The sequence below is a fragment of the Burkholderia sp. HI4860 genome, from assembly GCF_002223045.2.
In the GTDB taxonomy this organism is placed as follows: Bacteria; Pseudomonadota; Gammaproteobacteria; order Burkholderiales; family Burkholderiaceae; genus Burkholderia.
Map to the genome: position 1 here is coordinate 1,975,908 of NZ_NKFO02000003.1, position 55,443 is coordinate 2,031,350.

At 67.3% G+C, this 55,443-nt stretch carries 56 protein-coding genes, 1 tRNA gene and 1 pseudogene (2 of these 58 running past the window's edge); 28 read left to right on the forward strand and 30 right to left on the reverse strand.

The features are described 5' to 3' along the window. From CFB34_RS24410 to dprA, 3 genes are all read right to left on the reverse strand, one after another. Positions 1-551, reverse strand: the beginning of a protein-coding gene (locus tag CFB34_RS24410) for a DNA topoisomerase III (protein WP_089441281.1). It extends 2,047 nt beyond the left edge of the window; only the first 551 of its 2,598 coding nucleotides appear in the window; the start codon lies at positions 549-551; the stop codon falls past the left edge of the window. 193 nt (positions 552-744) lie between these two features. Then, positions 745-1,125 (reverse strand): thioredoxin family protein, encoded by a 381-nt coding sequence (locus CFB34_RS24415; RefSeq protein ID WP_039353754.1) that lies wholly within the window; start codon positions 1,123-1,125, stop codon positions 745-747. Between the two features lie 36 nt (positions 1,126-1,161). Then, a complete protein-coding gene (dprA, locus tag CFB34_RS24420) occupies positions 1,162-2,508 on the reverse strand; it encodes a DNA-processing protein DprA (RefSeq protein WP_089441280.1) in 1,347 nt (448 codons plus the stop codon). A 185-nt stretch (positions 2,509-2,693) separates the two neighbouring features. Between dprA and def the strand changes: the two genes are divergently transcribed. The 14 genes from def (at position 2,694) to CFB34_RS24490 (ending at position 15,526) form a co-directional block, all read left to right on the forward strand. Further along, on the forward strand, positions 2,694-3,197 hold the full coding sequence (def, locus tag CFB34_RS24425; protein ID WP_006477461.1) for a peptide deformylase: 504 nt from the start codon (positions 2,694-2,696) through the stop codon (positions 3,195-3,197). A gap of 34 nt (positions 3,198-3,231) precedes the next feature. Beyond that, positions 3,232-4,215 carry a methionyl-tRNA formyltransferase gene (gene fmt / locus CFB34_RS24430; RefSeq protein WP_089441279.1) on the forward strand — a complete coding sequence of 328 codons (984 nt, stop codon included), beginning with the start codon at positions 3,232-3,234 and terminating at the stop codon, positions 4,213-4,215. A gap of 121 nt (positions 4,216-4,336) precedes the next feature. Then, positions 4,337-4,972, forward strand: a complete 636-nt coding sequence (locus CFB34_RS24435; RefSeq protein WP_089441278.1) for a LysE family translocator — start codon at positions 4,337-4,339, stop codon at positions 4,970-4,972. Positions 4,973-5,074: 102 nt separating this feature from the next. Further along, positions 5,075-5,932 (forward strand): zinc metalloprotease HtpX, encoded by an 858-nt coding sequence (gene htpX, locus CFB34_RS24440; RefSeq protein ID WP_011353570.1) that lies wholly within the window; start codon positions 5,075-5,077, stop codon positions 5,930-5,932. Between the two features lie 232 nt (positions 5,933-6,164). Then, on the forward strand, positions 6,165-7,556 hold the full coding sequence (gene rsmB / locus CFB34_RS24445) for a 16S rRNA (cytosine(967)-C(5))-methyltransferase RsmB (RefSeq protein WP_089441277.1): 1,392 nt from the start codon (positions 6,165-6,167) through the stop codon (positions 7,554-7,556). Further along, positions 7,553-8,143 carry a DUF4390 domain-containing protein gene (locus CFB34_RS24450; protein WP_039353770.1) on the forward strand — a complete coding sequence of 197 codons (591 nt, stop codon included), beginning with the start codon at positions 7,553-7,555 and terminating at the stop codon, positions 8,141-8,143. Before rsmB ends, CFB34_RS24450 begins: the two co-directional genes overlap by 4 nt. Further along, positions 8,133-10,547, forward strand: coding sequence for a sensor histidine kinase EsaS (esaS, locus tag CFB34_RS24455; protein WP_089441276.1), 2,415 nt, complete (start codon positions 8,133-8,135; stop codon positions 10,545-10,547). The genes CFB34_RS24450 and esaS overlap by 11 nt, the downstream gene beginning before the upstream one ends. After that, entirely contained in the window at positions 10,548-11,249 is a 702-nt protein-coding gene (gene esaR / locus CFB34_RS24460; protein ID WP_089441275.1) for a response regulator transcription factor EsaR, read from the forward strand. Positions 11,250-11,310: 61 nt separating this feature from the next. Then, positions 11,311-11,386 (forward strand) — tRNA-Phe (locus CFB34_RS24465). A 358-nt stretch (positions 11,387-11,744) separates the two neighbouring features. Then, entirely contained in the window at positions 11,745-12,479 is a 735-nt protein-coding gene (gene queC, locus CFB34_RS24470) for a 7-cyano-7-deazaguanine synthase QueC (RefSeq protein WP_021163977.1), read from the forward strand. A 75-nt stretch (positions 12,480-12,554) separates the two neighbouring features. Beyond that, positions 12,555-13,187 (forward strand): 7-carboxy-7-deazaguanine synthase, encoded by a 633-nt coding sequence (gene queE, locus CFB34_RS24475; RefSeq protein ID WP_089441274.1) that lies wholly within the window; start codon positions 12,555-12,557, stop codon positions 13,185-13,187. An 18-nt stretch (positions 13,188-13,205) separates the two neighbouring features. After that, positions 13,206-13,658, forward strand: coding sequence for a 6-carboxytetrahydropterin synthase QueD (gene queD, locus CFB34_RS24480; RefSeq protein WP_089441273.1), 453 nt, complete (start codon positions 13,206-13,208; stop codon positions 13,656-13,658). Positions 13,659-13,967: 309 nt separating this feature from the next. Continuing rightward, positions 13,968-14,753: an aldolase/citrate lyase family protein gene (locus tag CFB34_RS24485; protein ID WP_089441272.1), complete on the forward strand. Its 786-nt coding sequence runs from the start codon at positions 13,968-13,970 to the stop codon at positions 14,751-14,753. Beyond that, entirely contained in the window at positions 14,750-15,526 is a 777-nt protein-coding gene (locus CFB34_RS24490; RefSeq protein ID WP_089441271.1) for a tetratricopeptide repeat protein, read from the forward strand. The genes CFB34_RS24485 and CFB34_RS24490 overlap by 4 nt, the downstream gene beginning before the upstream one ends. Before the next feature lie 104 nt (positions 15,527-15,630). On the opposite strand, the gene rodA is transcribed toward CFB34_RS24490, so the two are convergent. From rodA to CFB34_RS24515, 5 genes are all read right to left on the reverse strand, one after another. Then, complete coding sequence (gene rodA / locus CFB34_RS24495; protein ID WP_039353786.1) at positions 15,631-16,779, reverse strand: rod shape-determining protein RodA; 1,149 nt, start codon at positions 16,777-16,779, stop codon at positions 15,631-15,633. An 11-nt stretch (positions 16,780-16,790) separates the two neighbouring features. Further along, the gene (gene mrdA / locus CFB34_RS24500; RefSeq protein ID WP_089441270.1) at positions 16,791-19,076 is read right to left on the reverse strand and encodes a penicillin-binding protein 2; all 2,286 of its coding nucleotides are present in this window, start codon (positions 19,074-19,076) and stop codon (positions 16,791-16,793) included. Positions 19,077-19,190: 114 nt separating this feature from the next. After that, the gene (gene mreD, locus CFB34_RS24505; protein ID WP_009687274.1) at positions 19,191-19,703 is read right to left on the reverse strand and encodes a rod shape-determining protein MreD; all 513 of its coding nucleotides are present in this window, start codon (positions 19,701-19,703) and stop codon (positions 19,191-19,193) included. Further along, positions 19,700-20,767, reverse strand: a complete 1,068-nt coding sequence (mreC, locus tag CFB34_RS24510) for a rod shape-determining protein MreC (protein WP_089441269.1) — start codon at positions 20,765-20,767, stop codon at positions 19,700-19,702. The genes mreD and mreC overlap by 4 nt, the downstream gene beginning before the upstream one ends. Positions 20,768-20,892: 125 nt before the next feature. Further along, positions 20,893-21,936, reverse strand: a complete 1,044-nt coding sequence (locus CFB34_RS24515; RefSeq protein WP_004189550.1) for a rod shape-determining protein — start codon at positions 21,934-21,936, stop codon at positions 20,893-20,895. A 367-nt stretch (positions 21,937-22,303) separates the two neighbouring features. Here CFB34_RS24515 and gatC point away from each other — a divergent pair, with 367 nt between their 5' ends. The 5 genes from gatC (at position 22,304) to CFB34_RS24540 (ending at position 27,414) form a co-directional block, all read left to right on the forward strand. Beyond that, positions 22,304-22,603 (forward strand): Asp-tRNA(Asn)/Glu-tRNA(Gln) amidotransferase subunit GatC, encoded by a 300-nt coding sequence (gene gatC / locus CFB34_RS24520; protein WP_089441268.1) that lies wholly within the window; start codon positions 22,304-22,306, stop codon positions 22,601-22,603. A gap of 69 nt (positions 22,604-22,672) precedes the next feature. Continuing rightward, on the forward strand, positions 22,673-24,163 hold the full coding sequence (gene gatA, locus CFB34_RS24525) for an Asp-tRNA(Asn)/Glu-tRNA(Gln) amidotransferase subunit GatA (protein WP_089441267.1): 1,491 nt from the start codon (positions 22,673-22,675) through the stop codon (positions 24,161-24,163). 4 nt (positions 24,164-24,167) lie between these two features. Then, on the forward strand, positions 24,168-25,643 hold the full coding sequence (gene gatB, locus CFB34_RS24530) for an Asp-tRNA(Asn)/Glu-tRNA(Gln) amidotransferase subunit GatB (protein WP_089441266.1): 1,476 nt from the start codon (positions 24,168-24,170) through the stop codon (positions 25,641-25,643). A 118-nt stretch (positions 25,644-25,761) separates the two neighbouring features. Then, positions 25,762-26,601 carry a polyphosphate kinase 2 family protein gene (locus CFB34_RS24535; RefSeq protein ID WP_089441265.1) on the forward strand — a complete coding sequence of 280 codons (840 nt, stop codon included), beginning with the start codon at positions 25,762-25,764 and terminating at the stop codon, positions 26,599-26,601. Between the two features lie 39 nt (positions 26,602-26,640). Further along, a complete protein-coding gene (locus CFB34_RS24540) occupies positions 26,641-27,414 on the forward strand; it encodes an exodeoxyribonuclease III (RefSeq protein ID WP_089441264.1) in 774 nt (257 codons plus the stop codon). Between the two features lie 109 nt (positions 27,415-27,523). Here the strand turns inward: CFB34_RS24540 and CFB34_RS24545 are convergent, their stop codons facing one another. After that, positions 27,524-28,576 carry an NAD(P)-dependent alcohol dehydrogenase gene (locus tag CFB34_RS24545; RefSeq protein WP_089441263.1) on the reverse strand — a complete coding sequence of 351 codons (1,053 nt, stop codon included), beginning with the start codon at positions 28,574-28,576 and terminating at the stop codon, positions 27,524-27,526. A gap of 227 nt (positions 28,577-28,803) precedes the next feature. On the opposite strand from CFB34_RS24545, the gene CFB34_RS24550 reads away from it, so the two are divergent. Then, positions 28,804-29,760, forward strand: a complete 957-nt coding sequence (locus tag CFB34_RS24550; RefSeq protein ID WP_089441262.1) for an AraC family transcriptional regulator — start codon at positions 28,804-28,806, stop codon at positions 29,758-29,760. Between the two features lie 64 nt (positions 29,761-29,824). On the opposite strand, the gene CFB34_RS24555 is transcribed toward CFB34_RS24550, so the two are convergent. The 7 genes from CFB34_RS24555 to argB form a co-directional block, all read right to left on the reverse strand. Further along, a complete protein-coding gene (locus CFB34_RS24555) occupies positions 29,825-30,889 on the reverse strand; it encodes a M48 family metallopeptidase (RefSeq protein WP_089441261.1) in 1,065 nt (354 codons plus the stop codon). Next, positions 30,879-32,300, reverse strand: a complete 1,422-nt coding sequence (locus CFB34_RS24560) for an AmpG family muropeptide MFS transporter (protein ID WP_089441260.1) — start codon at positions 32,298-32,300, stop codon at positions 30,879-30,881. The genes CFB34_RS24555 and CFB34_RS24560 overlap by 11 nt, the downstream gene beginning before the upstream one ends. 122 nt (positions 32,301-32,422) lie before the next feature. Beyond that, positions 32,423-33,031, reverse strand: coding sequence for a methionine biosynthesis protein MetW (gene metW / locus CFB34_RS24565; RefSeq protein WP_006755281.1), 609 nt, complete (start codon positions 33,029-33,031; stop codon positions 32,423-32,425). Further along, positions 33,028-34,173: a homoserine O-acetyltransferase gene (locus tag CFB34_RS24570; RefSeq protein WP_089441259.1), complete on the reverse strand. Its 1,146-nt coding sequence runs from the start codon at positions 34,171-34,173 to the stop codon at positions 33,028-33,030. Before CFB34_RS24570 ends, metW begins: the two co-directional genes overlap by 4 nt. A 266-nt stretch (positions 34,174-34,439) precedes the next feature. Then, positions 34,440-35,105: a nucleoid occlusion factor SlmA gene (gene slmA / locus CFB34_RS24575; protein WP_089441258.1), complete on the reverse strand. Its 666-nt coding sequence runs from the start codon at positions 35,103-35,105 to the stop codon at positions 34,440-34,442. Continuing rightward, a complete protein-coding gene (locus tag CFB34_RS24580; RefSeq protein WP_089441257.1) occupies positions 35,072-35,863 on the reverse strand; it encodes a pyrimidine 5'-nucleotidase in 792 nt (263 codons plus the stop codon). Before CFB34_RS24580 ends, slmA begins: the two co-directional genes overlap by 34 nt. After that, entirely contained in the window at positions 35,860-36,759 is a 900-nt protein-coding gene (gene argB / locus CFB34_RS24585) for an acetylglutamate kinase (RefSeq protein WP_006490510.1), read from the reverse strand. Before argB ends, CFB34_RS24580 begins: the two co-directional genes overlap by 4 nt. A gap of 305 nt (positions 36,760-37,064) precedes the next feature. Between argB and CFB34_RS24590 the strand changes: the two genes are divergently transcribed. The 3 genes from CFB34_RS24590 to CFB34_RS24600 all read left to right on the forward strand — a co-directional run bounded on the left by CFB34_RS24590 (position 37,065) and on the right by CFB34_RS24600 (position 39,354). Then, on the forward strand, positions 37,065-37,289 hold the full coding sequence (locus CFB34_RS24590) for a cysteine-rich CWC family protein (protein WP_089441256.1): 225 nt from the start codon (positions 37,065-37,067) through the stop codon (positions 37,287-37,289). Between the two features lie 90 nt (positions 37,290-37,379). Further along, positions 37,380-38,798 (forward strand): ATP-binding protein, encoded by a 1,419-nt coding sequence (locus CFB34_RS24595; RefSeq protein WP_089441255.1) that lies wholly within the window; start codon positions 37,380-37,382, stop codon positions 38,796-38,798. A 13-nt stretch (positions 38,799-38,811) separates the two neighbouring features. Beyond that, positions 38,812-39,354: a response regulator transcription factor gene (locus CFB34_RS24600; RefSeq protein WP_021156278.1), complete on the forward strand. Its 543-nt coding sequence runs from the start codon at positions 38,812-38,814 to the stop codon at positions 39,352-39,354. Positions 39,355-39,425: 71 nt separating this feature from the next. Here CFB34_RS24600 and hslU read toward each other — a convergent pair whose 3' ends face one another. From hslU to dapF, 8 genes are all read right to left on the reverse strand, one after another. After that, positions 39,426-40,769 (reverse strand): ATP-dependent protease ATPase subunit HslU, encoded by a 1,344-nt coding sequence (hslU, locus tag CFB34_RS24605; RefSeq protein ID WP_039353843.1) that lies wholly within the window; start codon positions 40,767-40,769, stop codon positions 39,426-39,428. Positions 40,770-40,779: 10 nt separating this feature from the next. Continuing rightward, positions 40,780-41,316 carry an ATP-dependent protease subunit HslV gene (gene hslV / locus CFB34_RS24610; protein ID WP_021156275.1) on the reverse strand — a complete coding sequence of 179 codons (537 nt, stop codon included), beginning with the start codon at positions 41,314-41,316 and terminating at the stop codon, positions 40,780-40,782. A 239-nt stretch (positions 41,317-41,555) separates the two neighbouring features. Next, positions 41,556-41,972, reverse strand: a complete 417-nt coding sequence (gene dksA / locus CFB34_RS24615) for an RNA polymerase-binding protein DksA (RefSeq protein WP_006477498.1) — start codon at positions 41,970-41,972, stop codon at positions 41,556-41,558. 496 nt (positions 41,973-42,468) lie between these two features. Then, positions 42,469-43,548 carry a GTP-binding protein gene (locus tag CFB34_RS24620; protein WP_089431838.1) on the reverse strand — a complete coding sequence of 360 codons (1,080 nt, stop codon included), beginning with the start codon at positions 43,546-43,548 and terminating at the stop codon, positions 42,469-42,471. A gap of 200 nt (positions 43,549-43,748) precedes the next feature. Further along, entirely contained in the window at positions 43,749-44,963 is a 1,215-nt protein-coding gene (locus CFB34_RS24625; protein ID WP_069249126.1) for a class I SAM-dependent rRNA methyltransferase, read from the reverse strand. A 76-nt stretch (positions 44,964-45,039) separates the two neighbouring features. Continuing rightward, complete coding sequence (xerC, locus tag CFB34_RS24630; protein WP_089441254.1) at positions 45,040-45,960, reverse strand: tyrosine recombinase XerC; 921 nt, start codon at positions 45,958-45,960, stop codon at positions 45,040-45,042. A 14-nt stretch (positions 45,961-45,974) separates the two neighbouring features. After that, positions 45,975-46,703 (reverse strand): DUF484 family protein, encoded by a 729-nt coding sequence (locus tag CFB34_RS24635; protein WP_089441253.1) that lies wholly within the window; start codon positions 46,701-46,703, stop codon positions 45,975-45,977. A 37-nt stretch (positions 46,704-46,740) separates the two neighbouring features. Then, the gene (gene dapF, locus CFB34_RS24640; protein WP_089441252.1) at positions 46,741-47,610 is read right to left on the reverse strand and encodes a diaminopimelate epimerase; all 870 of its coding nucleotides are present in this window, start codon (positions 47,608-47,610) and stop codon (positions 46,741-46,743) included. A gap of 384 nt (positions 47,611-47,994) precedes the next feature. On the opposite strand from dapF, the pseudogene CFB34_RS24645 reads away from it, so the two are divergent. Both CFB34_RS24645 and CFB34_RS24650 read left to right on the forward strand, forming a co-directional pair. Continuing rightward, positions 47,995-48,272 (forward strand): annotated as a pseudogene (locus CFB34_RS24645) (type II toxin-antitoxin system RelE/ParE family toxin). Positions 48,273-48,285: 13 nt separating this feature from the next. After that, a complete protein-coding gene (locus CFB34_RS24650) occupies positions 48,286-48,588 on the forward strand; it encodes a HigA family addiction module antitoxin (RefSeq protein WP_089441344.1) in 303 nt (100 codons plus the stop codon). Positions 48,589-48,609: 21 nt separating this feature from the next. On the opposite strand, the gene lpxL is transcribed toward CFB34_RS24650, so the two are convergent. Continuing rightward, positions 48,610-49,494: a lauroyl acyltransferase LpxL gene (lpxL, locus tag CFB34_RS24655; RefSeq protein WP_089441251.1), complete on the reverse strand. Its 885-nt coding sequence runs from the start codon at positions 49,492-49,494 to the stop codon at positions 48,610-48,612. A 265-nt stretch (positions 49,495-49,759) separates the two neighbouring features. Here lpxL and metK point away from each other — a divergent pair, with 265 nt between their 5' ends. Beyond that, on the forward strand, positions 49,760-50,947 hold the full coding sequence (metK, locus tag CFB34_RS24660) for a methionine adenosyltransferase (protein ID WP_039353866.1): 1,188 nt from the start codon (positions 49,760-49,762) through the stop codon (positions 50,945-50,947). Positions 50,948-51,092: 145 nt separating this feature from the next. On the opposite strand, the gene CFB34_RS24665 is transcribed toward metK, so the two are convergent. After that, positions 51,093-51,434 (reverse strand): hypothetical protein, encoded by a 342-nt coding sequence (locus tag CFB34_RS24665; protein WP_089426563.1) that lies wholly within the window; start codon positions 51,432-51,434, stop codon positions 51,093-51,095. 352 nt (positions 51,435-51,786) lie between these two features. On the opposite strand from CFB34_RS24665, the gene CFB34_RS24670 reads away from it, so the two are divergent. Next, a complete protein-coding gene (locus CFB34_RS24670) occupies positions 51,787-52,560 on the forward strand; it encodes a phytanoyl-CoA dioxygenase family protein (protein ID WP_089441250.1) in 774 nt (257 codons plus the stop codon). Between the two features lie 146 nt (positions 52,561-52,706). Here the strand turns inward: CFB34_RS24670 and CFB34_RS24675 are convergent, their stop codons facing one another. After that, positions 52,707-52,913 (reverse strand): DUF3185 family protein, encoded by a 207-nt coding sequence (locus tag CFB34_RS24675; RefSeq protein ID WP_011353528.1) that lies wholly within the window; start codon positions 52,911-52,913, stop codon positions 52,707-52,709. A 193-nt stretch (positions 52,914-53,106) separates the two neighbouring features. Between CFB34_RS24675 and mgrA the strand changes: the two genes are divergently transcribed. After that, positions 53,107-54,150: an L-glyceraldehyde 3-phosphate reductase gene (gene mgrA / locus CFB34_RS24680; RefSeq protein ID WP_089441249.1), complete on the forward strand. Its 1,044-nt coding sequence runs from the start codon at positions 53,107-53,109 to the stop codon at positions 54,148-54,150. A 110-nt stretch (positions 54,151-54,260) separates the two neighbouring features. On the opposite strand, the gene CFB34_RS24685 is transcribed toward mgrA, so the two are convergent. The 3 genes from CFB34_RS24685 to CFB34_RS24695 all read right to left on the reverse strand — a co-directional run. Next, complete coding sequence (locus CFB34_RS24685) at positions 54,261-54,446, reverse strand: hypothetical protein (protein ID WP_011353526.1); 186 nt, start codon at positions 54,444-54,446, stop codon at positions 54,261-54,263. A 65-nt stretch (positions 54,447-54,511) separates the two neighbouring features. Next, a complete protein-coding gene (locus CFB34_RS24690) occupies positions 54,512-54,751 on the reverse strand; it encodes a hypothetical protein (protein ID WP_089441248.1) in 240 nt (79 codons plus the stop codon). Beyond that, a protein-coding gene (locus CFB34_RS24695; RefSeq protein ID WP_089441343.1) for a DMT family transporter crosses the window boundary here: on the reverse strand, positions 54,748-55,443 show its 3' portion. Its footprint extends 186 nt past the window's final position; only the last 696 of its 882 coding nucleotides appear in the window; its start codon lies beyond the right edge, outside the window — the gene reads right to left on this strand; its stop codon occupies positions 54,748-54,750. Before CFB34_RS24695 ends, CFB34_RS24690 begins: the two co-directional genes overlap by 4 nt.

Consider the following 55,443-nt stretch of genomic DNA (forward strand, 5'->3'; position numbering starts at 1 on the left):
TTGCTGTTGAACGCGGTCATCGCGCGGGTGCCGTTGATCCCGACGAGCCAGTCGGCTTCCGAGCGGCAGCGTGCGGCGTCGGCGAGCGGCAGCATGTCCGCGTCGCTGCGCAGGTTCGCGAAGCCGTCGCGGATCGCCTGCGGGGTCATCGACTGCAGCCACAGGCGCTGGACCGGCTGCTTCGCCTTCGCGTGCTGCGCGATCAGGCGGAAAATCAGCTCGCCCTCGCGCCCCGCGTCACAAGCGTTGATCAGGCGGTCGACGTCCTTGCGCTTCAACAGCTTGGTGAGCACCTTGAGGCGCGACTCGCTTTTTGCGATCGGGTTCAGGTCGAAATGCGGGGGGATGACGGGCAGATGCGCGAAGCTCCATTTCCCGCGCTTGACCTCGTACTCTTCCGGGGCGGCGATTTCCAGCAGGTGGCCGACAGCGGACGAAAGGACGAAATCGTCGCTCTCGTAATACTCGTCATGCTTGGTAAAGCCGCCCAAAGCGCGTGCGATGTCGTTCGCGACAGAAGGCTTTTCCGCAATGATCAGTGCTTTGGACATGACAGGTGTGTGTTGGTAGACCGGGTTCGCCGGTTGTGGGTCCCTTTTACGACCGCTTTATAGCACACGCCGCAGCGATGGCGGCTCGGCGTGCAAAAAGCGGCCCATCATAGAGGGGGGCCGCAACGGCGGCAAGCGCCCGGCGCGGCGGGGCGCGCAAATGTGCGCGAAACCACCGCGCCGGCTCGCGAATTCAGGCTTCGACGGCCAAGATGTTGCGCAATTTCGGTGCGTGCGGCGCACCGGGTACCGCGCTCAGGTCGGACAGCATCCGCTCGACGATCGCCGCATGCGGCAGCACCGTGCCGAAGAAGCGGGCGGTGTGGGTATCTTCGATCAGGATCGTCGGGAAGTTCTCGACGTCGAGATCGTCGAGCTGGTCGGCATGCGTTTCGATGTCGATCCAGGCGAAGCAGGCGTCCGGATGCGCGTCGGCGAGCTGGTCGAAGGCTGTCCGGTAGTCGCGGCACGTGCCGCACCACTCGGCGCACAGGCAGGCGACGAGCAACGTGCCGGGATCGGCGAGGCGCTCGGCGATCCGATCCGCATCGGTGTCGAGATTCAGCGCGGGCATGGGTTTCCTTGAGTATCGTCGGCGGCCTGGCCGCCCCTATGCGGGGGAATGTAGCACGCCGTCCACGGGCGGGGTGCGCGCCACGTCAAGCCGTGCGAAGCGTCCGCCGGGAAGGCTGGCGACGCGGCCGGCCAGTTCCAGCGCCAGCAGCGCGCGGTGCAGCACGTCGTCAGGCAGGCCGCTGTGCTCGGCGAGCCATTCGTAGGTGACGGGGCCGTATCCCAATGCGGCCAGCACGGCCTTCTCTGCCGGGGTGGCGGGCAGCGGTGGCGCCGGCGAAGGTGCTTCGTCTCGGGCGGACGCGGTGGCCGGAATGGCATCGCCATGTTGGATAACACCGGCCGCGGCACGCTGAGTGCCGGTTTCGGTTTCGCGAAGGTCGCCGGTGCCCGCGCGCGGATGCCCGGAACACGCCGCACCGCTCGCCGTGCCGGCTTTCGGTTCACCCAGCCCGTATTCCTCGAGCACGTCGAGCGGCGCCGCCGTGAGCTTCGCGCCGTCGCGGATCAATGCGTGGCAGCCCTGCGCGAGCGGCGCGTGGATCGAGCCCGGCATCGCGAACACATCGCGCCCCAGTTCGTTCGCGAGCCGCGCGGTGATCAGCGAGCCGGAGCGCGGCGCGGCCTCGACGACGAGTGCGCCGACCGCGAGCGCGGCGATCAGCCGGTTGCGCTGCGGGAAGTGGGCGGCGCGGGCCGGCGTGCCGAGCGGCCATTCCGACACGATCGCGCCGTGCGCGGCGATCTCGTGGGCGAGTGCGCGGTGCCGCGCCGGGTAGACGAGATCGGCGCCGGTCGCGATCACCGCGACCGTGCCCGACCGGCCGTCGAGCCCGCCACGATGTGCGGCGGCGTCGATCCCGAGCGCGAGGCCCGACACGATCGGCAGCCCGGCGTCGGACAGTTCGCGTGCGAAGTGCGTTGCGTCGGCGAGCCCTTGCGGCGTGGCGTGACGGCTGCCGACCACGGCGAGACTGCGCGCGTGCAGCAGGTCGAGCCGGCCCTTTACATATAGCAGCAGCGGCGGATCGTGCAGGTCGCGCAGCCGCGGCGGGTAGGCAGGATCGTTGAGCGTGACGAGCGCATTGCCCGGCGCGTCGAGCCACGCGAGCGCGGCGTCGGTGCGCGCGTCGAGATCGCCGCGCTCGCTTGCGCGCACGGCCAGGGCGGCGGCGGTGCTGGTGACGGCGGCGATGGCGTGGTCGGGTGCACGCAGCAGCGCGTCCGGCGAGCCGAACGCATCGAGGAGTGCCTGCAGCACGGCGGGCGCGAGGCCGGGCGCATGCGCAAGCTGCAGCCACGCGCGCACGGCGGAGGTGGTCAGCGCTTGCGGCGACATGAGGCGCCCCTCGAATGCGGTGGCCAGCGGACCGCGTGGCGCCATGATAAAATTTTCATCATCCGAAATACTCGACAGGGCCGCGCGCGCAGGCGCCCGGCCAATTGCAGGAGGCGTGATCCGCGGCATTGATTCGCCGCGCGTCCGCCTCATCTTCATTGCATCCCGGCAGCAGCGCCAGCCGGCCGGATGGCCGATGCGGCACGCCGCTCCACCGAATACCGAACGCCATGGCTTTACTCAATATTCTTCATTACCCCGACAAGCGGCTGCACAAGGTCGCGAAGCCCGTCGACAAGGTCGACGACCGGATCCGCAAGCTCGTCGCCGACATGGCCGAGACCATGTATGCGGCGCCGGGGATCGGCCTAGCGGCCACGCAGGTCGACGTGCATGAGCGCGTGATCGTGATCGACGTCTCCGAGGAGAAGAACGAGCTGCGCGCGTTCATCAACCCGGAGATCGTGTGGTCGAGCGATGCCAAGCAGATCTATGAAGAGGGCTGCCTGTCGGTGCCCGGCATCTACGACGAAGTCGAGCGTCCCGATCATGTGCGCGTGCGCGCGCTCAACGAGCAGGGCGAGACTTTCGAGCTCGACTGCGAGGGCCTGCTGGCCGTGTGCGTCCAGCACGAGATGGATCACCTGATGGGGCGCGTGTTCGTCGAATACCTGTCGCCGCTCAAGCAGACGCGCATCAAGACGAAGATGAAGAAACTCGAACGCGCGATGTAACGCGCGTTCGCCCAGCCCGACCCCGAACGCTGTCATGACCCATACGTTGCGCGTAGTTTTTGCCGGCACGCCGGAATTCGCCGCGGCTGCCCTCGCCGCGATCCACGAGGCCGGTTTTCCGGTGCCGCTCGTGCTCACCCAGCCCGATCGCCCTGCCGGGCGCGGGATGAAGCTGCAGGCGAGCGCGGTGAAGCGCTACGCCGTCGAGCACGGGATGCCCGTCGCGCAACCGCCGTCGCTGCGCCGGGCGGGCAAGTACCCGGCCGAGGCGGCCGACGCGATCGAGCTGCTACGCTCGACGCCGCATGACGTGATGGTGGTTGCCGCATACGGCCTGCTGCTGCCGCAGGAAGTGCTCGACATTCCGCGCAACGGCTGCATCAACATTCACGCGTCGCTGCTGCCGCGCTGGCGCGGCGCCGCGCCGATCCACCGTGCGATCGAGGCCGGCGACGCCGAGACGGGCGTCACGCTGATGCAGATGGACATCGGCCTCGACACCGGCGCGATGATCGAGGAAGCGCGCATCGCGATCGCGCCCGACGAGACGACCGCGACGCTGCACGACCGGCTCGCCGCCGAAGGCGCGCGACTGATCGTCGACGCGCTCGTGAAGCTCGAGCGCGACGGTGTGCTGCCGGCGACGCCGCAACCGGCCGACGGCGTGACCTATGCGGAAAAGATCGGCAAGCACGAAGCGGCGCTCGACTGGCGCAAGCCGGCCGACGTGCTTGCGCGCCAGGTGCGTGCGTTCGATCCGTTCCCGGGCGGCGTCGCGACGCTCGACGGCGCGGCGATCAAGCTGTGGGCAGCCGAGCCGGTGGCGGCGCGCGGCGATGCGGCGCCCGGCACGATCGTCGAAGCCGCGCCTGAAGGCGTGGTTGTTGCGTGCGGCAGCGGTGCGCTGCGCGTCACGCAGTTGCAGAAGCCGGGCGGCAAGCGGCTGCCCGCGCGCGAATTCCTGGCCGGCTCGCCGCTCGCCGCGGGCCAGCGTTTCGCGCTGACCGACGTTGCCTGACGCGGCCTGACCTCCATTCGACACGGCCTGCCGGGCGTGCGCAATCGGCCGGATGGCCGAGTCGCGCGGCGCGGCAGGCGCGCGTAGAATTTCCCTTGCGCTCCCCGGTTTCGAGGTTTTCATGTTCGGCATCACCCATTTCGGCTTCTTCGTGCTGGCGGTCTTCCTGCTGAACGTCACGCCCGGCCCCGATACGGCCTATATCGTCGGCCGCAGCGTCGCGCAGGGCCGCGGCGCGGGGCTGATGTCGGCGCTGGGCATTTCGGCCGGCTGCTGCGTTCACGCGCTCGCCTGCGCGTTCGGCCTGACCGCGCTGCTCGCGGCGTCGGCTGCCGCATTCACGGTGATCAAGCTGGTCGGCGCCGCTTACCTGATCTACCTGGGCGTGCGGATGATCATCGCGAAGCAGGCGGCCGAACCGTCGGGCACGGCGGCCGCGCAAGCCGCGAAGCCGCTGCGCCAGCTGTTCATGCAGGGCTTCTGGACCAACGTGCTGAACCCGAAGGTCGTGCTGTTCTTCGTGTCGTTCTTCCCGCAGTTCGTGTCGGCCGACAGTCCGCACAAGGCATGGGCGTTCCTGACCCTCGGCGGCGTGTTCGTCGCGATGAGCACGGTGTGGACCAGTTTCGTCGCATGGGTCGCGGGCAGTGTCACGGCCCGCTTCTCCGGCAAGCCGGGCGTCAAGAAGTGGCTCGACCGCACGGTCGGCAGCGCTTTCGTCGGCCTCGGTCTTCGTCTTGCAACATCGCAACGATGAGATTGAATTTTTCCGCCAAGACCTTATCTAACAAAACGCTTACAATTCTCCGTCGCGCCCTTTTTGATGCGCGGCGGGTCCCCTGACGGATAAGGAGTGGGTATGTTCAATTGGGTCAAAACGGCGATGCTGATGGCCGCGATCACGGCCCTGTTCATCGTGATCGGCGGGATGATCGGCGGCTCGCGGGGCATGACGATCGCGCTGCTGTTCGCGCTCGGCATGAATTTCTTCTCTTACTGGTTCTCGGACAAGATGGTGCTGCGCATGTACAACGCGCAGGAAGTCGACGAGAACACGGCGCCGCAGTTCTACCGGATGGTGCGCGAGCTGGCCACGCGCGCGAACCTGCCGATGCCGCGCGTCTACCTGATCAACGAGGACGCGCCGAACGCGTTCGCAACGGGCCGCAACCCGGAGCACGCGGCAGTCGCCGCGACGACGGGCATCCTGCGCGTGCTGTCGGAGCGCGAGATGCGCGGCGTGATGGCGCACGAGCTCGCGCACGTGAAGCACCGCGACATCCTGATCTCGACGATCACCGCAACGATGGCGGGCGCGATCTCGGCCATCGCGAACTTCGCGATGTTCTTCGGCGGGCGCGACGAGAATGGCCGGCCGGCCAACCCGATCGCGGGTATCGCGGTTGCGCTGCTCGCACCGATCGCAGGCGCGTTGATCCAGATGGCGATTTCGCGGGCACGCGAGTTCGAGGCCGATCGCGGCGGCGCGCAGATTTCCGGCGATCCGCAATCGCTCGCGACCGCGCTCGACAAGATCCATCGCTATGCGGCGGGCATCCCGTTCCAGGCGGCCGAGCAGCATCCGGCCACCGCGCAGATGATGATCATGAACCCGCTGCACGGCGGCGGCCTGCAGAATCTGTTCTCGACGCACCCGGCCACCGAGGAGCGCATCGCGCGCCTGATGGAGATGGCGCGTACCGGCCGCTTCGACTAAGCCACGGCACACCGTGCGGCAGTTGCCGCGCGGGGGCCGTCTCACCACCCCGCACGCTCCGCGCTGCGGGGTGTTTCATTTGCGCGTGCCGTAAAGGGGCCAAAGGGCCTGCTGCATCGCACGCTACAATGCCCGGTTTGGGATGGCAGGGCCCACGGGCGCCGCGATCCCGCCGTTTGCCGCATTGGCTTGCTGTGCCCGCTGGCCGCGCTTGTTTGCCGAATTTGCTCCGATGACACGAACCCGTTCTACCGCTCCGTCTTCTTCCGGCCGCCCGGCGCGCCTGTCCGCGCTGCATCTCGCGCCCGATTCGCTCGGCTTCGCACTCGATGCGGCCGCGCAGGCGGTCGATGCGGTGCGGCGCGGCACCGCGCTGCCGGCGGCGTTGTCGGCGGTATTCGCGCAGATGCCGTCCGGTGCGCAGGCGCTCGCGCGCGGGGCGACGCAGGACGTCGCTTACCGGACGATGCGCCGCCTCGGCAGTGCGGACTGGCTGATCGGCCGGCTCATCAGCAAGGCGCCGCCCGCCTACGTGCATGCGGTGCTCGCCGGTGCGTTCGCGCTGCTGCTCGACCCGGCGGAAGAGGCCGCGTATCCGGCGTTCACGGTGGTCGATCAGGCTGTGACCGTGATCGGGGCGCGCCGCGAATGCGCGTTCGCGAAGGGGATGGTCAACGCGGTGCTGCGCCGTTTCCTGCGCGAGCGCGACGCGCTCGTCGCGGCGCTGCAGGACGATGTCGTCGCGCGCTGGAACTACCGCGCGTGGTGGGTCGACTCGGTGAAGCGCGCGTGGCCCGACGCATGGCAGGCGATCCTCGCGGCCGGCGAGCGGCAAGGGCCGCTGACGCTGCGCGTGAACGCGCGCCGCGCGAGCGTCGACGCGTATCTCGATACGCTGCGCGAGAACGGGATCGAGGCGACCGCCATCGGCCGGCATGCAGTGCGGCTTGCATCGGCGCTGCCGGTCGATCGCATTCCGGGGTTTGCCGACGGCGTCGTGTCGGTGCAGGACGCCGGCGCGCAGCTCGCAGCCGAATGGCTCGGCGCGCGCGACGGCATGCGCGTGCTCGACGCATGCGCGGCGCCCGGCGGCAAGACCGGCCACATTCTCGAGCTGGCCGATGCGGAAGTCGTCGCGCTGGAAAGCGATGCCGCGCGCGCGGCACGGATCGGCGAGAACCTCGTGCGGCTGTCGCTCGAAGCGGACGTGCGTGTCGGCGATGCGGGCGCCCCCGACGCCTGGTACGACGGGCGCCCGTTCGACCGCATCCTTGCCGACGTGCCGTGCTCGGCGTCCGGCATCGTGCGTCGGCATCCCGACATTCGCTGGCTGCGCCGCGAGGCCGACATCCCGGCGCTCGTCGCGGAACAGCGCCGCATCCTGGCGGCGTTGTGGCCGCTCGTGAAGCCGGGCGGCGAACTGCTTTACGTGACCTGTTCGGTCTTCCCCGAGGAAGGCGAATGGCAGGCCCGCTGGTTTGAAGCGGCCTGTGAAGATGCGGTACGATTGGACGCCCCCGGCCAGCTGCTGCCGGGCGGAGTGCAGGGAGGGGCGGCCGCCGGCGCACTCGACCAGAACACCGATCACGACGGATTTTTCTACGCGCGGTTTCAGAAACGGTGACGATCAAACACCTTTTTCCACTTCGGCTCGCGGCCGTCCTGATGGTCGCGTTGACGCTGTGCCTGGCTGTCGTCCGGCCGGCGCATGCCGAGTCGATCGCCGTGCAGCGCGCGTCGCTTCAGTCCGACGGAAGCGGCTGGGCGCTCGACGCACGTTTCGATTTCGAGCTGAACCCGAACCTCGAGGATGCCGTCAACAAGGGCATTCCGCTTTATTTCACGACCGACTTCGAGTTGAGCCGGGCGCGCTGGTACTGGTTCGACGAGCAGCCGGTGGCGGTGACGCAGACGATCCGCCTGTCGTTCCAGCCGCTCACGCGCGAATATCGCGTGTCGACGGGCGGCCTGCAGCTCGGTTTCCCGTCGCTGAAGGACGCGCTCGCGGTGGTCCGTCACATCACGTCGTGGCACGTGATCGACCGCAACCAGGTGCGCGCCGGTGAAACCTACACGGCATCGGTGCGGATGCAGCTCGATACGGCGCTGATGCCGAAGCCGTTCCAGGTCGATGCCGTGAACAACCGCGACTGGACGCTCGGGTCGGACTGGAAGCGCTTCAACTTCACGGTGACCGAACGTGCTAAATAAAGTGCGCCGCGCGGCCAGCGGGAAGAGCCTCCTCATCCGCGTGATCGTCTCGACGGTCGCGCTCACCGCGCTGCTGCTGCTCGTGCTGCTCGCGGCCGCGAGCGCGAATACCGAATTCTTCGACCGCTACTACTCGTGGCTGTACGCGACGAACATCGTCGTCGCACTCGTGTTCCTGCTCGTGGTGCTCGGGCTGATCGGGATGATCGTCGTGCGCCTGAGGAAGGGCAAGTTCGGCACGCGGCTGCTCGCGAAGCTCGCGGTGTTCTTCGCGCTCGTCGGCGTGGTGCCGGGCGGGATCATCTACATCGTGTCGTACCAGTTCGTGTCGCGCAGTATCGAGTCTTGGTTCGACGTGAACGTCGAGACGGCGCTGACGGCCGGCCTGAACCTCGGCCGCGGGATGCTCGATGCGTCGCTGTCCGATCTGCAGACGAAGGCGCGGCTGATGTCCGACCAGCTCGCGAGCGTCGATGCGAACACCAACGGCACGACGCTCACGCTGCTGCGGCTGCGCGACCAGTTCGGCGTGCAGGACGCGACGATCGTCGAGCCGAGCCGCGGCGGCTCGGGTGCGTCCCCCGACCTGCACATCGTCGCGCAGGCGTCGGGCAATTTCGCGGCGCTGATTCCGGACGACCTGCCGACGCCGCTGATGCTGAACCAGGCGCGCGAACACGGCGCGTACGCGGCGATCGAGGGTGAAGTCGACGGCGACCCGCGCGCGCACGGCGCGAAGGGTGCGCTGCGGTTGCGCGTCGTGCGGCCGATTCCCGATGCATCGACGTCGTTGTTGCAGCCGGCGGAACGCTTCCTGCAGCTCACGCAGCCGGTGCCGCCGACGCTTGCCCACAACGCGGATGCCGTGCAGCGCGCGTATCGGGAGTACCAGGAAAAGTCGCTCGGCCGCACGGGGCTGCGCAAGATGTACATCGGCACGCTGACGCTGGCGCTGTTCCTCGCGACCTTCATCGCGATGATGCTCGCGCTCGCGCTCGGCCAGCAGCTCGCGCGGCCGCTGTTCCTGCTCGCGCAGGGCACGAAGGAGGTCACGGAAGGCGACTACACGCCGAAGCGCGAGATCAAGACGCGCGACGAGCTCGGCTTCCTTACGCAGTCGTTCAACGCGATGACGCGTCAGTTGTCGGAAGCGCGGCTCGCGGTCGAGAAGAACCGCGTCGCGCTCGAGCATTCGAAGACGTATCTCGAGAGCATCCTCGCGAACCTGACGGCCGGCGTGTTCGTGCTCGACCGGCAGTTCCGGCTGACGACGGCCAATCGCGGCGCCGAGCGGATCTTCCGGCAGCCGTTCAACGCGCTGATCGGCACGACGCTCGACCGGATCGGCGTGGCCGCCGGGTTCGGCGCGATGGTGCGCAAGGCGTTCGCCGATCGCGAGGCGGCGTCCGACGGCGGCAGCGGCGATCGCGGCCACTGGCAGCAGCAGTTCGCGATCGAGGTGCCGGGCGAAGCCGATCCGCTGACCTTGCTCGTGCGCGGCACGCGCCTCGTGTCGACGGTCGAGGGGCAGGCCGACGATCCGCAGACGTCCGGTTACGTCGTCGTGTTCGACGACATCTCCGACGTGATTTCCGCGCAGCGTTCGGTCGCATGGGGCGAGGTCGCGCGCCGGCTCGCGCACGAGATCAAGAATCCGCTGACGCCGATTCAGCTGTCGGCCGAGCGGCTGCAGATGAAGCTCTCCGACAAGCTCGCCCCGCCCGATGCCGACGTGCTCAAGCGCGGCGCGACGATGATCGTCAATCAGGTCGCCGCAATGAAGCGGATGGTCGACGATTTCCGCGAATACGCGCGCACGCCGCCGGCGGTGCTCTCGAACCTGCAGTTGAACGAACTGGCGAGCGAGGTGCTCGGGCTGTACGGGGTGGGCGAAGGCAAGAGCGCGATCGTCGCCGAGCTCGCGCCGTCGCTGCCGGTGATACGCGGTGATGCGACGCAATTGCGCCAGGTGATTCACAACCTGCTGCAGAATGCGCAGGATTCGGTCGCGGAGTCGGCGCATCCGCGTGTGTTGATCGAAACCAAGACAGTAGAATATGGCGATCCCGACGCCGAGGGCAAAACGCGCGTCGCGGTACGTCTTACCGTGTCCGACAACGGGCCCGGTTTTCCGGCGCGCATCCTGACTCGCGCGTTCGAGCCTTATGTGACGACGAAGGCGAAGGGCACGGGTCTGGGGTTGGCCACGGTCAAGAAGATCGTCGATGAGCACGGTGCGCGGATCGATCTGCGCAATCGCATGCACGGCGAGACCGTCGAGGGTGCGCAGGTGTCGATCCTGTTCCTGCAGATGGCGAGCGATGCGCCAGGCGCCGAATCGGGCGTGCAGGACGGGGCGGCCCCCGCCAAGACAAAAGCAAGTGAGCAGACAAAGGCAGCGTAAATGGCAACCATCCTGGTGGTAGATGATGAAATGGGCATCCGGGAATTGCTCTCGGAGATCCTCAGCGATGAAGGACACGTCGTCGAGGCGGCGGAGAACGCGCAGGCCGCGCGGGAATACCGGTTGAATCAGGCGCCCGATCTCGTGCTGCTCGATATCTGGATGCCCGATACCGACGGCGTGACGTTGCTCAAGGAGTGGGCAGCGCAGGGGCTGCTGACGATGCCCGTGATCATGATGTCCGGGCACGCGACGATCGATACGGCCGTCGAGGCGACGAAGATCGGCGCGCTCGATTTCCTCGAGAAACCCATCGCGCTGCAGAAGCTGCTGAAGTCGGTCGAGCACGGTCTCGCCCGCGGTGCGGCGCCGGTGTCCGCGAACGCGGCGGCGAAGGCCGGTGCGGGGCAGGCGGCGGGGCCCGCGGCGGTGGCGTCCGCGGCTGCGCTGCCGACGCTCGGCGACGACATGGCTGCGGCACTCGGCCTCGCGGGCCAGACGGCCGCGATCCCGTTCGACATCCCGTTGCGCGAAGCGCGCGATGCGTTCGAGCGCGCGTACTTCGAATATCACCTCGCGCGCGAAAACGGCAGCATGACGCGCGTCGCGGAGAAGACGGGCCTCGAGCGCACGCACCTGTATCGCAAGCTCAAGCAGCTCGGTGTCGAGCTCGGCAAGAAGCCGTCCGAAGGCGCCGTATAAAATATTTTGCGAAAGTACTTGCTCAAGTGAAGAAGGGTGGATATACTTTCTCTTCTTCGTTGGCCCGGTAGCTCAGTTGGTAGAGCAGCGGATTGAAAATCCGCGTGTCGATGGTTCGATTCCGTCCCAGGCCACCAGAATTAAAACCCCAAGAATCGGAAGGTTCTTGGGGTTTTTCGTTTGTGGTGAGGTTTGCGTGACGCGTGGCGTGGGATGGTGTGCCCGGCAGTGTTCATGAGGGCATGATAAAATCCGTGTCCGCTCAATAACTTAGCGCATCGCTTCATGCGCACGGCAGGCTGCCAGCGTGGCGCCGCCGTGGCGCGCGGCAACGATGCCGCGCGATGGGCGGTATAAGCGCTCCGCCGCGTTCGCGGCCGATTGCGCTGCCTATACTGGTCGAGCCGGCCCAGGCCGGCACGCGTCGGGCCGCCCGGCGGCAGCCGGCCCCGGGGCGCAGCGCGAGGCGAGCCTACACATTCACGGAGTATCACGGTGATTCGGACAGACGCTAAAGACGGCGCGCTCGTGTTGTTTTCCGGCGGGCAGGACTCGGCCACGTGCGTGGCATGGGCCCTCGAACGCTACCAGACGGTCGAGACGCTCGGCTTCGATTACGGCCAGCGCCACCGCGTCGAGCTCGAATGTCGCGAAGGCGTGCGCGAAGCGCTGAAGCGTGACTTTCCCGCCTGGTCGGACCGGCTCGGTGACGATCACATGATCGACCTGTCGGTGCTCGGCGCGATCAGCGATACCGCGATGACGCGCACGATCGAGATCGAGACGGCGGCGAACGGCCTGCCGAACACGTTCGTGCCGGGCCGCAACCTGATGTTCATGACGATCGCCGCGGCGATCGCCTATCGCCGCGGGCTGCGCGTGCTGGTCGGCGGGATGTGCGAGACGGATTTCTCGGGCTACCCCGACTGCCGCGACGACACGATGAAGGCGCTGCAGGTCGCGCTGAACCTCGGGATGGATACGCGCATCGTGCTCGAGACGCCGCTGATGTGGCTCGACAAGGCGCAGACGTGGCAACTCGCCGAACAGCTCGGCGGCGAAGCGCTCGTCGAACTGATCCGCGTCGAGACGCACACGTGCTACGTGGGCGAGCGCGCGGAGCTGCACGAGTGGGGCTTCGGTTGCGGCGAATGCCCGGCCTGCAAGCTGCGCAAGCGCGGTTACGAGGCCTACCTGAAGGGCGAGCGGGTGACCGAAGCGCCGCTGTGATGCAGCAGCCACGGCAGCGCCTGGTGATTAACGGATTCTGATCGACAACGAGCGGCGCGAGCCGGACGAAGGACGATGACTTACGCGGTCAAGGAAATTTTCTACACGTTGCAGGGCGAGGGCGCGAACGCGGGCCGGCCGGCCGTGTTCTGCCGGTTCGCCGGCTGCAACCTGTGGTCGGGCCGCGAAGAGGATCGTGCGGAGGCCGTGTGCCGCTTCTGCGATACCGACTTCGTCGGCACCGATGGCGAGAACGGCGGCAAGTTCAAGGACGCCGAAGCGCTCGTCGCGACGATCGCCAGCTTGTGGCCAGAAGGCGAGGCGCACCGCTTCGTCGTTTGCACGGGCGGCGAGCCGATGCTGCAGCTCGACCAGCCGCTCGTCGACGCGCTGCATGCGGCCGGCTTCGAAATCGCGATCGAGACCAACGGCTCGCTGCCGGTGCTCGAATCGATCGACTGGATCTGCGTGAGCCCGAAGGCCGACGCGCCGCTCGTCGTCACGAAGGGCAACGAGCTGAAGGTCGTGATCCCGCAGGACAACCAGCGGCTGGCCGACTACGCGAAGCTCGACTTTGAGTATTACCTCGTCCAGCCGATGGACGGCCCGTCGCGCGACCTCAATACGAAGCTCGCGATCGACTGGTGCAAGCGTCATCCGCAGTGGCGGCTGTCGATGCAGACCCACAAATATCTGAACATTCCCTGAGCCCCGGCTTTTGACATCGTGCTGATTACCCGAAAACTCGAATTCGACGCGGGCCACCGCATTCCCGACCACCGCAGCCAGTGCCGGAACCTGCATGGCCATCGCTATGTGCTCGAAGTCACGCTGCGCGGCGATCTCGTCGATACCGAGGGGGCGCCCGACCGCGGCATGGTGATGGATTTCGCCGACGTGAAGGCGCTCGCGATGGAGCACCTGGTCGGCAAGTGGGACCACGCGTTCCTGGTCTATGCGCGCGACGACGTCGTGCGCTCGTTCCTCGAGCAGATGGCCGACCACAAGACGGTCGTGATCGACCGGATTCCGACCGTCGAGAACCTCGCGGCGATCGCGTTCAACATCCTCGCGAACGTGTACGACGCGCACTACGGCGTGAACCTGCGGCTCGAACGCGTGCGCCTGTACGAAACGCCGAACTGCTGGGCCGACGTCGAGCGCCAGCCCGGCCGCTGATCCCGCCTTCCCGGCAGCCCCGCCAGCCGGTGCGGGCTGCCTGACGCCGCCCCCCGCGGCCCCGTCCCGCCTCGCTCCCCGTCCGTTTCCACATTCCGCGTAACGCCGCGCTATGATCGTTGCGTGGCGCCGAAAAACGCTGTCACGCGTCATTGCGCGACCGGCGCTGTCAGATCGGCCGCCCACGGCCGACCAACATTCCAGGGCCCGGTCCCGGCGCCGCCGTGCAATGCTTGCCCGGCGTGTCGCGCGCCGCTTTGCCCGTTGCTTGTCCCGTTCGATTGCCGTTCCGTCCAGGAGGCCGTATCGATGAGCACGCTCACCAATTCCCTCAAACAACGCCTGCGCGACGGCGACGAGCCGCTGTACGGCCTGTGGCTGTCGCTCGGCAGCGACTCGGCCGCGGAAGCGCTCGCGCATGCCGGCTACGACTGGCTCTGCATCGACATGGAACACGCGCCGAACGACAGCCGCGATGTTGCATCGCAGCTGCGCGCGATCGCAGCCGCCCATCTGCCGAGCGAGCCCGTCGTGCGCGTGCCGGCGCGTGAGCCGTGGCTCGTGAAGCGCGCGCTCGATGCGGGCGCGCGCACGCTGATGTTTCCCTGCATCGAGACGCTCGACGATGCCGCGCACGCGGTGCGGCTCACGCGCTATCCGTCGCCCGATTCGCCGGACGGGCTGCGCGGCGTCGCCGGCATGGTGCGCGCGGCGGCGTTCGGCATGCGTCGCGACTACGTGCAGACGGCGAATGCGCAGGTTGCGGTGATCGTGCAGATCGAATCGGCGCGCGGCGTCGACGAAGTCGAGCGGATTGCGGCGCTGCCCGGCGTCGATTGCCTGTTCGTCGGCCCGGCCGATCTCGCGGCGAGCCTCGGGCACCTCGGCGACATCCGTCACCCGGACGTCGAAACCGCGATGGCGCGCGTGCTCGCGGCTGGCCGGCAGGCCGGCGTCGCGGTCGGGATCTTCGCGGGCGATACGGCTGCCGCGCGCCAGTATCGCGAGGCCGGCTACCGGATGATCACGGTGTCGGCCGACGTCAGCTGGTTGTTGCGCGCCACGCGGCAGGCGCTGCAGGAGGTGCGGTCATGAACGGTGGCGATGGCGCGTGCCGTGGGCGCGCGCAGGGTGGGTTCGGGAGGCGCCGGCAGGTCGGCGCGGTGGTCTGCCTGTGGGCCGTGTGGATCGCGGCCGCCGCGCAGGGCGCGCCGCAAGCGAAGCCCGATCCGTCGCACGAGACGCAGTCGGCAGTCGCCGACTACAACGCCGGCGACTTTCGTGCGGCGCTGGTGCAGTTCCACGACGCGGCCGAGCGCGGCGACCGTCTCGCGCAATTCAACTACGCGATGATGCTGCTGACGGGCGAAGGCGTGACCGCAAACGTCGACGAAGGGCTGCGCTGGCTGAAGCGCGCGGCCGACGCGAACATGTCGCATGCGCAGTACGTATACGGCCGGATGTTCGACGACGGCGAGTTCGTCGCGCGCGATCCGGCCGAAGCGCACCGCTGGTTCCTGCGGGCGGCGAAGCAGGGGCACGTGCAGGCCGAGCTGTCGCTCGCGAACCAGTTCCTCGACGGGCGCGGCACGCCGCGCGACAACCGGCAGGCGTTCACGTGGTACAAGCAGGCCGCCGACGCGGGCGAGCCGACCGCGCAGTACGTGACCGCGTCGTTCTACGAGCGCGGAGGCGACGGCGTCGCGCAGAACCTCAACATCGCGCGCGCGTATTACGCGGCGGCGGCCGCGCAGGGCGACGAGACGGCCGGGCTGAAATTCAAGGAGCTGAGTGCGCGGCTGAAGGCGCAGGGGCCGGCATCGGGTGCCGGCGCGGAACCGGGCGGGGCGCACGCGCCGCCGCCGTGAGCGGGGGCGCGCGCCGTGCGGCACTGCGTGGCCGCGTTGTCATCCGCGGTCGAAAAAAACGGCGCCGAAGCGCCGTTTTTCTTTATGCGGTGCGTGCCGCGCGGTCAGCTCTTCATCAACCGCCGCTGCCGCCCGACGCTCATGATCATCCCGATCGCGATGCCGAGTGTCGTGAGCGCGGTGCCGCCATAACTCATGAACGGCAGCGGCACGCCGACGACCGGCAGCACGCCGCTCACCATCCCGATGTTGACGAACGCATAGACGAAGAACGCAAGCGTGAGCGAGCCCGCGAGCAGGCGGCCGAACAGCGTCGCGCCCTGCGCGGCGATATAGAGGCCGCGCGCGATCAGCGCCATGTACAGCGTCAGCAGCACGAGCCCGCCGACGAGCCCCCATTCCTCGGAGAACACCGCGAAGATGAAGTCGGTGTGCTTCTCCGGAATGAATTCGAGGTGAGCCTGCGTGCCTTTCAGGTAGCCCTTGCCGAGCACGCCGCCCGAGCCGATCGCGATCACGGCCTGGATCGTGTGGAAGCCCTTGCCGAGCGGGTCGGAAGTCGGGTCGAGCAGCGTACACACGCGGTGCTTCTGGTAATCGTGCATCAGCGGCCACTGCACTTCGGGCTGGCAGATGCGCTCTTCGAACACGGCGATCGAGCCTACCGCGATCACGCCCGCGACGAGCACCGGCACGATCAGCTTGAACGACAGGCCGGCGAGGTAGATCACGAAGAAGCCGGCCGCGAACACGAGCAGGCCCGTGCCGAGGTCGGGCTGCTTCGCGATCAGCCCGACCGGCACCAGCAGGATCCCGAACGCGGCGATGAAGTCGTACCAGCGCAGCCCGCCTTCGCGGCGCTGGTAGTACCACGCGAGCATCAGCGGTGTCGCGATCTTGAGGATTTCCGACGGCTGGATCACGACGCCGACGTTCAGCCAGCGCTTCGCGCCCTTCTTGGTCATCCCGAACAGCGCGACGGCGACCAGTAGCGCGACCCCGAACGTGTAGAGCGGGACCGCGAAGCGCATCAGCGTCGTGGGCGGGATGTTGGCGATCACCCACATCAGCACGAACGTCAGCAGGATGTTGCGCAACTGGTCCTCGACGCGGCCCGGCATGTCGATCGCCGCGCTGTACAGCGTGACGATGCCGACGCACAGCAGCAGGAACACGATGAGGGCGAGCGGGCGGTCGAAGCCCGCGAACATCTGCTTGATCTTGTCGAGCCAGGCGCGCTTGTCGAATTGCATGCCTTTCTCCGTTAATGAGCGGTGCCGGCGTCCGCCGCTTTCGCGGGGGCCGTTGCACGGTGATTGTCGTCGCGCGGCGTGGCGACGAGCGGCTGCGCATCGCTGGCGGGCCGGCGTGGCCGGTGCGGGCGCCGGATCGGCGGCAGGCTCGCGGCCCGCGGCGCAGCGGCACTGGCGTTGGCCGGCGGGGCAGCGCTGGCGCTGGCGGCAGCCGCAGCTTCGGACGCGGCCGCGGCCGATGCCGCTTCCGCCGCGCTGGCCGCGCTCGGCACGACCGGCTGCGGCAGCGCGGTAAAGCCGGCCGCGACGGCAGCCGGCTTGTTCGCGTCGCCGATCACCGGCGCGTTGATGGGTTCGGTCGCGGACGCCGCGGCAGCCACGGCCGCGGCCTCGTTCTGCGGGTTCTGGCGGTCGACGAGGTAGAAGTCGAGCACGCGGCGCGCGATCGGGCCGGCGGCCTGCGCACCCCAGCCGCCGTTCTCGACGACCAGCGCGACGGCGATCTGCGGATGGTCGACCGGCGCGTACGCGATGAACAGCGCGTGGTCGCGCAGGTGCTCGGCGAGCAGGTGGCCCTTGTAGTTGGAGCCTTGCAGCGAGAACACCTGCGCGGTACCGGTCTTGCCGGCGGCGAGGTACGGCGCGCCGCGGAACACCTTGTACGCGGTGCCGGACGGGTTCTCGATCACGTTCTCCATCCCGCGCTTCACGACGTCGATGTCGGCCTGCTTGAGCGGGATCGTTTCGCTTTCCTTCGGCACGGTCAGGCGGCGCCCGCGCGTGATCGGATCCTCGACTTCCTTCACGAGGTGAGGCTTCATCACGACACCGTTGTTCGCGAGCGTCGCGGTCGCGTGCGCGAGCTGCAGGATCGTGAACGAGTTGTAGCCCTGGCCGATCCCGAGGCTGATCGTCTCGCCGTCGAACCACTTCTGCTGCGCGGCCTTCTTGAACGCTTTCTTCTTCCAGTCGGTCGACGGCAGGATCCCGCGCGCCTCGCCCTGGATGTCGATCCCGGTGATCTGGCCAAAGCCGAACGGCTTCATGAAGTTCGCGATCGAGTTCACGCCGAGGTCGCGCGCGAGCATGTAGAAGTAGGTGTCGTTCGACACCATGATCGCCTTGTTCATGTCGACCCAGCCCTGGCCCGAGCGCACGTCGTTGCGGAACGTGTGGCCGCCGAACGTGAAGTAGCCGGGATCCTGGAAGCCCCAGCCCGGCGTGCGCTTGCCGAGCGTCAGGCCGGCGAGCGCCATGAACGGCTTGTACGTCGAGCCGGGCGGGTAGGTGCCGTGCAGCGGGCGGTTCAGGAGCGGCTTGTCGGTCGAGTTGTTCAGCTCGTCCCAGGTCTGCTGGTCGATGCCGTCGACGAACGAGTTCGGGTCGAAGCTCGGCGACGACACGAACGCGAGCACGTCGCCCGTCTTCGGCTCGATCGCGACCAGCGCGCCGCGCTTGCCGGCGAACGCCTGCTCGGCCACCTGCTGCAGCCCGATGTCGAGCGACAGCACGAGGTTGTTGCCGGGCGTCGCCTGCGTGCGCGACAGCGTGCGCACGGGCCGGCCGCCGGCCGTCACCTCGACTTCCTCGAAGCCCGTCAGCCCGTGCAGCTCGGTCTCGTAGCTCTGCTCGACGCCGATCTTGCCGATGTAGTCGGTGCCCTTGTAGTTGTTCGCGTCGCGGCGCGGATCGTAGTTTTCCTGATCGCTGTCGTTGTCGTCGCTCATCGCGTCGATGCGATCCTGGTCGCGCTTCGAGATCCGGCCGATGTAGCCGATCACGTGCGCGGCCGTCGTGCCGAGCGGATATTGCCGGAACAGCCGTGCGCGCACGTCGACACCGGGGAAGCGGAAGCGCTGCGCGGTGAAGCGCGCGACTTCGGCGTCGGTGAGGCGGGTGCGGATCGGCAGGCTCTCGAAGTTCTTCGAGTCTTCCTGCAGCTTCTTGAAGCGGCGGCGGTCGCGCGCGTCGATCGGGATGATCTCGGACAGCTTGTCGATCGTGTTGTCGAGCGTGTCGTCGAGCTTCGACGGCGTGATCTCGAGGGTATAGGCCGAATAGTTCTTCGCGAGGATCACGCCGTTGCGGTCGGTGATGATCCCGCGGTTCGGCACGATCGGCGCAACGGAGATGCGGTTTTCCTCGGCCTGCAGCGCGTATTTGCCGTGCTGCATCAACTGCAGGTAGAAGAAGCGGCTCGCGAGCAGCCCGAAGCAGACGAACACGAACACGCCCGCCGCCGCGACGCGCAGGCGGAACTTCGAGAGCTGCTGTTGGGTGTCGTTGAATTCGGTCATGCGGTTAGGAGCGATCTGACACGCGCACGCCGTGCGGGCGCGGGCGAGGTGCCGCCCCGGAGCGCGGCGCGCGGCGGGCGTGGAGGCGGCGGGTATTCAAGGCAGGCCCCTGGCTCAGATGGGGCGCGTATCGTCCGGATCGACCGGGCGGCGTTGCGGCATCAGCAGCAGGTGGCTCGCGATCGGCCACAGCGCGGCTTCGACGAAGCCGTCCACCAGGTAGCGCCAGCCCGGGAACGCGGCGCCCATCACGAGGCGGATCACGAACGGCACGAGCTGCGCGACGACCAGGAGCGGCGTGACGTACAGCACCTGCACGCCGATCGGCATCCACAGCACGCGGCGGTGGATCGTGATCGCGCCGTACGACAGCAGCGTATAGGCGAGCGCATGCTCGCCGAGCAGCCCCGCGTCATGCACGTCCATCAGGATGCCGAGCGCGAATGCGACGCCCATCCCGACCTTGCGCGGCTGGTGGATGTTCCAGAACAGCAGCACGAGCGCGACGAAGTCGGGCACGCCGGGCAGGCGGCCCCACGGCATCAGGTTCAGCAGGAACGCGGCGGCGAGGCTGAAGACGATGAAGTACGGATTGACCGGCTGCAGGATGTATTGCGGGCGATTCATCGCTGGGCTCCTGATTGCCCGGCCGCGGGCTTCGCGGGCGTGGCGGCGGGCTTGGCCGGCGCGGCCGGTGCCGCAGGCGCGGGCTTCGCGCCGGGCTGGGCCGCGGCGGCCGGCTTCGCGTTCGCGTCAGCCTTCTCGCTCTTTTCGCCCTTGGCTGCGGCTTTCGCGCCTTTCTTGCCCTTCGCGTTCTTGTCGGCGGCCGGATCGGGCTCGGCCGGGCGCGGCGGGATGTCGTTCTGGTAATGCAGCACGAGCATCTGGCGCGCGCCGCGCACGGCGGCGATCGGCGCGCAGGTCACGCGTGCGAATGCCGTATCCGCGAGCTTGTCGACGCGCACGACCTTCGCGACCGGCAGGCCGGGCGGGTAGACGCCGTCGAGGCCGCTCGTGACGAGCTCGTCGCCGACGACGAGATCCGCGCTGGTCGGCACGAAGCGCAAATCGAGCGAATCGCCCTTCGGCGTGCCGTAGATCACGCTGCGCAGGCCGGTGCGCAGCACCTGCACGGGAATGGCGAGATCGCGGTCGGTGACCAGCGTGACTTCGGACTGCAGCGGGAACACGCGCGTGACCTGGCCGACCACGCCGTTCTCGCTGACGACGGGCGCGCCGTTCTGGATGCCCTGCTGCGACCCCTGGCCGATCACGATCTTCTGCGTGAACGGGTCGCTCGTGTCGTACTGGATCTCAGCCGGCGTCGATTGCGTCGCGATGTGCTGGCGCAGCTCGAGCACCGCGCGCAGGTGCGCGTTCTCCTGCGTGAGCACGGCGGCCTGGTTGGCTTGCGTGGACAGCTGCAGGTTGCGCTTGCGGAGGTCGTCGTTCTCGTGGCGCAGCGATGCGCCGGTGACGGCGATGTCGGCCGCGCCCATGAACAGGTCGCGCGGCACGAGCGCGGCGCGCTGCAGCGGATAGAGCACGGTGCCGAGCACGCCGCGGACGATTTCGAGCGTGCTGAAGCGCGCGTCCGAGACGAGGAGCGCGATGGCGAGGGCAACGAAGAAGATGAGCCGCGCGAGCGCGGGCGGACCTTGCTTGAAGAGGGGCGGCGGACTGTATTCCATGGTCGGCGCCGGGCGCGAATGATCGGTTAAATGATGCTCAGACGCGCAAACGGCGCGGCGGTTCGTTCTAAACGAGCGAGCCGGCCACGCCGCGGTTGCGTCATGTCAGGGAACTGCCTGGACGATCACTCGTACGAGAAGATGCTGCCCAGCTTGTCCATGCGCTCGAGCGCCATGCCCGAACCACGCACGACGCAGGTGAGCGGATCTTCCGCGACGAGCACCGGCAGGCCGGTTTCTTCCGCGAGCAGGCGATCGAGGTCGCGCAGCAGTGCGCCGCCGCCCGTCAGCATCATCCCGCGTTCGGCGATGTCGGCGCCGAGTTCCGGCGGCGTCTGTTCGAGCGCGATCTTCACCGACGACACGATCTGGTTCAGCGGATCGGTCAGCGCTTCGAGGATTTCGTTGCTGGAGATCGTGAAGCTGCGCGGAATGCCTTCCGACAGGTTGCGGCCCTTCACTTCCATTTCCTTGACTTCGGAGCCCGGGAACGCGGAGCCGATTTCCTTCTTGATCGCCTCGGCGGTCTGTTCGCCGATCAGCATCCCGTAGTTGCGGCGGATGTAGTTGACGATCGCTTCGTCGAACTTGTCGCCGCCGACGCGCACCGAGCCCTTGTACACGATGCCGCCGAGCGAGATCACGCCGACTTCCGTCGTGCCGCCGCCGATGTCGACGACCATCGAGCCGGTGGCTTCCGACACCGGCAGGCCCGCGCCGATCGCAGCGGCCATCGGCTCTTCGATCAGGTAGACCTGCGAGGCGCCGGCGCCGTGCGCGGCTTCCTTGATCGCGCGGCGCTCGACCTGGGTCGAGCCGCACGGCACGCAGATGATGATCCGCGGCGACGGCGAGAACATGCGCGACTCGTGGGCCGTCTTGATGAACTGCTTGATCATCTGCTCGGTGACGGTGAAGTCGGCGATCACGCCGTCCTTCATCGGGCGGATCGCCTCGATGTTGCCCGGCACCTTGCCGAGCATCTGCTTGGCTTCCTTGCCGACTGCCTGGATGGTCTTCTTGCCGTTGGGGCCGCCTTCCTGGCGGATCGACACGACGGAGGGCTCATCGAGCACGATGCCCTTGCCGCGCATGTAGATCAGGGTGTTTGCGGTGCCGAGGTCGATCGCGAGATCGTTGGAGAAGTAGCTGCGCAAAAAACCGAACATTCAGAATCCTGTTTCGCTCTGGGCCGGCCCTGCATAGCGAGCGCTGAGGGCGGCAGCGGAAAAAATAACAGCCTCGGGAAGCGTGGCGGAAGCGGCCGCCGCGGCGCACGAAGCTGCGAGTGATGTCTACCGGGGATCGCACGATGCACGCACGGCCTGCCGAAGCGGGGCGAAACGGTGCGGGAAAAGGCTGCCGGGTTTGGGTCGAACGCGTAATGATACCTTATAATTTCACGGTATTTGAATCGAAACGGGCGGTATTTTTGCCGCTTCGGCCCCGATTTTTGAGGGTGGGATCGCACCCTCCAACCCCCCGCCGCAGCGCTGCTTTCGATGCGCTGCGCAGCCTTGTTTTTCCGGTGATCGCATGGCCCTGACCCTGACCGATGTGAAACGCATCGCGCACCTGGCGCGACTCGAAATGGCCGACGCCGACGCCGAGCACATGCTCGGCCAGCTCAATGAACTCTTCGGCCTCGTCGAGCAGATGCAGGCGGTCGACACCGCCGGCATCGCGCCGCTCGCCCACCCGATCGAACAGATCCAGGCAGTCGCGCAGCGCCTGCGCGACGACGCCGTGACGGAAGCCGTCAATCGCGACGACAACCAGCGTCCGGCGCCGGCCGTCCAGGACGGCCTCTATCTCGTGCCGAAGGTGATCGAGTAAGCATTCGATGACAAGCGCGCCGCCGCCTCTGCGCCGCGCGCCACCCAGAATTCCCAGGAAAACCACTCAATGCACGCAAAAAGCCTGACCGAACTGCGCGCCGCGCTCGCCGCCAAGGAATGCTCGGCCGTCGAGCTCGCGCAGCTCTACCTGAAACGGATCGAAGCCGCGCGCGACCTGAACGCGTTCGTCCACGTCGACGCCGATCTCACCCTCGCGCAGGCGAAAGCCGCCGATGCCGAGCTCGCGCGCGGCGCGGGCGGCGCGCTCACCGGCCTGCCGATCGCGCACAAGGATGTCTTCGTCACGCGCGGCTGGCGCTCGACCGCCGGCTCGAAGATGCTCGCGAATTACGAGAGCCCGTTCGACGCGACCGTCGTCGCCCGCCTGCAGGCGGCCGGCATGGTCACGCTCGGCAAGACCAACATGGACGAGTTCGCGATGGGCTCGTCCAACGAGAATTCGGCGTTCGGCGCGGTGAAGAACCCGTGGGACACGAACGCGGTGCCGGGCGGCAGCTCGGGCGGCAGCTCGGCCGCGGTGGCCGCGCGCCTCGCGCCGGCCGCGACCGGCACCGACACCGGCGGCTCGATCCGCCAGCCCGCGTCGTTCGCGGGCGTGACGGGCATCAAGCCGACCTACGGCCGCGTGTCGCGCTACGGGATGATCGCGTTCGCGTCGTCGCTTGACCAGGGCGGCCCGATGGCGCAGAGCGCGTCCGACTGCGCGCTGCTGCTGAACGGAATGGTCGGCTTCGACGAGCGCGACTCGACGAGCCTCGAGCGTGACGACGAGGATTTCACGCGCCACCTCGGCCAGCCGTGGGCGGCCGGCAACGATGCGGGCAAGCCGCTCGCGGGCCTGCGCATCGGCCTGCCGAACGAGTATTTCGGCGATGGCCTCGCCGACGACGTGCGCGCGGCGATCGACGCGGCGCTCAAGCAATACGAAGCGCTCGGCGCGACGCTCGTGCCGGTGTCGCTGCCGAAGACGGAACTGTCGATTCCCGTGTACTACGTGATCGCGCCGGCGGAGGCGTCGTCGAACCTGTCGCGATTCGACGGCGTGCGCTTCGGCCACCGCGCCGCGCAGTACGGCGACCTGCTCGACATGTACAAGAAGTCGCGCGCGGAAGGCTTCGGGCCTGAAGTGAAGCGCCGGATCCTGGTCGGCACGTACGTGCTGTCGCACGGCTACTACGACGCGTACTACCTGCAGGCGCAGAAGATCCGCCGCATCATCGCGAACGATTTCCAGGAAGCGTTCAAGTCTTGCGACGTGATCATGGGCCCGGCGTCGCCGACGGTCGCATGGGATCTCGGCTCGAAGGGCGACGATCCGGTGCAGATGTATCTCGCGGATATCTACACGCTGTCGGTGAGCCTCGCCGGCCTGCCCGGCATGAGCGTGCCGTGCGGCTTCGGCGCGGGCGCGAATGCGAAGCGCCCGGTCGGCCTGCAGATCATCGGCAACTATTTCAACGAAGCCCGGATGCTGCAGGTCGCCGACGCGTTCCAGCGCGCGACCGACTGGCACAAGCAAGTTCCGGCAGGGGTGTAAGCACATGGCTACTCAGTGGGAAGTCGTTATTGGTCTCGAGACGCACGCGCAGTTGTCGACCGTCTCGAAGATTTTCTCGGGCGCGTCGACGCAGTTCGGCGCCGAGCCGAACACGCAGGCCTGCCCGGTCGACCTGGCGCTGCCGGGCGTGCTGCCGGTGCTGAACCGCGGCGCGGTCGAACGCGCGATCCGCTTCGGCCTCGCGATCGGCTCGACCATCGCGCCGCGCAGCATCTTCGCGCGCAAGAATTATTTCTACCCCGATCTGCCGAAGGGCTATCAGATCAGCCAGTACGAGATTCCGGTCGTGCAGGGCGGCCAGATCACGATCCAGGTGCCTGCCAACGAAAAGGCCGGCAAGGAAGCGTACGAAAAGACGATCAACCTGACCCGCGCGCACCTCGAGGAAGATGCGGGCAAGTCGCTGCATGAAGACTTCGCCGGGATGACGGGGATCGACCTGAACCGCGCGGGCACGCCGCTGCTCGAAATCGTCACCGAGCCGGAAATGCGCAGCGCGGCCGAGGCCGTGGCCTACGCGAAGGCGCTGCACGGGCTCGTCGTGTGGCTCGGCATCTGCGACGGCAACATGCAGGAAGGCTCGTTCCGCTGCGACGCGAACGTGTCGGTGCGCCCGGTCGGCCAGGAGAAGTTCGGCACGCGTGCGGAAATCAAGAACCTGAACTCGTTCCGGTTCCTCGAGGAAGCGATCAACTACGAAGTGCGTCGCCAGATCGAACTGATCGAGGACGGCGGCGAAGTCGTGCAGGAAACGCGCCTCTACGATCCGGACAAGCGCGAGACGCGTTCGATGCGCAGCAAGGAAGACGCGCACGACTACCGCTATTTCCCCGACCCCGACCTGATGCCGCTCGTGATCGGCCAGGACTGGATCGAGCGCGTGCAGTCCGGGATGCCCGAGCTGCCGGCCGCGATGCAGCAGCGTTTCGCCGACGAATACGGCGTGTCCGCGTACGACGCCGGCGTGCTGACGTCGAGCAAGGCGATGGCCGCGTACTTCGAGGCCGTGGTCGCGAAGGCCGGCACCGCGAACGCGAAGATCGCCGCGAACTGGCTGATGGGCGACGTCTCGTCGCAGCTGAACCGCGACGGCATCGAAATCGACGCGATTCCGGTATCGGCCGCGCAGCTCGCGCTCGTGCTGCAGCGCATCGCCGACGGCACGATCTCGAACAAGATCGCGAAGGAAATCTTCACGACGATCTGGGACGAGAAGGCCGACGACGAAGGCGCGGCCGATCGCATCATCGACGCGAAGGGGCTGAAGCAGATCTCCGATACCGGCGCGCTGGAAGCGATCATCGACGAGGTGCTCGCGGCGAACGCGAAGTCGGTCGAGGAATTCCGCGCGGGCAAGGAAAAGGCGTTCAACGCGCTGATCGGCCAGGCAATGAAGGCGACGAAGGGCAAGGCCAATCCGCAGCAGGTCAACGAACTGCTGAAGAAGAAGCTCGGCTGAGCATGACCGCGCGCCTGAACCGCGCATGACGACGGGCCGCCCCGAACCGGATCGGGGCGGCCCGTTGCGTTTGGTGGATGCGTTATCGTATGCACCACAGCGTCCAACGGAGGAACGAATGGCGAAACAACCGTCGCTCGACGATTTCCGCGTGCCGTACAGCACGCGCGAGAAGGAAGCCGCAGCATTCAAGCTCGATGCGTTCGACCCGGCCGCGAAGCCGTTCTCGTCCGGTTCGAAGGACGACGACCGCGCGCGGCTGTCGGCCGTGTCGACCGAGCTCGACGTGCAGCAGGAGCGCCTGCACACGCAGCAGAAGAAGCGCGTGCTGCTCGTGCTGCAGGGGATGGATACCAGCGGCAAGGACGGCACCGTGCGTGCGGTGTTCCGCGAGGTCGATCCGCTCGGCCTGCGCGTCGTGTCGTTCAAGGCGCCCACGCCGATCGAGGCCGCGCACGACTTCCTGTGGCGCGTGCATGCGCAGGTGCCGGCCGCGGGCGAGCTCGCGATCTTCAACCGCAGCCACTATGAGGACGTGCTCGTGCCGCGCGTGCTCGACCTGATCGACACGAAGGAATGCGAGCGCCGCTACCGGCAGATCCGCGATTTCGAGACGATGCTGGTCGAGAACGGCACGACGATCATCAAGTGCTTCCTGCACATCTCGAAGGACGAGCAGCGCGCACGGCTGCAGGCGCGCATCGACGATCCGACCAAGCACTGGAAGTTCGACATCTCCGATCTCGACGCGCGCAAGCACTGGGACGCGTACCAGTCCGCCTACCGTGACGCGCTTGCCGCGACGTCCGCCGAGCATGCGCCGTGGTACGTGATCCCGGCGAACTCGAAGACGCACCGCAACGTGATGATCGCCGAGCTGCTGCTGCGCACGATGACCGACATGAAGCTGGAATTCCCGCCGCCGAAGCCCGAGCTCGAAGGCGTGAAGATCCGCTAAGCTGCCCCCTGAAAAACATCGAACTGAACGGAATCCGACATGATGCGAGTGATTACCGCCAACCTGAACGGCATCCGCTCCGCCGCGAAGAAGGGCTTCTTCGAGTGGCTCGGCGAACAGAACGCCGATTGCGTGTGCGTGCAGGAAATCAAGGTCTCGGCCGACGACCTGCCGGCCGAATTCGTCGAGCCGCACGGCTTCAAGAGCTATTTCCACCATGCCGAGAAGAAGGGCTACAGCGGCGCGGGCGTGTACAGCCGCCGCGAGCCCGATGACGTGATCATCGGCTTCGGCAGCAGCGAATTCGATGCCGAAGGGCGCTATGTCGAGGCGCGCTACGGCAAGCTGTCGGTCGTGTCGGTGTACGTGCCGTCCGGCTCGAGCGGCGAAGAGCGCCAGCAGGCGAAGTACCGCTTCATGGACGAGTTCATGCCGCACCTCGCCGAACTGAAGAAAAAGCGCGAGGTGATCCTGTGCGGCGACGTGAACATCGTCCACAAGGAAATCGACATCAAGAACTGGAAGAGCAACCAGAAGAACTCGGGCTGCCTGCCGGAAGAGCGCGAGTGGCTCACGAAGCTGTTCGACGACGTCGGCTACGTCGACGTGTTCCGCACGCTCGATCAGCGCCCGGAGCAGTACACATGGTGGAGCAACCGCGGCCAGGCGTATGCGAAGAACGTCGGGTGGCGGATCGATTACCAGATCGCGACGCCGGGCGTGGCCGGCACCGCGAAAAGCACGTCGATCTTCAAGGACATCAAGTTCAGCGACCATGCACCGCTGACGGTGGACTACGACTACAAGAAGTGACGTTCCGCGCTGCGCCGCGCGCGCAGCAGCCGGAGGCGAAAACGGGCCGCATGTCGAACATGCGGCCCGTTTCGTTTGGGGCGGCGATCGTGCGTGTCGCCTTCGGCGCTTACTGCTTGAGCGACGCCATGTCGATCACGAACCGGTACTTCACGTCGCTCTTCAGCATCCGCTCGTAGGCCGCGTTGATCTGCTGCATCGGAATCGTTTCGATATCCGACGTGATCCCGTGCTCCGCGCAGAAGTCGAGCATTTCCTGCGTTTCCGCGATCCCGCCGATCAGCGAGCCCGCGAGGCGGCGGCGCTTGAAGATCAGGTTGAACACCTGCGGCGACGGATGGTCGTGCTCCGGCGCGCCGACCAGCGTCATCGTGCCGTCGCGCTTGAGCAGGTGCAGGAACGGGTTCAGGTCGTGCTGCGCGGCGACCGTGTTCAGGATGAAGTCGAAGCTGTTCAGGTGCGCGTTCATCTGCGCCTCGTCCTTCGAGATCACGACTTCGTGCGCGCCGAGCCGCTTGCCGTCCTCGATCTTCGACGGCGACGTGGTGAACAGCACGACGTGTGCCCCCATCGCGCGCGCCAGTTTCACGCCCATGTGGCCGAGGCCGCCGAGCCCGACGATGCCGACCTTCTTGCCGGGGCCGACGTTCCACTGCCGCAGCGGCGAGTAGGTCGTGATCCCCGCGCACAGCAGCGGCGCGGCGCCGGCCGGGTCGAGCGTCTCGGGCACGCGCAGCACGAACGCCTCGTCGACGACGAGCTGCGTCGAATAGCCGCCGAACGTGATGTCGCCCGTCACGCGATCCTGGCCGTTGTAGGTGCCGACGAAGCCGTTTTCGCAATATTGCTCGAGGCCTTCTTCGCAGCTCGCGCAGGTGCGGCACGAATCGACGAGGCAGCCGACGCCGACCAGCTCGCCGACCTTGAAGCGCGTCACGTCCGGGCCGGTCGCGGTCACGCGGCCGACGATTTCATGGCCCGGCACGACCGGATAGATCGTGTTGCGCCATTCGTTGCGGGCCTGGTGCAGGTCCGAGTGGCAGACGCCGCAGTAGAGGACGTCGATCTGGACGTCGAGGTCGCGCAGCGCGCGACGCTGGAATTCGAACGGGGCGAGCGGCGAGCGCGAATCGGTCGCCGCGTAGGCATAGGTAGTGCTCATGCGATGGGCTCCTTGTCCGGAAAGCATCCGGCGAAACAGACTGCCGTCGCATCATGTGGCGATGCGGCGAGGCAGGACGTCATCGTAAGGAGCGCGGCGCCGCAGTGAAATACCCGAAGGTCTGGAAGATTTGCCTATTCCTCTCGAACTGCGTGCAAACAGCCGTCAAAACACGTTCAAGGTGCTACATTGCGAGCCAGATTCTCTTGCCGGACAGGACCACGCAGATGAGCTTCGAGCCCCTTTTCACCGACACGGGCGACCGTGTGCAGCGCCGCATGGTCGAGCTGCATACGCGCCTCGCGCCGAACGAGGGCGACACGCTCGCGGCGCTCGACGGCGTGCGCTTCATCCGCGTGAGCCGTCCGGCGCCGCGCATGCCCGTGTTGTACGAGCCGAGCATCGTCGTCGTATGCCAGGGGCGCAAGCTCGGCTATCTCGGCGAGCGCTCGTTCGTCTACGACGCGCAGCAGTATCTCGTGCTGTCGGTGCCGCTGCCGTTCGAATGCGAGACCTTCGCGAGCCATGACGAACCGTTTCTCGCGATCTCGATCCGCGTGGATCTCGCAGTGATCGCCGAGCTCGCGATCCTGCTCGACGAGACGCTCGGCGCGCCCGTCAGCGAGCCGCTCGGCGTGGATTCGACGCCGCTCGACGCGCCGCTGGCGGATGCCGTGCTGCGACTGCTCGAAGCGCTCGCGTCGCCGCACGACACGCGCGTGCTGGGCCCCGCGATCATGCGCGAGATCGCGTATCGGGTGCTGACGGGCGAGCAGGGCGACGCGATCCGCGCGGCGCTCGTTCAGCAGCATCACTTCGGCCGCATCGCGAAGGCGCTGCGGCGCATCCATGCGGACCTGAAGGCCGACCTCGACGTCGAGACGCTCGCGCGCGAGGCCGGCATGAGCCTCGCGGTGTTCCACGCGCAGTTCAAGCACGTGACGGCGACGTCGCCGATGCAGTACGTGAAGGCCGCCCGGCTGCACCAGGCACGGTTGATGATGGTGCAGGACGGGGTCGGCGCCGGTGCGGCGGCCGCGCGCGTCGGCTATGCGAGCGCGTCGCAGTTCAGCCGCGAGTTCAAGCGGCTGTTCGGCCGCAGCCCGGGTGACGAGGTGCGCTGGATGCGCGAAAGCGGCGCGCGGCCGGTCGGCGATCGGGCGGAGATCGACCTGACGACCTGAGCGAACGGCGGCGCGCAGCGGCAGTGCCACGCGTGGGGAAGCGACGTGTAGCGCTGCCGCATCCTCAGCGCCGCACGACCTTGCGACGCTGCGCGCTGATGCCCGCGTAATCGGGCAGTGTGTCGACGCGCTTGCCTACGGCCTTCGCGTACAGCGGCATGAGATCCGGCAGGCGGTTCAGCAGGTCCTGGCGGCGGGCGGTGCTGTACGGGTGCGTGTAGATGAAGCCCGTTGCCTTGTTGCCGCGTGTCGCGACCGCGAGCTTGTCCCACAACGTGATCGCCGCGCGCGGATCGAAGCCCGCACGGGCGGCGATGTCGCCGCCGATCACGTCGGCTTCGGTCTCGTCGGTCGGGTCGTAGTGGAGCGACTGCAGGCGTTCGCCGAGGTTCAGTGCCTGCGGCAGCGGCTCGCCGACGCCGAACAGCGGCGGCAACGCGGCCGCGCGCAGCGACGTCTGCGAGGTCGCGCTGAAGTTGCTGCGCGCGTGTTCGCGCAGCGCATGCGCAATGCCGTGCGCGAGCAGCACGCCGAGCTCGTCGTCGTTCAGGCGGACACGATCGAGCAGGCCGCCGTATACGAGCACCTTGCCGCCCGGCAGGCAGGTCAGGCGAATGTCGCGCGAGCGGATCGCGTTGACGTCCCACGCCCAGCTCTTCACGCGGTCGTTCCATTTCACCGAATACGGCGCGAGCTTCGCGACGATCGTACGCAGGCGCTTCACGCGCGGCTGGTTTGCGGGCAGCAGGCGATTGCTGTCGGCGGCGGCCTGCACGATCTGCGCGTATTCGTTCGCGGTGAGCTGCTCGAGCAGCGGCGACGGAATCAGCGTGCGAAACGCAATGGCGTCGCCGTAACGGACCTGCTGCGGCGTCTGCGCATAAGCCTTCGTCGACGCGGCGCCGCCGGTCGGCTGCGCGGGTTCGGCGGCGGCCGCCGGCTGGGACGGGGCGGCGGGAGGCGAAGTCGCCGGCGGAGAAGCGGGTGCCGCGGCCGGCGCGGAACCCGCGGCGGTGGCCGCGGACGTGCCGGCGTCGGTCGCATGGGCGAACCCCGCGGCAAGCGTCGCAGCACCGACGCTCAACGAAGCCGCAACGCGCGCGAGGCGATGCAGGCCGTTACTGCGCACGGCTGGCCTCGCCGTTGCGTGCGGTCCCGTTCCACGGCGCAATCTTGAACAGCAGCAGCATGCCGGGAATCGCGAGCGCGGTACACACGATGAAGTAGTCGAACCAGCCGATCTTCGCGACGATGAAACCGCTCGCGGCCGACGCGAGCGTGCGCGGCACCGACGCGAGGCTCGTGAACAGCGCGAACTGCGTGGCTGTATAGCGCGGGTCGGTCGTGCTCGCGATGTACGCGACGAACGCGGCCATCGTCAGGCCGGTGGTGAAGGTTTCGACGCCGTAGACGAGCGCGAGCGCGACAGTCATCGGGCTGAATTGCGGCGTGACGGCCATGCCGAACACCGACAGCACCGACGCGATTGCATGGCTCGTCGATACGGTGAAGTCGTAGAGCACCGCGAGCACGGGCGAGCCGGGGCCGAGTTGCGCGAGCCACGCGAAGCCGAGCGTCGACACCATCTGCAGTGCGCCGAAGATCCACAGCCCGCGACCGATGCCGATCTTCACGAGCCAGACGCCGCCGATGATGCCGCCGGCCACGCTCGCGACGAGCGCGGTGGTCTTCGCGACGATGCCGATCTCGGTGCGCGAGAAGCCGATGTCGAGGAAGAACGACGTCGACAGCGTGGTGGCCATCGTGTCGCCGATCTTGAACAGGAAGATGAACGCGATGACGAGCAGCGCGCCGGCCCAGCCGTCGCGCTGGATGAATTCACGGAACGGCAGCACGATCGCGTCGCGCAGGTTGCGCGGCGGCGCGCCGACCACTTCGGGCTCGCGCACGACGAGCGTCATCAGGATGCCCGGCAGCATGAACGCGCCGGTGAGCGCGAACACGACGTCCCACGGCAGGTGGTCGGACAGGATCAGCGCGAGCGAGCCGGGGATCAATGCGGCGAGCTTGTACGCATTTACGTGGATCGCGTTGCCGAGGCCCTGCTCGGTGTCGCGCAGCAGCTCGCGGCGGTAGGCGTCGATCACGATGTCGGCGCTTGCACCGAAGAACGCGACGAGCGTGGTGAGCGCGGCGACCGTCCAGATCGAGTCGCGCGGCGACACGAAGCCGAGCGCGGCGATCGCGCCCGCGACCAGCAGCTGCGTGAGCAGCAGCCAGCCGCGCCGGCGGCCCGGCCGCCAGCCGGGCAGGCGCGGGACGTAGCGGTCCATCAGCGGCGCCCACAGGAACTTCCACGTGTACGGGAACTGGATCAGCGCGAACAGGCCGATTTCCTTCAGGTTCACGCCCTCGGAGCGCAGCCATGCCTGCACGAGGTAGACGAGCGTGAAGAGGGGCAGACCCGACGTGAAACCGAGGAACACGCAGATCAGCATGTGCGTGTTCAGGTAGGCGCGCCAGCCGGGGTGATCCTCGTGAGCGGTGAGGGCGGGCGCCTCGTGTGGCGTTTTCGACATGGGCTGGAACTGGATAGCGTTGACTGATTGCGGCGGCAGCGCAGGCGGCGGCGCGGGTCGTGCAGCGGCGCCGCCGCACGTGCGTGCGGCGCGCCGACGGCGTCCGTCAACGGCTCCCCGGCTCAGCTGCGCTTGACGCGGTAGACAGCAAGACTACCACGCCAGTTCGCTCCCCATCGAATCGGTTGGCCTTCGTGCAGCACCACGCGGTCGAGGATCGTCACGCCGACTTCGGGCGCGAGCGCCTCGAAATCCTCGATCGTCAGCACCCGGACGTTCGGCGTGTTGTGCCACTGGTAAGGCAGCGACTTCGACACCGGCATCCGGCCGTTCAGCACCGACAGCCGGTGCGGCCAGTAGCCGAAATTCGGGAACGACACGATGCATTCGCGCCCGACCCGCGCGGTTTCGCGCAGGATCGCGGCCGTCTGGTGAATCGTCTGCAACGTCTGCGACAGGATCGCGATGTCGAAGCTGTGGTCCTCGAACAGGCGCAGGCCGTCTTCCAGGTTCTGCTGGATCACGTTGATGCCGTTCTTCGCGCTCGCGAGCACGCCCGCGTCGTTCAGCTCGATCCCGTAGCCGGTCACGTCCAGTTCTTCCATCAGCAGCGCGAGCAGCGAGCCGTCGCCGCAACCGAGGTCGAGCACCGTCGAGCGCGGTTCGACCCAGCGTGCGATCGTGCGGAAGTCCGCGCGCGCGGACAGGGAATTCAGCGCTTGCTGGTTCATGCACCCACCTCGATGGCGATTCGTTCGTAATACGCGCGGATCAGGTTGTGATAGCGCGCGTCGTCGAGCAGGAACGCGTCGTGGCCGTGCGGCGCGTCGATTTCCGCGTAGCTGACCGTGCGCTTGTTGTCGAGCAGCGCCTTCACGATCTCGCGCGAGCGGGCGGGCGCGAAACGCCAGTCGGTCGAGAAGCTCGCGATCAGGTATTTCGCCTGCGTGTGCGCGAGCGCGGCCGTCAGGTTGCCGTCGAACGCCTTGGCCGGATCGAAGTAGTCGAGCGCGCGCGTGATCAGCAGGTACGTGTTCGCGTCGAAGTAGTCGGCGAACTTGTCGCCCTGGTAGCGCAGGTACGACTCGACCTCGAACTCGACGTCGAAGCTGAAGTTGTACGCGTCGAGCGCGCCGTCGGCGCGGCGCAGCGCACGGCCGAATTTCTCGGCCATGTCGTCGTCGGACAGGTACGTGATGTGGCCGATCATCCGCGCGACGCGCAGGCCGCGCTTCGGCTTTACGCCGTGCGCGTAGTAGTCGCCGCCGTGGAAATCGGGATCGGACAGGATCGCCGAGCGCGCGACCTCGTTGAACGCGATGTTCTGCGCGGACAGCTTCGGCGTCGACGCGATGTCGATACAGTGCGCGACGCGCTCCGGATACATCAGGCTCCACGCGAGCGCCTGCATCCCGCCGAGACTGCCGCCCATCACGGCGGCGAAGCGCTCGATGCCGAACGCATCCGCGACGCGCGCCTGCGCGTGCACCCAGTCCTCGACGGTGACGACCGGAAAGCTTGCGCCGTACGGCTTGCCGGTGGACGGGTCGACGCTCATCGGGCCGGTCGAGCCGAAGCACGAGCCGAGGTTGTTCACGCCGATCACGAAGAAGCGGTTGGTGTCGAGCGGCTTGCCCGGGCCGACCATGTTGTCCCACCAGCCGGTGCTGCGCGGATCGTCCGCGTAGACGCCGGCGACGTGGTGCGACGCGTTGAGCGCGTGGCAGACGAGCACCGCGTTCGAGCGCGCGGCGTTGAGCTCGCCGTACGTCTCGACGACGAGCTGATAGTTGCCGAGCACGCTGCCGCTTTGCAAGCGCAGCGGTTCGGCGAAGTGCATGGTCTGTGGAGCGACGATGCCGATCGATTCCATTCGTTCCGCCTTATGACTGGGCAGCTAAATGGTGTCGGCGATGCGCGGAGTCGGAGATGCGCGGCTGACGACCTCTTTAGCCGCATTTGTAGTGAACCGCCGGGCGACGACGAATCAAGGCCCTGGCTGGTTCGCGCGCCCGCAATCGAGTCAGCAAATCGGCGCGTTTCTGGCTGCCGCCCGAGGGGCGACGGTCGGCAAAGTATAGCGGAAATTGCAGCGCGCGGATTCGGGCGCAGAGGTGGGGCCGCCGCGCCCGCGTCATCTCACTGCAGGATCAGCCGCAGATGCGCATCGGCCTGCTCGCCCGGCGGTTTCTGGAACCCGCCCTTCGCGAAACGGTGCCATCGGCCGATCACGTAGCTGACGAGCAGGCTCGCGCGGGCAGCAGGATCGTAGTCGGCCGGCAGCACGAACGGCAGCGCGCCGTCCTGCGGCGTGTTCGCCTCGGTGCGCGCGACGCGCAGGCATTGCTTGACGGTCGCCTCGATGCGGTCGAGCAGCTGGTTCACGCGCTCGGTGAGCCGTTCGTCCTCGCCGACCAGCGCCTCGCCGGTCAGCACGCGTGTCATGCCGGGGTTCTTGGCGGCGAAATTGAGCATCGTCAGTGCGATCGTGCGTGCCTGTTGCACGCCGTTCGGCTCTTTCGCGACGATCTGGTTGACGAGCCCGAAGAGGGCCTGCTCGATGAACTCGATCAGCCCTTCGTACATCTTCGCCTTGCTGGGGAAGTGCCGGTACAGCGCGGCTTCCGACACGTCGAGCCGGGCCGCGAGCGCGGCGGTCGTGATTTTCTCGGGTTTCGGCGCCTCGAGCATTGCCGCGAGCGTCTGCAGGATCATCACGCGGCGCTCGCCCGGTTTCGGGCGCGCGCGGGTGGGTGTGGCCTGGTCTTCCTTTACGGCTTGGTCCTGCGGGTAAGTCGGCTGCATTTTTGTCGCCCCGATCGTGTGCCCAGTCGCAGCGATTTTAACGAACGAATGCGCTGGTCGACATAGTGGGGGCGTCCGGTAACCGGCAGATGGCCCGGCAGGTGCCCCGTGATCCATACCGTGCCGATGCCGAGACGCTTGTAGCGCTTCAGGTGGCCGCGCGTATCTTCGACGAGGATCGTGTCGGCCATGCGCGCATGGGCGGCGCGCAGCGTCCGGCGCAGCATCGTGTGATCGGGCTTCGCGCGCCACGTGCGGCGGTCGCGCATGTGCTCGATCGCGATCACGCGCTCGAACAGCCGCTCGATGCGCAGCTCGCGCAGCACCGCGCGCGCATAGTTCTCCGGCGCGTTGGTCAGGATCAGCTTGCGGCCCGGCAGCGCGGCGACGATGCGCGCGAGGCCGCGCTCGGCGCGCACCATCGCCGGCAGGTCGGAAAACGTGTGGACGACGCGCAGGAAGTCGTGCGGGTCGATCGGATGATGGCGCGTGAGGCCGAGGAGCGCGGCGCCGTAGCGCTCGGTGTAGCCGGTGCGCAGGCGGTCGGCTTCGGCGCGCTCGACCTGCAGCGCATCGATGATGTACTGCGTCATCGCGCGGTTGATCTCGGGAAAGATCGCGTGCGATGCGTGGTGAAGGGTGTTGTCGAGATCGAACAGCCACACCGGCGCGCCGGCGCGGGGCCGGCTGCGCGACACGCGCCGGCGCCGCAGCGGGGCCGGCAAGTCGGGTGTGGCGGTCTTGCTGCGCTTGCTCAATGCGAGCGGATCATCGTGCCGAACGGCTGCTCGGTCAGGATTTCCAGCAGTACCGAGTGCTCGATCCGGCCGTCGACGATGTGCACCGACTTCACGCCGCTCTTCGCGGCGTCGAGCGCCGACGAGATCTTCGGCAGCATGCCGCCGGAGATCGTGCCGTCTTCGAACAGCGCGTCGATCTCGCGTGCGGAGAGATCGGTCAGCAGGTTGCCGTCCTTGTCCATCACGCCCGGGATGTTGGTCATCATCAGCAGCTTCTCGGCGTTCAGCACGGTGGCGAGCTTGCCCGCGACGAGGTCGGCGTTGATGTTGTAGGAGAGGCCATCCTCACCGAAGCCGATCGGCGAGATCACCGGGATGAACGCGTCGTCCTGCAGCGCCTTCACGACCGCCGGGTTGATCGCCTCGACTTCGCCGACCTGGCCGATGTCGATGTACTGGCCCGGGTTGTCGCGGTCCGGCATCAGCAGCTTGCGCGCGTGGATCAGGCCGCCGTCCTTGCCCGTCAGGCCCACCGCGTGGCCGCCGAAATGGTTGATCAGCATCACGATGTCCTGCTGCACTTCGCCGCCCAGCACCCATTCGACGACTTCCATCGTTTCTTCGTCGGTGACGCGCATGCCCTGGATGAAGGTGCCGGCCTTGCCGATCTTCTTCAGTGCGTGATCGATCTGCGGACCGCCGCCGTGGACGATCACCGGATTGATGCCGACCAGTTTCAGCAGGATCACGTCGCGCGCGAAGCCTTGCTTGAGCCGCTCTTCCGTCATCGCGTTGCCGCCGTATTTGATGACCACGGTCTTGCCGTGGTAACGGCGAATGTACGGCAGTGCCTCGGCGAGGATTTCTGCTTTCAGCGTGGGGGCGATCTGCGAGAGGTCGATGGGCTCGGACATGGCGGCGGCTCTGGCTGGGAACGGTTGAAACACGGCGAATTGTACAGGAGTGGCGCAGCGCAGCATCGGGTTTTTGGCCGGGCCGGACCACCGGCGGCGGCGCCCGGGCACCGCACGCGGCGGCCCGCCGGCTATGGCGCGGCGCGATGTGCGCCGCGCGACGGGCAGCGCTGCGCGGGCGTCGGCGCAGGGGCGGTTCGCGAGCGTTCGCGATGGCCCTCGGCCGGTCGGCCGGCGTGCAAAATCCGTTCGCCGCGCTATGCTTGTCGCGTAGGGCGGCTTCCCGCCCGCTCGAGCGCTCCGCCATGACCGATTCCGCCGTCGACGCCCGTTCCGCCCCGCGCCGTGCACGGTGCCCGCACTGCGGGCGCAGCTTCGACTGCGGCGCCCGCACGCAGCCGTTCGAATGCTGGTGCGCGTCGATGCCGGTCTTGCCCGGCGGTACGCCGCCCGCGGCCGGCGCTCGCTGCCGCTGTCCCGAGTGCCTGGCCGACGAGATCGCGCAGCGGATGGCCGGCGCGGCCGGCTGACGGCATCGGCTGCACACGCGGCGTCCCGTTCAATGCGCCCCGATCCGGCCCCGCTAGAGGCGCCGCCCGCTAAACGGGTAAACTGCTCGGATGCAACGAATCACCACTACCGGGCGCGTCAACCTCAGTCACCTGTTCTGGCTCCGCAATCTCGCGATCATCGGCCAGCTCGTGACGATCGGCGTCGTGCAGACCTATTTCGGCGTGCATCTGCCGTTGCCGGCGATGCTGATGGTCATTGCGCTCGAAATCGTTTTCAACGCGCTGACCTGGGTGCGCGTGCTGCGCGCGCGGCCCGAGACCAACTTCGAACTGCTCGGCCAATTGTGGGTCGACCTCGGCGCGCTGTCCGCGCTGCTGTTCCTGTCGGGCGGCACGACCAATCCGTTCGTGTCGCTGTACCTGCCTTCGCTCGCGATCGCGGCGGCCGTGCTGCCGTGGCACCTGATGATCTGGCTCGCGGCGTTCGCGGTCGCGTGCTACGCGGCGCTCGGCTTCGACTCGGTGCCGCTCAACATGGACAATCCCGCGAACCTGTTCGACTACTACCGTACCGGGATGTGGGCGAACTTCATGGTCAGCGTCGGGCTGATCGCGTGGTTCGTCGCGCGCATGTCGAATGCGCTGCGCCAGCGCGACGCGGCGCTCGGCGAGGCGCAGCAGCACCTGCTGCGCGACGAGCGGGCGGTCGCGCTCGGCGTGCAGGCCGCCACCGTCGCGCACGAGATGGGCACGCCGCTGTCGACGATCGCGATGCTCGCCGAAGAGCTGCGCGACGCCGCGCGCGACGATCCGGGGCTGGCCCGCTACGAGGCCGACCTGAAGGTGCTCGAGGAACAGATGACGCTCTGCACGTCGGCGCTCGCGCGCCTGCGCAGCCGCGCGAGCGCACCCGCGAGCCGCCAGCCGGTGGACGACTGGCTCGACACGTTCGTCGAGCACTGGCGCCTGCGGCATCCGCACGTGCAGTTCGAATTGCTCGGCGCGCGCCCGGCGGGCGTCGCGCTCGACGACACGGTCGCGGCCGGCCAGATCCTGACGATCCTGCTCGACAACGCCGCGCGCGCGAGCCCGCAGCGCGTGACGCTGGCGGCGAAGGTCGCGCACGCCGGCACGGCCGACCAGATCGAATTCGAGGTATGCGACGACGGGCCCGGCATTCCGGCCTCGCTGCGCGAGTCGCTCGGCGCGATGCCGGTCGACAGCACGCAGGGCGGGCACGGGGTCGGCCTTTATCTCGCGTTCAGCGCGGCCGCGCGGCTCGGCGGCGAGATCGAACTGTCCGATGTCGTGCCGCGCGCGGCGGGCGGCAACGGGCGGGCCGGCAGTGCGGCGAATGGTCACGCCGCGGCGGGATCGGCGCAGCGCGCGGGCCAGCGCGCCGCCGAACGGACGACCGGCACGCCGGACAGCCGCCCGGCCGGTACGACCGCCGCGCGCGGCACGCGGGCCGTGCTGCGGCTGCCGGTCGTGCGCGTCGCGGCATCGGCCGCCTCAACCAACACGTAGACGGAGAAACCACATGAGCGAGAACAATTTCCTGGTGATCGACGACAACGAGGTGTTCGCGGGCACGCTCGCGCGCGGCCTCGAGCGGCGCGGTTACGCGGTCCAGCAGGCGCACGACAAGGAGGCGGCGCTGCGGCTCGCCGCGGGCGGCAAGTTCCAGTTCATCACCGTCGACCTGCATCTCGGCGAGGATTCGGGCCTGAGCCTGATCGCGCCGCTGTGCGACCTGCAGCCCGACGCGCGGATCCTGGTGCTGACCGGCTACGCGAGCATCGCGACTGCCGTGCAGGCGGTGAAGGAAGGCGCCGACAACTATCTCGCGAAGCCTGCGAACGTCGAGTCGATCCTGGCCGCGTTGCAGACCAACGCGACCGAAGTGCAGGCCGACGAAGCGCTCGAGAATCCGGTCGTGCTGTCGGTCGACCGGCTCGAATGGGAGCACATCCAGCGCGTGCTGGCCGAGAACAACAACAATATTTCGGCGACCGCGCGTGCGCTGAACATGCACCGCCGCACGCTGCAGCGCAAGCTCGCGAAGAAGCCGGTGCGGCAGTAAGCGGCGCACCAACGAAAACGGGCGGCCCCCGACAAAAGGGGCCGCCCGTTTTTCATCCGAGGCCGCGCGCGTTACAGCACGTAGCGCGACAGGTCTTCGTCCTGCGACACTTCGCCGAGCGCGCGGTCGACATACTTCGCGTCGATCGTCACGCGCTCGCCCGCGTGGTTGCCGGCCGAGAACGACACTTCCTCGAGCAGCTTCTCGATCACCGTATACAGCCGGCGCGCACCGATGTTCTCGGTCTTCTCGTTGACCGAATAGGCAATCTCCGCGAGGCGGCGGATGCCGTCGTCGGCGAATTCGAGCTGTACGTCTTCGGTCGCGAGCAGCGCCTGGTACTGCTTGACGAGGCTTGCGTCGGTCGCGACGAGGATCGCTTCGAAATCGTTCACCGACAGCGAGTCGAGCTCGACGCGGATCGGGAAGCGGCCCTGCAGTTCGGGAATCAGGTCGCTCGGCTTCGCGAGGTGGAAAGCGCCGCTCGCGATGAACAGGATGTGATCGGTCTTCACCATCCCGTACTTCGTGTTGACCGTCGTGCCTTCGACGAGCGGCAGCAGGTCGCGCTGCACGCCCTGGCGCGACACTTCACCGCCGCTGCCTTCGTTGTTGCGCGACGTGATCTTGTCGATCTCGTCGAGGAACACGATGCCGTTCTGCTCGACGTTCTGCACGGCCTTCGTCTTCACTTCCTCGTCGTTGAGCATCTTCGCCGCTTCCTCGTCGGTCAGCAGCTTCAGCGCTTCCTTGATCTTCACCTTGCGGCGCTGCTTCTTGCCGCTGCCGAGGTTCGAGAACATCGAGCGGATCTGCTCGGTCATCTCTTCCATCCCCGGCGGCGCCATGATGTCCATGCCGGCCGACGGCTGCTCGAGGTCGAGCTCGACTTCCTTGTCGTCGAGCTGGCCTTCGCGCAGGCGCTTGCGGAACGTCTGGCGCGTCGCGTTGTTGTCGTCGTTCGCGTGTTCGGCGTTGCCGCCGAAGCCCACCGCGCGCGGTTGCGGCAGCAGGATGTCGAGGATGCGGTCTTCCGCCTGGTCGGTCGCCTTGCTGCGCACCTTGCGCATCTCGGATTCGCGCGTCTGCTTGACCGAGATCTCGATCAGGTCGCGCACGATGCTGTCGACGTCGCGGCCGACGTAGCCGACTTCGGTGAACTTGGTCGCTTCGATCTTGATGAACGGTGCATCCGCAAGCTTCGCGAGGCGGCGTGCGATTTCCGTCTTGCCGACACCCGTCGGCCCGATCATCAGGATGTTCTTGGGCGTGATTTCCTGGCGCAGCGGGTCGGCGACCTGCTGGCGGCGCCAGCGGTTGCGCAGCGCGACCGCGACGGCCTTCTTCGCCTTCGCCTGGCCGATGATGTGCTTGTCGAGTTCCGAGACGATCTCGGCAGGGGTCATGGTGCTCATGGTGCGGTCCTTACTCGATCGTTTCGATGATGCGGTTGTGGTTCGTGTAGATGCACATGTCGCCGGCGATCTTGAGCGACTTCTCGACGATCTCGCGCGGCGACAGCTCGGTGTTCTCCGCGAGCGCGCGGGCTGCCGCCTGCGCATACGCACCCCCCGAGCCGATCGCGCAGATGCCTTCCTCGGGGTCGAGCACGTCGCCGTTGCCGGTGATGACGAGCGTGGTGGTGGCGTCGGCCGTGATCAGCATCGCCTCGAGGCGGCGCAGCATCCGGTCGGTGCGCCAGTCCTTCGCGAGCTCGACGGCCGCGCGGGTCAGGTTGCCCTGGTGCTTCTCGAGCTTCGCCTCGAAGCGGTCGAGCAGCGAGAACGCATCGGCGGTGCCGCCCGCGAATCCGACCAGTACCTGGTTGTTGTAGATCCGCCGCACTTTCCGCGCGCCACCCTTCATGACGATGTTGCCGAGGGTTACCTGGCCGTCGCCGCCGAGCGCGACCTTGTCGCCGCGCCGGACCGAAACGATGGTCGTGCCGTGAAATTGCTCCATCTGCGTTCCTTGAGAAAAACGGGGAAGAGTCGGGGGGCGCGAGGCGCCGCCGCGTAACTCGCAGTGCGCCGGGAAGCGGCCCGGCGCGCGTCCGTTTCATTTTAGGGCGGGCGCCGGGATATCAAGAGGCGGGGTGGGCAAATCGGCGGGCGGCGGGGAACCGGTGCCGGAAAAACAAAAAGCGCGCGGCAGGCCGCGCGCTTTCGGGAAGCAGCGTGTCTGAGCGGAACGCCGCTCGATCAGTCGCCGAACAGCTTCTGGCGCAGCTCGCGGCGCTCTTGCGCCTCGAGCGACAGCGTGGCGGTCGGACGCGCGAGCAGGCGCGGAATGCCGATCGGCTCGCCGGTTTCCTCACACCAGCCGTAATCGCCGGAATCGATGCGGGCGAGCGACTGCTGAACCTTCTTGAGGAGCTTGCGTTCGCGATCGCGCGTACGCAGTTCGAGCGCGTGCTCCTCCTCGATCGTCGCGCGATCGGCGGGATCGGGCACGATCACCGTCTCGCGCAGGTTCTCGGTCGTCTGGCCTGCATTCTTGAGGATGTCCGCCTGCAACTGTTCGAGCCGATTTTTGAAGAAGGCGAGCTGATCCTCATTCATGTAATCCTTGTCGCTCATCTTCAGGATTTCGGCTTCGGTCAAGAGTTTCTTCGTCATCTGCTTGCTTCTTCAATGTGCGGCAAATCGATAGATATTGCCTGCACTTTGGGATTACCCGCAACCGCCCTTGCAATCATTTGCGATTTGCCGCCGCGGGGCCGAAAGCCTCTGGAAAACCGGTTCTCAAATACCAGGTTAGGCCTGGCGCGGAGTTGCGCGCGCTGCGAACCGGTGTGCTGCGCGGCACATCGCATCGGCCGCGGCCGGGAGGCGGATTGGCGATCCGGCGCGGTTGCGATGCCCGGAAAACTGGTTCAGCAAGAACCGGGCCTGTTTGTTGCCGTACTCCAGCGGGCACGTATTGTAACTGAATCGCAAGCGGGCGCCGTATCGGGTCGATCCCCGTCGGCTGCGCCAATATCTAGAAAATATAACGCGCAAATCGCGAAAAAGCGATGACGGCGAAACCCTGCCCGAAAAGGGCGCCCCGCGGCCGCCGCAGCCGCCTGCGAGGCTGCCTCGCGGCGGCGTGTGCGGCGGTTGCCCGCGCGCGTCAGGCGAGGCAGGCGTCGAGGCCGTCGGTGATCAGGTCCTGCGGCAGATCGACGCCGATGAACACCATCTTGTTGGTCTTCTTCTCGACCGGCAGCCACTTCGACGCGAGGTCGCTGCCCATCATCTGGTGCACGCCCTGGAACACGACCTTGCGGTCGACGCCCTTCATGTACAGCACGCCCTTGTAGCGCAGCATCCGCTCGCCGTAGATCTGCAGGATGCCGCCGAGGAAGTCTTCCAGCTTGTTCGGGTCGAACGGGCGGTCGTTGCGGTACACGAACGACTTGATCTTGTCGTCGTGGTGCGCGTGGTGGTGATGGTGGTGGCCATGGTCGTGATCGTGCGCGCATTGACCGTGATCGTGGTCGCAACTGGCGTGATCGTGATCATGGTCGTGATCGTGGTGGTGGTGCGCGTGATCGTCTTCAGCGAGGAAGTCGGGGTCGATCTCGAGCTTCGCGTTCAGGTTGAAGCCGCGCAGGTCGAAGATTTCCTTGATGTCCGCTTCGCCGAAGTTCACGACCTTGATCGCGGCCTTCGGGTTCATGTGCATCAGGCGATGCTTGAGGCCGGCCACCGTCTGGTCGTCGACCAGGTCCGACTTCGTGATGAACAGGCGATCGGCGAAGCCGACCTGGCGCTGCACGACTTCGTGCTCGTCGAGCTGCGCGTTCGCGTGCTTCGCGTCGACCAGCGTGATGACCGCGTCGAGCAGGAAATCGTCGGCGATCTCGCTGTCGATGAAGAAGGTTTGCGCGACCGGGCCCGGATTCGCGAGGCCGGTCGTTTCGATCACGATGCGGTCGAAGTCGAGCTTGCCTTCGCGCTTCTTCGCGGCGAGCTCGCCGAGCGTGCGCGCGAGGTCGCCGCGGATCGTGCAGCAGATGCAGCCGTTGCTCATCTGGATGATCTGCTCGTTCGAATCCTGGATGAGGATTTCGTTGTCGATGTTCTCTTCGCCGAACTCGTTCTCGATCACGGCGATCTTCATGCCGTGCTGTTCGTTCAGGATGCGCTTGAGCAGCGTCGTCTTGCCGCTGCCGAGGAAGCCGGTGAGGATGGTGACGGGAGTGGCCATGTCAATCGCCTGTGGTTCGTGAATCGGGGTCAAAATCAGGATGTGCGTCGCGCCCGGGGCTTTGCCAGCCGGGGCGCACAACCATCCATTGAAACATACCTGTCAAGCCCTCGCCCGTCGTCCGAACGACAGGCGGGAGCGCGGATCCGCCGGGCGCGAGGGCGCGGCCGGCGGACGGTTACGTGCGTAGATCGGGGCGATCAGACGATTTGCAACAGCAGGCCCTTCAGATATTCCCCTTCCGGGAACGCCGCGAGCAGCGGGTGATCGACGCCCGCGCCGAGGCGCTTCAGGATGCGCGCGTCGACCTTCGCGTCGGCGGCCGCACCCGCGACGATCTTCTGGAACAGGTCCATGTCGATCGCGCCCGAGCACGAGTACGTGAACAGCAGGCCGCCCGGACGCAGCAGCTTGAAGCCGCTCAGGTTGATGTCCTTGTACGCACGCGCCGCGCGGTCGACGCTGTCGCGCGTCGGCGCGAACTTCGGCGGATCGAGCACGATCAGGTCGAAACGCTCGCCTTCGTCGACGAGGCGGCGCAGCGTCTTGAATGCGTCGGCGTCGAGCCAGGTCGCGCGTTCGGCGTCGAAGCCGTTGGCGACGACGTTCTGCTGCGCGAGCGCGAGCGCATCGCCCGACGAGTCGATCGACACGACGCGCTTCGCGCCGCCCTTGAGCGCCGCGAGCGAGAAGCCGCCCGTGTAGCAGAAGCAGTTCAGCACGTCGCGATCGGCCGCGTACTGCGCGACCAGCGCGCGGTTGTCGCGCTGGTCGACGTAGAAGCCCGTCTTGTGGCCGTTCGGCACGTCGACGTGATAGCGCACGCCGTTTTCGTTCGAGATCAGTGTCGCGGGCGGCGCATCGCCGGCCAGCACGCCGGTCGTCTGTTCGAGCCCTTCCTTGTCGCGGATCGACACGTCCGAGCGCTCGTAGACGTTCGGGCAGTCCGTGGCGCCGACGAGCGCCTTCACGATCGCATCCTTCCACGCCTCGACGCCCGCGGCCATGAACTGGCAGACGAGCTGGCCGCGCGGGGCGGCGCCGGCTTCGGCGGTGTCCGCGACGTAATAGTCGACGATCAGCCCCGGCAGCCCGTCGGCTTCGCCGAACACGAGCCGCACCGCGCCCGTGCCGGACACCATCGTCGTGCGGTGCGCGACCGCGCGCTGCACGCGGCGCTTGAAGAATGCGTGGTCGATCGGCTCGTTCTCGTCGAAGCTCCACACGCGCACGCGGATCTGCGATTGCGGGCTGTACGCGCCGCGCGCGAGGAAGCGGCCGTCGTGCGCGCGCACGATCACGGTCGCGCCGGGCGCGGGCTTGCCGTCGACGCGGTCGATCGCATTGGCGTAGATCCACGGATGGCGGCGCAGCAGCGATTTTTCCTTGGACGGCTTGAGGGTGACGGTTTGCATGATGAGATCGAAATGGGCCGTGCGCGAAGCCGGCCGTGGCCGGTCGCCGCGCGCGGCGGGTAACACGGGACGCGCGTCAGTCGCGCTTCTTCGCGCGCGGGTGCGCGCTGTCGTAAATCTTCGCGAGATGCTGGAAGTCGAGCGACGTATAGACCTGCGTCGCGGAGACGCTCGCGTGGCCGAGCAGCTCCTGCACCGCGCGCAGGTCGCCGCTCGACTGGAGCACGTGCGTCGCGAACGAGTGGCGCAGCACGTGCGGATGGACGTTGGCGGGGATGCCCGCGGTGAGCGCCGCGCGCTTCACGCGCTCGCGCACGACGCCCGGCGACATCCGGTTGCCGCGCACGGACACGAACAGCGGATGCGGATCGTGCTTCACGAATTCGCTGCGTACCGCGAGCCACGCGTTCAGCGCATCGATCGCCTTGCGGCCGACCGGCACCTTGCGCTCCTTGTTGCCCTTGCCGCGCACGGTGACCTCGGCTTCGGCGAGGTCGAGCCAGCCGGTCGAGCGGTAGCCGTCGGCCTGCGTGTACATCACGTCGAGCCCGATCAGCTCGGCGAGGCGCAGCCCCGACGAATAGAACAGCTCGAGGATCGCGTGATCGCGGATGCCTTCGGTCGTGTTGGCGAGCGGCGCGTCCATCAACGCGGAAGCATCGTCGACCGACAGCGCCTTCGGCAAGGTCTTCGCGCGTTTCGGCGCGCGCACCGCGGCGACCGGGTTCGCGGGCATCTCGACGCGCTGCGCGAACCAGCGGTAGAACGCGCGCCACGCGGACAGCCGGTGCGAGATCGACCGGGCGGACAGCCCGCCCGAATGTGCACGCGCGACCGCGCCGCGCACGTCGGCGGCCGTCAGCGCTTCGAGCGGCCGGCCGTTCGCGAGCTTCTTCAGCTCGTCGAGTTCGTGCGTGTAGCCGCGCAGCGTGTGTTCCGACAGCTGCCTGACGTGCTTCAGGTTCGACAGGTAGGCGGCGATCGGATCGTCTGTCATCGCGTGCGGCAGGATCAGTGCGGCAGCAGGCGCGTGAGCGCGGCGCTCGCGAGCGTCGCGATCTGCGCGAGGAAGTCGGTGGCCATCCCGTCGTGGAAGCGGCGCGGGTCGGGCGAGCCGAGCACGAGCAGGCCGAACGCGGGCGCATCGTTGCCGGCGAGCGGCGCACGCAGCGCGAGCAGCGCGACCGATGCGGCCGAGCCGTCGCCGGCGGAAGACGCGGCTTCCGCGCCTTCCGCCGCATGCGCGGCCGGGGCGGCGATCGCGGGCGCGAGCCACTGCGCGGCCTCGAAGCCCGTGTTCGCACCGCAGTACGGCGTCGACAGTCCGTTCGTGAACAGGCGCACTTCCTCGCCGACCTGGCGTGCGAAATCGGCCTGCGAGTAGGTGTCGGCGACATCCCACACGCGCAGCGCCGTCTGCGGCACGTCGAAGACTTCGGCGATGCCGTCGGCGATCGTGCGCGGCAGCGCGTACGGATCGCGTTCCGCGATCACGCGTGCGGTCCAGCGGCTGAACTTCGCGGACAGGCTGTCGTTCTCGTGGCCGTAGCGCACGAGTTCGGCGAGCCGGCGCTCGAGATGCTTGTTCTTGTCGCGCAGCATCTCCATCTGCCGCTCCTGCAGCGAGATCGCGGCCTTGCCGTGCGGGTTCGCGAGGCGGATCGTCGCGAGCAGTTCGGCGTGCTGCGCGAAGAATTCGGGGTTGGCGAGCAGGTAGTCGGCGACTTCGCGATCGTTCATGTGGCGGGAGCGTTCAGTTATCAAGGACGTTGCAGGGTCAGACGTTCAGGTCGATCTCGCCTTCGAACACGGTCGTGGCGGGTCCGGCCATCATCAGCGCGGCGGCTTCGTCGCGCGCGCCGTCCCAGCTGATCGTCAGCGTGCCGCCGTGCGTGTGCACGGTCACCGGCGAATCGAGCAGGCCGCGCCGGATGCCGGCCGCGACCGCCGCGCACGCGCCGGTGCCGCACGCGAGCGTCTCGCCCGCCGCGCGTTCGTACACGCGCAGCTTCACTTCGCTGCGCGACACGATCTGCATGAAGCCGGCGTTCACGCGTTCAGGGAAGCGCGCGTGGTGCTCGATCAGCGGGCCTTCTTCGAGTACCGGATACGCTTCGGTGTCGTCGACGACCTGCACCGCGTGCGGGTTGCCCATCGTCACCGTCGAGATCCAGCGCGTCGCGCCGCCGACGTCGAGCGGCCACAGCGTGTCGCGGCCCTCGGTGCGGCCGTCGAGGCCCGCTGCGTCGAACGGCACCTGCGCCGGCGTGAACACGGGCGCACCCATGTCGACGACGACTTCGCCGTTGTCCTGCATCGTCAGCGTGATCAGGCCCTTCATCACCTGCACGCGCACGCTGCGCTTGTCGGTCAGGCCGCGGTCGCTGACGAACTTCACGAAGCAGCGCGCGCCGTTGCCGCAGTGTTCGACCTCGCCGCCGTCGCAATTGAAGATCCGGTACTTGAAATCCACGCCGTCGACGGTCGGTTTTTCGACGAGCAGCAGCTGGTCGGCGCCGATGCCGAAGTGACGATTGGCGAGCGCACGCACCTGCGCTTCGGTGAGCGGCGGCAACGCGCGCGAATAGCCGTCGAGCACGACGAAGTCGTTGCCCGCGCCGTGCATCTTGGTGAACGAGAGTTTCACTGGGTCCGGATTTCCATGGCGAACAAGGCGGTCAGCGCGGCGCGCGTGACGCCGCGCCATGCCGGGCGGCCTCGTTCGTCGTGCTGATCTCAACCGCAAATGATACATGCAGCCGACAGGGGCGTCCTGCGCGGGCGGGGGCGGGTGGGGGGCGAAATGGGGTACATCTGCCGATCGGTCGACTGGTCGCGTGTGCGACAGGCGGGCAGATTGATGCGGTGTGACGGGCCTGTCGCGGTGCCAGCAGGGTTCGGCGACAACACGGGATGGCGCGGACGCGTACTTTCGTACAGGTCAAATTGACGAGGCAATCAAGCGATTCGTATAGTGTGGCTATACGCATGGGCCATGCTGTCGACATCGTGACTCGAATCTGGGAGATCCATGATCAAGTCGTGGCAGCACAAGGGGCTGGAAGCGTTTTTCACGAACGGGAACGAGGCGGGCATCCGGCCCGACCATGCGCCAAGGTTACTGCGCCAGCTTGCACGTCTCGACGTCGCGAGCCGGCCGCTCGACATGAACGTGCCGGGCTGGCGGTTTCACAGCCTTGCCGTGGACTGGACGGCCATTTCGCGGTGAGCGTGAGCAGCAACTGGCGTCTGACGTTCACCTTCGAGGGTGCCGACGCCGTCCTGGTCGATTACCAGGACTACCACTGAGGTGATTCAAGCGATGACTCGCATCTTCAATCCGCCGCATCCAGGCGAATCGCTGCGCGACGACGTGTTGCCGGCATTCGGCCTGACCGTCACCGAGGCCGCGGCGCAACTCGGCGTCACGCGTGCGGCGTTGTCGCGCATTCTGCATGGTCATGCGGGGATCTCGCCGGAAATGGCGTTGCGCATCGAGGCGTGGCTTGGCGAGGAAAACGGCGGTCGCGCGGATCTGTGGCTCGCCCAGCAATCCGCTTACGACTTGTGGCAGGCGCGCGCGAAAGGCGTGCCCAAGGTGGCGAGAGCGCTGGCACGCACGTGACCGCGCTCTCGTGGGCATGGCTCAGTACAGGCTCGGCTCGCCGTTCGGGCGCGTCTTGAAGCGCTTGTGAACCCAATAGTATTGCTCGGGCAGCAGCGGGATCTGCTCCTCGAGGAATGCGTTCATTCGCCGCGCGTCGAGATCGTCGTCGCCGGTCGGGTAGTGATCCCACGGCTTGAATACCTTCAGACGATAGCCCTTGTAGTTCGGCAGCACCTCGCCGATGAACGGCACGACCTGCGCGCGGCCCGTCTTCGCGAGCCGGCCGACCGCCGTCAGCGTGCAGGCGGGCACGCCGAAGAACGGCACGAACGTCGAATTGCGCAGCCCGTAGTCCATGTCGGCGCCGAGCATCACCGGCTTGCGGTCGCGCAGCCAGCGCAGCACGACGCGCGCGCTGTCCGCGCGGCCGACCATCTCGGCGTCGAAACGCCCGCGCGCCTTCTTCGCCTCTTCCTCGAGCACCGCGTTCGAGAACGGCTGGTAGAGCGACCCGCAGCGGCGATGCAGCGAACGGTTCAGCCAGATCGAGCCGGCCTCGATGCCGACGAAATGCAGGCCGAGGAACAGCGTCGGCGGCAGGTCCGGATCGTCGAGGTCGACCGCGCTGTCGACCTGGATCAGCTTCGCGAGCTTTTTCTCCGAGCCGAACCACTGCACGCTGCGTTCGACGTAGCTGCGGATCGCATGGCGGAAATGCTTCCCGGCAATTTCCTCGCGGCGTTCGTCGCTCCAGTCAGGGAAGCAGAGTTTTAGATTGGTGTGTACGATGCGCTTTCGCCGGCTGGGGATCTTGTAGAGCAGCCAGCCGAGACCATCGCCGAACCGTGCGGTCAGGCCGTACGGCAACAGGGCGAGCAGTTTCAGCAAGCCAATGGCGAGGTGCGTGGCTAGACGACCTAGCATGCGAAACCTCCGTGGGACCGGCTGGCCGGCGCTTTGCGAACAGGGTGGTGAGACAGCGGAAGATGCAGCACGGGCGGCGCTCTGTGACAATTCAGGAAAGCCGCTATAATACGGGCTTCGCCGAGTTAACTGACAACTTGCGGGGCGAAGCCGGTTGGCGTCACACACGCTGCCCGGTCCTGGTAATCCGCTAAAGCGTCGCCGCTTCAGGCCCAACGAAGCTGGCTACGTGAAACCAACCGTAACCACACAGGAGCCTGAAAAAGTGGCAAACGATTATTTCTTCACGTCCGAATCCGTCTCTGAAGGCCATCCGGACAAAGTCGCGGACCAGATCTCGGACGCGATCCTCGATGCCATCCTCGAGCAGGACAAATATTCCCGCGTTGCGGCGGAAACGCTGTGCAACACGGGTCTCGTCGTTCTGGCCGGTGAAATCACCACGACGGCCAACATCGACTACATCCAGATCGCGCGCGACACGATCAAGCGCATCGGCTACGACAACACCGACTACGGCATCGACTACAAGGGTTGCGCGGTGCTCGTCGCGTACGACAAGCAGTCGCCGGACATCGCCCAGGGCGTCGATCGCGCACACGACGACAACCTCGACCAGGGCGCGGGCGACCAGGGTCTGATGTTCGGTTACGCGTGCGACGAAACGCCGGAACTGATGCCGCTGCCAATCTACCTGTCGCACCGCCTCGTCGAGCGCCAGGCCAGCCTGCGCCGCGACGGCCGCCTGCAATGGCTGCGCCCGGACGCGAAGTCGCAGGTGACGGTCCGCTACGTCGACGGCAAGCCCGATTCGATCGACACCGTCGTGCTGTCGACGCAGCACGCACCGGACATCGAACTGCCGGCGCTGCGCGAAGCCGTGATCGAGGAAATCATCAAGCCGACGCTGCCGGCCGACCTGATCAAGGGCGACATCAAGTTCCTGGTGAACCCGACCGGCCGGTTCGTGATCGGTGGCCCGCAGGGCGACTGCGGCCTGACCGGCCGCAAGATCATCGTCGACACCTACGGCGGTGCCGCACCGCACGGCGGCGGCGCGTTCTCGGGCAAGGATCCGTCGAAGGTCGACCGTTCGGCTGCATACGCGGGCCGCTACGTCGCGAAGAACATCGTCGCCGCCGGCCTCGCGTCGCGCGCGCTGATCCAGGTGTCGTACGCGATCGGCGTGGCCGAGCCGACCTCGGTGATGGTCAACACGTTCGGCACGGGCCGCGTGTCGGATGCGGTGATCACGAAGCTCGTGCGCGAGCATTTCGACCTGCGTCCGAAGGGCATCATCAAGATGCTCGACCTGCTGCGCCCGATCTACGAGAAGACCGCTGCTTACGGCCACTTCGGCCGTGAAGAGCCGGAGTTCTCGTGGGAAGCGACCGACAAGGCGCTCGCCCTGGCCGAAGCGGCCGGCGTCGAGCCGACAGCACGCGTCGCGTAAGCGTCGTTCGCCTCAAATGAAAAACCCCGGCAGCGCCGGGGTTTTTTTATGCGTTCCGATCGCCGCGGCAATCGGGTAACGGCGTGGACAACGGCGCGGGCAGCGGCGCGACGGCGATCGTCGCGCGGTGCCCGTCGGCGTACGCTCAGCGTGCGCCGAACCCGAACCAGCCGTTGCTGGCCGCGAGGCGGCGCGGGCGGTTGACGCGGCGCTGCGGGCCGAGCGTGCGGCGCAGCGCGAGCGCGCGCAGCGACGACGGCTTCTGCAGCAGCGAGCGCAGGCCGGCACGGCGCGAGAACGCCTGCGTGCTCATCATCGAGAAAAATGCGTGGAACCACGCACGGATACCGTCCAGCCGGCTATGTGCGGGCGTACGCTCGGCCAGCGCCTGCGTGCGTGCGCGGTGATGGCGCAGCGAGCGGGCAGGAGCGGGCGGCACAACGCGCTTCGCAGCGCGGCTGAGACGGGAAGTCAGACGGAATGGCATGTGAACGATGCTTCGCTTGTATGGATGGCGCCCTTGGGAGCGCACTGGTATGAACGGCCTCGGATTGCGCAACGGATCTTACCGAAACTCGTTGCGCGCCGCGCCCGCCAGAATTGACAGGCCGCGACAGGCTACAGGGGATTCATGACGGGCAAAAGTCGCGATAAACCCTTGTGCCACAACGCGTGTGCCGCATACCGCCTGTCGCTGAGGCCAGCGCCGCGCCGCACAGTTCCCTTGAGCCGGATCAAATTCGCGATTGGCATGCCCCTGCGTACGACAATGGTGCTGTTCGCGGCATCCGGCGCCGATTTACAATCGTCACATTCACACAATAAACGTCTGGCATCCCATGTCGTCTCCATTGCAGTCGGAATCGGTCCGCGCGCAAGTCGCGGAATTGCGCGAGCGCGGCTTCGTCGTCGCGCGTGGCCTCGTCAGCGACGAGCAGTGCGCGGCGCTCAGGCAGGTTGCGGAGCGCCAGTTGCGGGAGGCGGCCGAGCCGATCGAGTTCGAGGCGGACCTGCGCTATCCGGGCGCGCCCGAGTCCAAGCATGCGCCGGGTGGGCATACGGTGCGGCGGCTGCTCGACGCGTACTCGCGTGATCCGGCCTTCGCGGAGCGCGCGATCGCACCCGAGATCGGCGCGTGGATGCGCGAGTATTTCGGCGAAGAGCCGGTGCTGTCGCGCGCGCATCACAACTGCATGATGACCAAGCATCCCGCGTACGGCAGCCTGACCGGCTGGCATCGCGATTTCCGCTACTGGTCGTTCGAGCGTCCGGACATGGTGTCGGTGTGGCTCGCGCTCGGGCCGGAAACGAACGAGAACGGCGCATTGTGGCTCGTACCGGGGTCGCACACGGCCGAATTCGGGCCTGAAGCGTTCGACGATGCGAAGTTCTTCCGCAGCGACCTGCCGGAGAACCGGAAGATGATCGATGCGGCGACGTGCCCGTCGCTGCAGACGGGCGACGTGGTGTTCTTCCACTGCAACACGCTGCATTCGGCCGGGCAGAACCGTTCCGACCAGGTGAAGTTCTCGCTCGTGTACACGTATCACGGCGCGAGCAACCGGCCGGTGCCCGGCACGCGCTCGGCATCGAAATCGGAAGTGCCGTTCTAGGCGCGCAGCGGGCGGCCTTCAAGGCCGCGGCGATGACGCGATGCCGCGTATCGCGGGTGCATGGAACAACGGGCGGCCTGGCCGCCCGTTTCGTTTGGCGCGGCCCGAACGTATGACGCGGGCCGTGCGTGCATCGCGGCTGGCGCTCAGCGCTTGCCGCCCGGCATCGCGAGGCCGATCAGGCCGATGAACGATGCGACGGCGCCGCCCACGATCAGCAGGATCGTCTTCGTCGCGGGCGAACCGGTGAAGAAGCGCGACACGTTGTCGTTGATCGAATGGAACGACTGGCCGCCGAAATACAGCAGCACGACGCCGCCGACGAGCAGCGCAACCGAGATGACCCGGGACATACCAACCTCGCTGAAACGGTGATTCGAGACGCCGCAGTGTAGGCGACGGCCGCGGCCGCGTCCATCGTCGCGCCGCCGAGCGCGTTCCGGCCGCTTTCGCTACCATAGTCGTCGTATGACTCCTTCGCCGCCGCCGCGCCGCGCGCGCGGCCGGCGCGCGTCCCTTCTCCCGATGTCCTGACGGAACCGACTCATGGCCTACGAAGCAGCTTCCGAACGTTATGCAGACATGCAATACCGCACCTGCGGCAAATCCGGGCTCAAACTGCCCGCGCTGTCGCTCGGCCTGTGGCACAACTTCGGCGACACGACGCCGATCTCGACGCAGCGCGACATCCTGCGCACCGCGTTCGACCTCGGCATCAACCACTTCGACCTCGCGAACAACTACGGGCCGCCGTACGGCAGCGCGGAGACCAACTTCGGCCGGCTGCTGAAGGAAGATTTCCGGCCGTATCGCGACGAGCTGCTGATTTCGACCAAGGCCGGCTGGGACATGTGGCCGGGGCCGTACGGCAGCGGCGGCGGGTCGCGCAAGTACGTGCTCGCGAGCCTCGACCAGAGCCTGCAGCGGATGGGGCTCGACTACGTCGACATCTTCTATTCGCACCGCTTCGACGCGCACACGCCGCTCGAGGAAACGGCGGGCGCGCTCGCGTCGGCCGTGCAGCAGGGCAAGGCGCTCTACATCGGCATTTCGTCGTACTCGGCGGCGAAGACGCGCGAGATGGCCGAGCTGCTCGCGCAGTACAAGGTGCCGCTGCTGATCCACCAGCCGTCGTACAACCTGCTGAACCGCTGGGTCGAAACCGAACTGCTCGGCACGCTCGACGAGATCGGCACGGGCAGCATTGCGTTCACGCCGCTCGCGCAGGGGCTGCTCACGTCGAAGTACCTGAATGGCGTGCCGGCCGACGCGCGCGTGAACAAGCCGGGCGGCGGCTCGCTGAAGCAGGATCACCTGAGCGAGGACAACCTCGACCATGTGCGCAAGCTCAACGCGATCGCCGAACGGCGCGGGCAGAGCCTCGCGCAGATGGCGCTCGCCTGGGTGTTGCGCAACGGCCGCGTGACGTCCGCGCTGATCGGCGCGAGCCGCGCGGAGCAGGTGCGTGAAAACGTCGGTGCGCTGAAGAACCTCGAATTCTCGGCGGAAGAGCTCGCGGAGATCGATCGTTACGCGACGGAAGGCGGCATCAATCTGTGGGAAAAGCCGTCCACCGATCAGGCGATCTGACCGGCAGTCGATACGGCATGCGAAACATCGCGTGCCGTATCAATGGCTTGCGCGCAGCACGTCGCATCGCTGCAGTGCAGCGATGCACGTCACGCACGGGTGGTGCGCCGCTAGATCAGCGCGGGCAGGCCTTCGACGAGCAATACCGCGACGCCGACGCCGAGGATGACGCCCAGCACGCGCAGCAGGTTGTGGCGGAATTCGGTTGCGCACGGCACCGCGCCGAGAAATAGCGCTCCGGCCAGCGCCATCGGGATCAACAGGATGAAGTCGCCGATCGTGAAGTAGGTCGTCATGCGTGTCTCCAAGGTCGACCGGAGCGGGCGCGTGCGCGCTGGCTCCGGCCCCATGCCGGGTGTTTCTAGTCTTGGTCCGGCCCGATTGCGAGCGGGGCGGTCAATTCGAGTATAGGCAACCGGCAGCGCTTTTCGCTATCCGAACCATTAAAAATCAGCGGAAAGCCCCGCGAATCGCGCATATTTCCCGCAAGTTCGACGAACGCCTTGCGCGTATCTTTCTCGCGCCTTTCGATTGTTGCGGATTCTTCGTATGTTCCGGTGCGTGCCGCCGCATTCGCGAGCGCGGCGGCACGCCCGCTCATGCGCGGTCGGGCTGCACGCGGGCGGCCGGCGCGCGGAACACGAGCGCGAGTCCCGCGATGATCGCGCCCATGCCGGCGAGCGCGAGCGGCTCGGGCCGGTTGCCGAGCCACGCGGCATCCATCAGCGTGGTGACGACGGGCACGAGATAGAACAGGCTCGTCACGTTGACGAGATCGCCGCGCTGCATCAACCGGTAGAACAGCAGCTGCGCGATCACCGAAATCACGATGCCGAGCCACAGCAGCGGGATCACGAAGGCCCAGCTCACGTCGAACGACACCGGCCGGAACGGCACGATCGCCACGCACAGCGCGAGGCCGATCGCATTCTGCAGCGGCAGCACGTCGGCGGGCGCCGCACGTGCGCGTTTTTGCAGCAGCGAGCCGGCGGTCAGCGCGACGAGCGCGGTGAGCGCGCACGCGATGCCTGCGAGCGACAGGCCGCCGTCTCCGGTGCCGCGGAACACGACGAGCGCGAGACCGGCCAGCGACAGCGCGAGCCCCGCGATGCGCACGGGTTGCCAGCGCCGCTCGACGATCGCGAGCGTGAGGATCGGCTGCACGCCGAGGATCGTCGCGAGCACGCCCGGCGCGATCCCGCGTTCGAGCGCGAGCAGGTAGAAGATCGAATAGCCGCCCATCATCAGCAAGCCGGTCAGCGCGGCCATGCGCCGCTCACCGCGCGGCGGCAG

Excerpts from the sequence above, each read along its gene's own strand:
- CFB34_RS24415 (WP_039353754.1), bottom strand. The coding sequence starts at position 1,125 with ATGCCCGCGCTGAATCTCGACACCGATGCGGATCGGATCGCCGAGCGC.
- dprA (WP_089441280.1), bottom strand. The coding sequence starts at position 2,508 with ATGGCGCCACGCGGTCCGCTGGCCACCGCATTCGAGGGGCGCCTCATG.
- def (WP_006477461.1), top strand. The coding sequence starts at position 2,694 with ATGGCTTTACTCAATATTCTTCATTACCCCGACAAGCGGCTGCACAAG.
- fmt (WP_089441279.1), top strand. The coding sequence starts at position 3,232 with ATGACCCATACGTTGCGCGTAGTTTTTGCCGGCACGCCGGAATTCGCC.
- CFB34_RS24435 (WP_089441278.1), top strand. The coding sequence starts at position 4,337 with ATGTTCGGCATCACCCATTTCGGCTTCTTCGTGCTGGCGGTCTTCCTG.
- htpX (WP_011353570.1), top strand. The coding sequence starts at position 5,075 with ATGTTCAATTGGGTCAAAACGGCGATGCTGATGGCCGCGATCACGGCC.
- rsmB (WP_089441277.1), top strand. The coding sequence starts at position 6,165 with ATGACACGAACCCGTTCTACCGCTCCGTCTTCTTCCGGCCGCCCGGCG.
- esaR (WP_089441275.1), top strand. The coding sequence starts at position 10,548 with ATGGCAACCATCCTGGTGGTAGATGATGAAATGGGCATCCGGGAATTG.
- queE (WP_089441274.1), top strand. The coding sequence starts at position 12,555 with ATGACTTACGCGGTCAAGGAAATTTTCTACACGTTGCAGGGCGAGGGC.
- CFB34_RS24485 (WP_089441272.1), top strand. The coding sequence starts at position 13,968 with ATGAGCACGCTCACCAATTCCCTCAAACAACGCCTGCGCGACGGCGAC.
- CFB34_RS24490 (WP_089441271.1), top strand. The coding sequence starts at position 14,750 with ATGAACGGTGGCGATGGCGCGTGCCGTGGGCGCGCGCAGGGTGGGTTC.
- rodA (WP_039353786.1), bottom strand. The coding sequence starts at position 16,779 with ATGCAATTCGACAAGCGCGCCTGGCTCGACAAGATCAAGCAGATGTTC.
- mrdA (WP_089441270.1), bottom strand. The coding sequence starts at position 19,076 with ATGACCGAATTCAACGACACCCAACAGCAGCTCTCGAAGTTCCGCCTG.
- mreD (WP_009687274.1), bottom strand. The coding sequence starts at position 19,703 with ATGAATCGCCCGCAATACATCCTGCAGCCGGTCAATCCGTACTTCATC.
- mreC (WP_089441269.1), bottom strand. The coding sequence starts at position 20,767 with ATGGAATACAGTCCGCCGCCCCTCTTCAAGCAAGGTCCGCCCGCGCTC.
- CFB34_RS24515 (WP_004189550.1), bottom strand. The coding sequence starts at position 21,936 with ATGTTCGGTTTTTTGCGCAGCTACTTCTCCAACGATCTCGCGATCGAC.
- gatC (WP_089441268.1), top strand. The coding sequence starts at position 22,304 with ATGGCCCTGACCCTGACCGATGTGAAACGCATCGCGCACCTGGCGCGA.
- gatA (WP_089441267.1), top strand. The coding sequence starts at position 22,673 with ATGCACGCAAAAAGCCTGACCGAACTGCGCGCCGCGCTCGCCGCCAAG.
- gatB (WP_089441266.1), top strand. The coding sequence starts at position 24,168 with ATGGCTACTCAGTGGGAAGTCGTTATTGGTCTCGAGACGCACGCGCAG.
- CFB34_RS24535 (WP_089441265.1), top strand. The coding sequence starts at position 25,762 with ATGGCGAAACAACCGTCGCTCGACGATTTCCGCGTGCCGTACAGCACG.
- CFB34_RS24540 (WP_089441264.1), top strand. The coding sequence starts at position 26,641 with ATGATGCGAGTGATTACCGCCAACCTGAACGGCATCCGCTCCGCCGCG.
- CFB34_RS24545 (WP_089441263.1), bottom strand. The coding sequence starts at position 28,576 with ATGAGCACTACCTATGCCTACGCGGCGACCGATTCGCGCTCGCCGCTC.
- CFB34_RS24550 (WP_089441262.1), top strand. The coding sequence starts at position 28,804 with ATGAGCTTCGAGCCCCTTTTCACCGACACGGGCGACCGTGTGCAGCGC.
- CFB34_RS24560 (WP_089441260.1), bottom strand. The coding sequence starts at position 32,300 with ATGTCGAAAACGCCACACGAGGCGCCCGCCCTCACCGCTCACGAGGAT.
- metW (WP_006755281.1), bottom strand. The coding sequence starts at position 33,031 with ATGAACCAGCAAGCGCTGAATTCCCTGTCCGCGCGCGCGGACTTCCGC.
- CFB34_RS24570 (WP_089441259.1), bottom strand. The coding sequence starts at position 34,173 with ATGGAATCGATCGGCATCGTCGCTCCACAGACCATGCACTTCGCCGAA.
- slmA (WP_089441258.1), bottom strand. The coding sequence starts at position 35,105 with ATGCAGCCGACTTACCCGCAGGACCAAGCCGTAAAGGAAGACCAGGCC.
- argB (WP_006490510.1), bottom strand. The coding sequence starts at position 36,759 with ATGTCCGAGCCCATCGACCTCTCGCAGATCGCCCCCACGCTGAAAGCA.
- CFB34_RS24590 (WP_089441256.1), top strand. The coding sequence starts at position 37,065 with ATGACCGATTCCGCCGTCGACGCCCGTTCCGCCCCGCGCCGTGCACGG.
- CFB34_RS24595 (WP_089441255.1), top strand. The coding sequence starts at position 37,380 with ATGCAACGAATCACCACTACCGGGCGCGTCAACCTCAGTCACCTGTTC.
- CFB34_RS24600 (WP_021156278.1), top strand. The coding sequence starts at position 38,812 with ATGAGCGAGAACAATTTCCTGGTGATCGACGACAACGAGGTGTTCGCG.
- hslU (WP_039353843.1), bottom strand. The coding sequence starts at position 40,769 with ATGAGCACCATGACCCCTGCCGAGATCGTCTCGGAACTCGACAAGCAC.
- hslV (WP_021156275.1), bottom strand. The coding sequence starts at position 41,316 with ATGGAGCAATTTCACGGCACGACCATCGTTTCGGTCCGGCGCGGCGAC.
- dksA (WP_006477498.1), bottom strand. The coding sequence starts at position 41,972 with ATGACGAAGAAACTCTTGACCGAAGCCGAAATCCTGAAGATGAGCGAC.
- CFB34_RS24620 (WP_089431838.1), bottom strand. The coding sequence starts at position 43,548 with ATGGCCACTCCCGTCACCATCCTCACCGGCTTCCTCGGCAGCGGCAAG.
- CFB34_RS24625 (WP_069249126.1), bottom strand. The coding sequence starts at position 44,963 with ATGCAAACCGTCACCCTCAAGCCGTCCAAGGAAAAATCGCTGCTGCGC.
- xerC (WP_089441254.1), bottom strand. The coding sequence starts at position 45,960 with ATGACAGACGATCCGATCGCCGCCTACCTGTCGAACCTGAAGCACGTC.
- CFB34_RS24635 (WP_089441253.1), bottom strand. The coding sequence starts at position 46,703 with ATGAACGATCGCGAAGTCGCCGACTACCTGCTCGCCAACCCCGAATTC.
- CFB34_RS24650 (WP_089441344.1), top strand. The coding sequence starts at position 48,286 with ATGACTCGCATCTTCAATCCGCCGCATCCAGGCGAATCGCTGCGCGAC.
- lpxL (WP_089441251.1), bottom strand. The coding sequence starts at position 49,494 with ATGCTAGGTCGTCTAGCCACGCACCTCGCCATTGGCTTGCTGAAACTG.
- CFB34_RS24665 (WP_089426563.1), bottom strand. The coding sequence starts at position 51,434 with ATGCCATTCCGTCTGACTTCCCGTCTCAGCCGCGCTGCGAAGCGCGTT.
- CFB34_RS24670 (WP_089441250.1), top strand. The coding sequence starts at position 51,787 with ATGTCGTCTCCATTGCAGTCGGAATCGGTCCGCGCGCAAGTCGCGGAA.
- CFB34_RS24675 (WP_011353528.1), bottom strand. The coding sequence starts at position 52,913 with ATGTCCCGGGTCATCTCGGTTGCGCTGCTCGTCGGCGGCGTCGTGCTG.
- mgrA (WP_089441249.1), top strand. The coding sequence starts at position 53,107 with ATGGCCTACGAAGCAGCTTCCGAACGTTATGCAGACATGCAATACCGC.
- CFB34_RS24685 (WP_011353526.1), bottom strand. The coding sequence starts at position 54,446 with ATGACGACCTACTTCACGATCGGCGACTTCATCCTGTTGATCCCGATG.
- CFB34_RS24690 (WP_089441248.1), bottom strand. The coding sequence starts at position 54,751 with ATGAGCGGGCGTGCCGCCGCGCTCGCGAATGCGGCGGCACGCACCGGA.